Here is a 57,671-nt window from a genome sequence, read left to right as displayed (position 1 = left end):
CTGAGTAGCTGGCAGCGGCGATAGTTATATTTTTACCGGCGGTAAGCGCATGCTCATTAGAAACTTGACTTTTGGCGCTGATATTTATGTTTTCGCCTGCGTTAATATCACCACTATTATTTAAGCTGTTCGCCGTCAGCCCGAGCGATTTCTGGCTCTGCACCATTCCAGTATTATTTACGCTATTTGCGGCGAAAATTTCTGTATCGCCGCCGGATAAAATAGCGGCCTGCTGCTCGTTAATTACATTATTTCCGATCAGCGTGACTCCATTACTGCTGTCGATAACGCCGGAATTTGTGATGCTGCCATCAGCATTCAGGGTAACCGATCCTGCCTGGGTGTAAATTATCCCGGCATTGTTAACGCCTACCCCTTTTTCTGTACCTACCAGGGTAATTTTACCAGCATACATGCCGCCCATGCTGGAGACATCCAGCGCCAGTTCCGGGCGAGCGTCAGTTTTATCCTCCAGCGCGGTAATCTGCTCGTTCGCTGCATCAACATGATTTCGCCCGGTGGTGATTTTTAATTCATCAGCATGCAGAGCCGAGTTAACTTTTACTGCTCGCGCGATAATATCCGTGTAGCTGGCCGAAGAGTTCATTCCGACGCCCTGTACGACAATCTCTCCGCCTTCCACTTTGTAGCCGGTAAGTGCGCCGTTTTCCAGCTGCGCCTGGCCGGTAGAGAGCGTGGCACGACTGGTATTGATAAAACCGCAGCCGTCGCAGCTAATACCGGAAGGATTGGTGATAATTACCTGTGCCTGCTGGCCTGCCACCTCAATCATCCCGTTAAGCTGGCTGGGATTCGCGGAATTAACTTCATTAAGAATAATCTTTGCCGCTCCCTGCACCAGCGCCTGGTTGCCTGCAATCTCGCCAGCCAACTGGGTCATTGCGCCATGCTGCGAGTTGTTAAGAACCGCGCCATTACGATCGACATCAAACTGGCTATAGCTATTGCGCGATACGCCAGCAGCGCTCGGAGCATGGATATCGATCTGGGTAGCCATGCCGGGATTAGCAATGATGGTTGGCTGCTGTCCGGCCGGCGCGCCGCCGTCAGCAGCAATATTTGCCTGCGCGGGCTGAACCGCGCCTAAAGCCAGCATAATACCGAAACTAACTGCATTCAGTTTGCAAAATGCCTGACCGCTGGCCGCTTTTCCGGCTACAGCGGAGCCGCTGCGATGAGCACGGGCAAATTCGGCCACGGCGACCAGCATGCTGCGCGTTTTGCAGTAGACCAGTCTGTAAAAATTTTTATTCATCGATTAATAACTCCAGTTAAGATTAAAGCCCAGCGTTACACGGCTGGTCTGAAAGCCATCCGGCTTAGAAAAGGGCATGCCGGCAAACAGGTCATAGCTGCCTTTAAAGGCGTTTCCACGAATACCCACCTGGCCGCCTGTCAGCGCGTTGCCGCTCAAATATTCGCTGCCCGGCCCGCTCACGCCGCCGCTATCGATAGCAAGATAAAGTTCCTGGCTGGGCAAAGGCGTTTTCCAGGCCATATCGTTGCGCCAGAACCAGCCCCGGCTGGCCATCAGGGTGCGTTCACCATCGAATCCTCGTACCGTCCAGCGGTTACCGATGGAAAACTGCTCAGGCGAAGTCAGCGGCGTAGCGGTGAATTGTTGGAAGAACCGCGTGTTGTAGCGAAAGGTCTGCCGGGCAAGCTGAAAAGGCAGATTGAGCTGTAGGTTAAGAGTGACGATTTTACTGAGCGCAGTTGCATCCCCGCTTCTTTCTTCCGGAGAAGGAACGGCGCCGAACCAGCGGGTGCCCTGCTGATAGCTAAGGCCGGCGTCCATCGTGGCCTGATTAACATAGTGACGATGCTGCAATCCCAGCCGCCATGCGGCCGTATGGCGAGCCTGCGACGTCAGCGCTACGTCTTCAATCGCATTGCCTGACTGACGCGCCAGCAGGTCGTAACTGAAGCTGGTCTTATGGCTGCGTCCACGATAAATAACCCGGCTGGCGTTCATAGTGATATTTTTAACCCAGCCGCTGTAGCGGAAATCTATATAAGAAGCGGAAACTTTCTGCTGATAGCGATAATCGTAAGCGGTTGTGCCAAACATCCAGTAGCCGAAAGGTATGGAATAATGCGCCGTTATATTTTTACTGCTCTTATCGCCGCCGTGTAGATCGGTGCTGGCGGAAATATAGAATAAATCACTTAGCGAGAAAGGATTATTAATGGAAAGCGCGCCGCTGCCCTGATAGTGGCCAGTGCTTTTCGCACCCGCATCATCCAGCGAAAAATTTATCCGCCAGGGCTTGTCCTGCCGCCAGGTTACTTCAATATCGCTCTCTCCCGGTTTTACGCCGGGGATAATTTTCATTGCGGCTTGCGTACCTGACAGGCGTTGAAGATTTTCCAGGCCCTGTTCAATATCGCGCAAATTAAGCGAATCTTCACTGCGGGAAGGAAAAGTCGTATATAGCTGTATATAACGATCGCTGTTTTCAGCCAGTTTTACCTGACCAATTTTACCTTCAACGAGTTTGATCCTTAGGGTTCCGCTTGTCAGGTTCTGCGGCGGCGCCATTACCCGCGCAGTAATATAGCCCTGCTCGACCAGCCGGTTTTGCATTGCACTCATTAGCAGGTTAATACCCTGCCCGCCCAGACATTGATTTTCAGCCTGTCGGATTAAAGTATGAAAGGTTATGCCTGCAGGCAGCCAGACTTCATCTTCCAACTGAATATTATTTATAAAAAAGCATTTTTTTTCCGATGGAAAAGCCAGCCTGTCTCCTCTGGAAAGATCGGAAAACAAGTGCACAGCTTTCGCTGCCGGATTTAACAACGATTCAAGCGCCTGCTGTTTTTGCTGCTGAGAAACTACCGGCGCGGGTTCAAAAACAGAGGAAGGTTTAGCTTTACTGGCTGATGGGAAAAAGAAAGAAACCAAAAGAAAGACAACATAACCCTGTTTGCGTAAATTCATACACAACATCAAAAGTCCTTTGTAGTAATAATTGAATATATTTAAAAGTTAATTTTAATTTCAAAAATTATACAAAGACGGAAAGAAATTTCAGCACTATCAGCTTAAGAAAGTCAAAGTTAATAGAGATTTCTTCTTAAGCCCCACCGACAGCATCGAGCTTAAGATAAATCAAGAAAAAAGATAACCCCCCCCACAAACAAAAAATCCATTCTAAAAAAATCCTTATAAAATCTAAATATACAAATAAAAAAAGGGGCATTACTGCCCCCGTTATTTAATTTAATCCTTCAGTGCTTTAGCGATCTTTTCATAAAGATCGCCGGAAAGATTATCCAGTGCTTTTAACTGTTCCAGCGCGCTGCGCATTAATGCCTGACGTTCTTCGTCGTAGCGTTTAAAGCGAATTAGCGGCTCAATCATGCGAGAAGCAACCTGAGGATTGCGCGTGTTTAAATCAGTCAGGATTTCTACCAGAAACTGGTAACCGCTGCCGTTGGCTGCATGGAAAGCAGAAGGATTAGCCGAGGCGAAAGCACCAATCAGCGAGCGAATACGGTTAGGATTGCTCAGCGTAAACGAGCGATGGCTAAGCAGTGTGCGAATACGGCTTAACACGTCTGGCGCTGGACTGGTTGCCTGCAAAGCAAACCATTTGTCCATGACCAGGCCATCTTTATGCCAGCGTTCATCAAACTCCGTAAGCAATGCCGCGCGACATGGCAACTGGGCAGCAACGGAAGCCGCCATCGCTGCCAGCGAATCAGTCATATTATTGGCCTGACGGAACTGAGCCGTCACCAGCTTATCGGCGAGTTCTACCTCGCCAAATGCCAGATAATGAAGACAGACATTTTTCAGCGCACGCTTGCCGATATCCGCGTGGTCAATACGATACTCATCGACCCGATGTGTGTTGTATACCGCCAGCCATTCGTCGGCCAGTTCGGCCGCCAGCGTGCTTGTCAACGCACGGCGGACTTCCGCGATAGCCACGGGATCGATAGTCTCAAACAGCTCGGCGATCTCGTTCTCGCCTGGCAGCGTCAGGATTAGCGCCATCAGCGCCGGATCGCTGTTTTCCTCCAGCAACACGGCACGGAACGCATCCGCCACATGCAGAGGCAGCGAAAGCGGCTGACCTTGCTGGAAGCGGGCGACGTTTAGTTTGATATGGGTCGCCAGCAGGCTTTGTGCAGCGTCCCAGCGGGAAAAATCGTTGCGGGCATGACGCATCAGGAAAGTGAGCTGCGCATCGCTCCAGTTATAATCCAGCTTCACCGGCGCAGAGAACTCACGCAGCAACGAGGGGATCGGCTGATGGTAAACCTTGTCGAAGACAAAGCTCTGAAACTCTTCCGTAACGTTCAGCACATGATGAACCGGATGACCATTATGCTGCAAAGGAATGACGTTGCCCTCATCGTCATAGAGTTCGATATCCAGTGGAATATGCAGCGGTAGCTTATGTTGCTGATCGGCTGTCGGCGGTGTCATCTGGGTAACGTGCAGCGTATATTGTTCCAGTTCAGCATTATAATCGTCGCGCACGGAGAGTACCGGCGTGCCGGACTGGCTGTACCAGCGGCGGAACTGAGAAAGGTCGACGTTAGAAGCATCTTCCATCGCCTGCACAAAATCGTCGCAGGTCGCGGCGCTGCCGTCGTGACGCTCGAAATAGAGCTGCATACCTTTCTGGAAATTCGCTTCGCCCAGCAGCGTATGCATCATGCGGATCACCTCTGAGCCTTTCTCATAAACGGTCAGGGTGTAGAAGTTGTTCATCTCAATGACCTGCTCAGGTCGGATTGGATGGGCCATCGGGCTGGCGTCTTCTGCAAACTGCGCACCGCGCATAACGCGGACGTTGTCGATACGATTAACGGGGCGTGAGCCAAGATCGGAACTGAACTCCTGATCGCGGAATACCGTTAGCCCCTCTTTCAGGCTAAGCTGGAACCAGTCGCGGCAGGTAACGCGGTTGCCTGTCCAGTTATGGAAATATTCATGACCGATAACGGCTTCAATCCCCAGGTAATCCTTATCGGTGGCCGTTTCCGCTTTTGCCAGCACATATTTAGAGTTAAAGACGTTGAGGCCTTTGTTTTCCATGGCGCCCATATTGAAAAAGTCTACGGCGACGATCATAAAAATATCGAGATCGTATTCCAGGCCAAATCGCTCTTCATCCCACTTCATGCTGTTTTTCAGCGAGGTCATGGCCCAGTCGGCGCGATCCAGGTTGCCGCGATCGACAAAGATCTCCAGTGCGACATCGCGGCCGGAGCGGGTTCTGAAACTGTCGCGCAGTACGTCGAAATCGCCTGCCACCAGCGCAAACAGGTAGCAAGGTTTCGGAAAAGGATCTTCCCATTTTACCCAGTGGCGACCGTTTTCTGTTTCGCCGCCGTCTATACGGTTGCCATTTGACAACAAATAAGGATAAAGCTCTTTGTCAGCAATGATTTTGGTTGTAAAACGCGCCAGCACATCCGGTCGATCCAGATACCAGGTAATATGACGGAAACCCTCGGCTTCACACTGGGTGCAAAGCGCTTCACCGGATTTATAAAGCCCTTCCAGTGCGCTGTTTTTATCCGGATGGATGGTATTGACGATTTTTAACGTGAAGGTATCCGGTAGCTGATAAATAATCAGCGCGCCCTCTTCAAGCGCGTAATCCGACCAGGGCTGACCATCGATTTCCAACGCGATTAGCGTCAGATCTTCTCCATCCAGACGCAGCGACGCATCTGCCTGGCCCAAACGTTTGACCCGGCTGACCGCCGTTACGCGGGTTGTCGCGGCATCCAGGTCAAACGTCAGATCGATATCGGTAATAGTGTAATCCGGCGCACGATAATCATGGCGATTTTTGGCTTGGGGCAGTTGCGTCATAAATCCTTCTCAAGTCGGTAATTAGTTAACTTTCCAAGTCTATTCCGCTTACCGCAATGTTGCCATGTTGAATCGTGCCGGGCAGCGCGAACCGCCGCTAAAAGATACATTCTCTTAACAAGCGCACGGATTGCCCTCGACCTGCCCGGGTGAATTATGCTGTGATCGGGTTCAATAAATGAGTATTCAAGTTATACTCCTGCGTCATTGCCATTTTTAAACCAGGGATAACGCTCTTCGCCAGAGGATGCTGAAACGCACCATGACACGACATGCTTCCCCGATACTGACCACACTGCTGGATACGGACGCCTATAAGCTGCATATGCAGCAGGCGGTATTTCATCGCTATCAGAACGTCTCCGTGGTGGCCGAGTTTCGCTGCCGTGGCGACGACCTGCTCGGCATCTATGCTGAGGAAATCTCCCACCAGGTAGAAATGATGCAATCGCTGGCGCTCAGCGATGCCGAAGGACGCTATCTTGCCGACCTGCCCTTTTTCAGCGCGGATTATTTACAGTGGCTGAAACAGTTCCGCTACGATCCCTCTCAGGTACGCATACGCAATCATCAGGGCAAGCTGGATATCCGTATCGCCGGGCCGTGGCTTGAGGTGATTATGTGGGAAGTGCCGCTGCTGGCGCTGATTAGCGAAGTAGTCCACCGTCATCGTTCGCCGCAGGTTTCGCCAGCGATGGCCGTCGAACGTTTGCAGCATAAACTGCAAGACTTCGGCGGACTCACGGCGGATCTGGATATGTCGCGCTTCAAGCTGATGGATTTCGGTACGCGCCGTCGTTTCTCACGCGATGTACAGCTGGCTATTGTCAGCACGCTTAAAGCAGATTTCCCATGGCTGGTCGGCTCCAGCAACTATGACGTCGCCCGTCAGCTTCAGCTAGCCCCGGTCGGCACTCAGGCTCATGAATGGTTCCAGGCGCATCAGCAGATCAGCCCTGTGCTGGCTAACAGCCAGCGCGCGGCACTACAGGCCTGGCTGGAAGAGTATCCAAACCGTCTGGGCATCGCGCTGACAGACTGCATTACTATGGATGCTTTTCTGCGCGACTTCGGTCTGAATTTTGCCAGCAGCTATCAGGGGTTGCGCCACGATTCCGGCGATCCTGTTGAATGGGGCGAAAAAGCCATCGCGCATTATGAAAAGCTGGGCATCGATCCCAAAGAAAAAACGCTGGTTTTCTCAGACAATCTCGATTTGCCGAAAGCGGTGGATCTTTACCGTCATTTCGGTCAGCGCGTAGAGGTTATTTTCGGCATAGGCACGCGTTTGACCTGCGATATTCCACAGGTTAAACCGTTAAATATCGTGATTAAACTGGTGGAGTGCAACGGTAAACCGGTCGCTAAACTCTCTGACAGTCCGGGCAAAACTATCTGCCAGGATAAAGCTTTTGTGCGCGCGCTGCGCAAGGCTTTCGATCTGCCGCTGGTGAAGAAAGCCAGTTAGGTTAACCCGCAGAGAGAGGCGCTGCCTGCTCCTCTCTCTGTGCTGGCTGACTTCAGCCAATAAATCTCCCGCCTCACGACGAATTCTTCTTGTTTCTCGTTTTCTGACAAGTAACATAGCATTACCCCGGTTTCGGGCAATTTTAATTCTGATGAAAAGAGAGACTTATATGAGCGTTGTGCCTGTAGCGGATGTACTGCAAGGCCGGATCGCGGTTGACAGCGAAGTCACCGTTCGCGGCTGGGTACGTACCCGAAGAGATTCAAAAGCCGGTATTTCCTTTATCGCCGTTTATGACGGTTCCTGCTTTAATCCTGTTCAGGCTGTCGTTAATAATTCTCTGAATAATTATCAGGAAGAAGTGCTGCGCCTGACCACAGGTTGCTCTGTAGCTATTACTGGCAAAGTCGTCGAGTCGCCGGGCGAAGGCCAGAGCTTTGAGATTCAGGCAAACGCGGTAGAAGTCGTGGGCTGGGTAGACGATCCTGATACTTATCCAATGGCGGCCAAACGTCACAGCATTGAGTATTTGCGTGAGGTGGCCCACCTGCGCCCGCGTACCAACCTGATTGGTGCCGTAGCGCGCGTTCGCCACACGCTGGCGCAGGCGCTGCACCGTTTCTTCGATGAGCAGGGCTTTTTCTGGGTTTCCACGCCGCTGATTACCGCTTCCGATACGGAAGGCGCCGGCGAAATGTTCCGCGTTTCCACGCTGGATATGGAAAACCTGCCGCGCACGCCGGAAGGCAAAGTTAACTATGATGAAGACTTCTTCGGCAAAGAGGCTTTTCTGACCGTTTCCGGTCAGCTCAACGGCGAAACCTACGCCAGCGCCATTTCCAAAATCTACACTTTTGGTCCGACCTTCCGTGCGGAAAACTCCAACACCAGCCGCCATTTGGCAGAGTTCTGGATGCTGGAGCCGGAAGTGGCTTTCGCCGATCTGGAAGATAACGCCGCGCTGGCGGAAGCGATGCTGAAGTACGTCTTTAAAGCCGTACTGGCAGAGCGTGCCGATGATATGGCCTTCTTCGCGGAACGCGTAGACAAAGAAGCTATTACCCGCCTGGAGCAATTTGTTACCACCGATTTTGCGCAGGTTGATTACACCGACGCGATCGAAATTCTTAAAGCCTGCGGCGAAAAATTCGAAAACGCCGTTTCCTGGGGCATCGACCTCTCTTCTGAGCACGAACGCTATCTGGCAGAGAAACACTTCAAAGCCCCTGTGGTAGTAAAAAACTATCCAAAAGATATCAAGGCGTTTTACATGCGCCTGAACGATGACGGCAAGACGGTAGCGGCAATGGACGTGTTGGCACCGGGCATCGGCGAAATCATCGGCGGTTCGCAGCGTGAAGAACGTCTGGACGTGCTGGATGCTCGCCTGGCGGAGATGGGTCTGAACAAAGAAGATTACTGGTGGTATCGCGATCTGCGTCGCTACGGCACCGTGCCTCATTCCGGCTTTGGCTTAGGCTTTGAACGTTTAATCGCTTATGTCACTGGCGTGCAAAATGTCAGGGACGTTATCGCTTTCCCAAGGACGCCACGCAACGCCAGCTTCTGATTTCTGCATTAAATATAAGAAATTCATATATATATCTAAGGCCAGCCTCGCTGGCCTTTTTTTATTTTTGTAAATTTAGAGATAGTTCACAAAGTTCCGCTTTATTTACATCCTGAAACACAAATTTTCTTCCTGCAACAAGAATAGGATATTAGTAGCATTTTCGGGGTAGATTAACCGCACCGCCAATGGAAAGATGCGTGCAGACACAGGAAGACACCAAACTCTCTTCGTAGTTCTGTAAAGAATTATTGACGGCAGTGGCAGGTGTCCAGATAACTCCAATGAGGGTAATAAATAATGATGAAGCGCAATATTCTGGCACTGGTTATCCCAGCCCTGTTAGCCGCTGGTGCAGCCAATGCAGCAGAAATCTATAACAAAGACGGCAACAAGCTGGACCTCTATGGGAAAGTTGATGGTCTGCACTATTTCTCCGATGACGATGGCAACGATGGCGATCAGAGCTATGTGCGTTTTGGTTTCAAAGGTGAAACCCAGATCAACGATCAGCTGACCGGTTACGGCCAGTGGGAATACAACATCCAGGCAAACAACTCTGAAAACGGTTCCGACTCGCAGAACGGCAATAAAACCCGTCTGGGCTTTGCCGGTCTGAAATTCGCTGAGTACGGCTCTCTGGACTATGGCCGTAACTACGGCGTGGTCTACGACGCCATCGGCTGGACCGATATGCTGCCAGAATTCGGTGGCTATTCTGGTTCTTCTGACACCTTCCTGGCTGGCCGTGCTACTGGCGTAGCTACCTACCGTAACACCAACTTCTTTGGTTTGGTCGACGGTTGGAACTTTGCCGTACAGTATCAGGGCAAAAACGAGCGTTCTGACGACCCACGTCGTGCAAACGGCGACGGCTGGGGCGTATCTACCTCCTACACCTCACCAATTGGTGTGGCTATCGTAGGTGCCTATGCTTCTAACGATCGTACCGAAGCGCAAAATCAGACTACCTATGGTCGCGGCGATAAAACTCAGCAGTGGGCTACCGCGCTGAAATACGACGCGAACAACGTCTACCTGGCAGCTTCTTACGGTGAGACCCGTAACGCGACCTGGTTCACTAACGACAATAACGGCGGCACAGGTTTTGCCAACAAAGCTCAAAACATCGATATCGTAGCGCAGTACCAGTTCGATTTCGGCCTGCGTCCATCTATCGCCTACGAGCAGTCTAAACTGAAAGACATCGAAGGCGTTGGCGATGCTGACCTGTACAAATATGTTGATGTGGGCGCAACCTACTACTTCAACAAAAACATGTCTACCTATGTCGACTACCAGATCAACCTGCTGGATAACGACAATGCGCTGGGCCTGAACACTGACGATATCGTAGCGGTAGGCCTGGTTTACCAGTTCTAATCCAAACGATAATTTGTCTGAACGGGGCCGCTGGCCCCGTTTTTTATTGCTGAACATTCGCTATTTCCCCCTGAAAATATCTTCCTTCTTTAACTATCCGCTGGCAGCACAGTAATGGGCTGCTGTTTCTCTATGTAACCGCCCTTTCCCGTTTCAAAAAAACTCGAGCCATGCCGCAACCCTCTAAAACTTCTGGCTAACGCATTGCCGGCTATGGCTAAAAGTGGAAAAATCAAACGCGACTCAACAAAGGAGTATCTATATGGATATGTACAATCCTTTTACGCTGACGCTGTCGGAGCATGGCGATCGCACAGAAGCGTCAGATAAGATTACGGAAAGACGCTTTACCAGAGTAGAAACGCATATTGCCTGGCTCAGGCGCGACGTTAACGACATCAGAGGTGAGCTAAAGGATATACGGAGTGAAATAAAAGATGTGCGTGATGAGATAAAAGATGTCCGTGGTGAGATAAGAGATGTTCGTGCCGAGATAACAGATGTGCGTAGCGAGATAAAAGATGTGCGTGGCGAGATAAAAGATGTCCGCAAAGATATGCGCGCTGATTTTCGCCTTATGTTTAGCGCGCTGATTGGCCTGGCGCTGGGCCTGGCCGGTATCATGGCTAAAGGCTTTCACTGGCTGTAATAGCTTGTGATAAGCCAGGCTATCCGGCAGCTTGCTCCGCCTCACCTGGATTACGCCCCTGGCCAATACCTTTTCTCTGCCAAACTTTCACGGCTTTGCACGCAAACGGTTGGCAATTTTTGCAGAGTGGCGGTACCCTGAATCCTCACTTCGTTTCAGTTTATAACGGACTTTCACTATGTTTGAACGCATTGCAGCTGCACCCGCCGATCCTATTCTTGGCTTAGCCGATCTTTTTCGTGCGGACGATCGTCCGGACAAAATCAATCTTGGCATTGGCGTTTATAAAGACGAAACCGGCAAGACGCCGGTACTGACCAGCGTAAAAAAAGCCGAGCAGTATCTGCTGGAAAACGAAACCACCAAAAATTACCTCAGCATTGACGGCCTGGCCGATTTCGGCAAATGCACGCAGGAACTGCTGTTTGGCAAGGATAACGCGATTCTACGCGATCGGCGCGCGCGCACGGCGCAAACACCAGGCGGCACTGGCGCGCTGCGCGTGGCCGCAGATTTTATCGCTTCACAGACCAGCGCAAAACGTGTCTGGGTAAGCAACCCAAGCTGGCCTAACCATAAAAACGTCTTTCAGTCCGCCGGCCTGGAAGTTTGCGAATATCAATATTACGACGCAAACAATCATGCACTCGATTTTGACGGCATGCTGAACGCGCTGGGTGAAGCGCAGGCGGGCGATATCGTGCTGTTCCACGGCTGCTGCCATAACCCAACCGGCATCGATCCTACGGCGGCGCAGTGGCGGGAACTGGCGGAAATGTCGCTGGCGAAAGGTTGGCTGCCGCTGTTCGACTTCGCCTATCAGGGCTTTGCCCGTGGTCTGGAAGAGGATGCAGAAGGCCTGCGTATTTTTGCCGCCGCTCATCAGGAACTGATTGTCGCCAGCTCCTATTCCAAAAATTTTGGCCTCTACAATGAGCGTGTAGGTGCCTTTACCCTGGTTGCCAGCGCGGCGGACGTCGCCGATACCGCATTCAGCCAGGTAAAAGCAACCATTCGCGCCAACTACTCAAACCCGCCTGCGCATGGTGCCGCCGTCGTCGCCACTATTTTAAGCAACGATTCGCTGCGTACATTGTGGGAGCAGGAGCTGACCGATATGCGCCAGCGTATCCACCGTATGCGCCAGCTGTTTGTGAATACCCTGCAGGAGAAAGGCGCCAGGGGCGACTTCAGCTTTATTATCAATCAGAACGGCATGTTTTCTTTCAGCGGTCTGACTAAAGAGCAGGTTATCAGGCTGCGCGAAGAGTTTGGCGTCTATGCGGTAAACTCCGGTCGCGTTAACGTGGCGGGAATGACGCCGGACAATATGGCGCCGCTGTGCGAAGCAATCGCCGCCGTGCTGTAAAAGCTGGGGTTGCTGTAATAAAAAAGCCTGCTTAACGCAGGCTTTTTTCACTTCAGGGGTTATTGCAAAAAAGGATTAGTGATTCTTTCTTTGCCCAGCGTAGAACTGGGGCCGTGACCCGGTAAAAAGGTTACGTCGTCGCCAAGCGGCAGCAGCTTATTTTTAATAGCGTCGATCAAATCAGCATGGCTACCCTGAGGAAAATCGGTACGCCCTACGCCGCCGTTAAAAATAACGTCGCCTGAGATTAGCAGCCGGGAAGCCCGGTCAAAAAAGACAATATGGCCGGGCGTATGGCCAGGACAAAGCAGTACTTCCAGCGAGATATCGCCAACCCGCACTACTTCGCCCTCTTCCAGCCAGCGATCCGGCTCCAGCGGAGCGCACGGCGGAAAACCAAACATTTGGCTTTGCGTCGGCAGGCCCTGTAGCCAGAATTCATCCGCTTTGTGCGGGCCTACGATCGGCACGGCGTAAAAAGCGGCCAGTTCCGCCGCTGCGCCAACGTGATCCAGATGGCCGTGCGTCAGCAAAATCTGCGTAACAGTTACCCCTTTTTCCTCAACCTGCGCCCTGATTTTCTCCCCATCGCCGCCAGGATCCACTACGGCAGCCTGAAGCGTGACGGGACACCAGATTAGCGTGCAGTTTTGCGAAAAGGCCGTTACCGGAATAGTTTGATAATTCATAGCGCTCCATTAATCCGCACGGATTTTCTCTTACCAGTGCCTTGCCGGCCCGGTATCAATATGCACAAAGTTGCTTCTGGGATAGTATCCTACACCCCCAGCCTTCATGGAAAGCGCAGCTTTGCGTATATTATTGAGAGCAATACCCTCAATGTGAAAATCCATTGCCTGTCCCCGCGTATGGTAGCTGTGCTTTGCGACACCGCTACCGCGTTCGCGCAGCGAGTTGTTGGTAGCCAGCGTACGGTAGCCGGAAATCAGCTGAACGGGTTTACGGGTATCCAGCAGCGCCTGAAGCCGATACAGCTGATCGAAAAGATGCGGGTCAATGCTTTTAACCTGGTTGGCGCGATAATCACGGAAAAAATGGTTCAGACGCGTTAATTCATTTGCGTCATAGCTTTTACCATTAAAGAATTCAGTTTTAAGGCTTTCTCCGGTATGTAAATTATTTAACGTCAGCACGCGAGGACGTGAAGTGGAAAGCGATGCGAAAGCCTGGCCGGGGAGCAGCGACAGGCCTAATGCCGCGCCGCCCAGGGCCAGTAATTTACGGCGATGAGAGTCGAATTTATCCATCAATCTGTGTTACCTGGCTAAAATGGTCTGAAACGGTGGCAATGTTCACCGACCGGAACCATAACCGGGTAAAAATGTGCCGTCAACCAACGAAACGTGACGGGAACGGCAATTCAAAAAGAGAAGGCCGTACCCGCCACGCTGTTGTGCCGCCGGACTAAAGCGGAATGTTCGAAGAATCAATCACTAGAGCAATAATTGACCAGCCTTAGTCAACACCTGTGCACCGGAGCGAGCGGTCAGGTCATAATTGTAAATATCTGTTCGATACTGCGTGCGGCCATCGTCGGCGACCCAGGCAGTCAGATAATACAAATTAACGGGAATATGATGCCGTACCGGAATATAGCGGGTATCGCCCTGCTTCAGCGTGCTGGAGATCCGCTGGTCGTTCCAGCCTGCGTCCTGCAACAGCAAGCTGGCAAGGTCGGAAGCTTTATTGACCCTGACACAGCCTGAGCTAAGCGCCCTGATATCCTTCTGGAAAAGGTTATGGTTAGGCGTGTCGTGCAGATAGATAGCATCCGAACTTGGCATATTAAACTTATAGCGGCCCAGCGAATTGGTCGCGCCCGGTGCCTGGCGGATACGATACGGGAAGGAGGCCGCCGATATCATGCGCCAGTCAATCATCGAAGGATCGATAACTTCCGCATCGCTGCTCCAGCCTGAAAGCAGCGTGTAGTTATGCTTGTAGAGATAGCTCGGATCCTGCTTAACCTTAGGAATAATATCCTTACGTACCAGCGTCGTCGGCACGTTCCACGGCGGATTAAGCACTACATTGTTTAGCGCGCTGCGCATCAGCGGCGTTTTACGATCCGGACGTCCAACGATAACGCGGGAAGCAAGGATTTGATTGCCGTTCAGATAATACTTCAGGGAATAGTTGGCGATATTCACCATAATCCCGTTATGCATATCATCAGGTAGCAGCCTTAAGCGCTGAATATTCAGCGCCAGCAACGAGGCACGCAGCTGAGGAGAAACGTTCAGCCATTCACGTGTTCTTGGGCCGATAATGCCGTCCGCTTCCAGTCCCTGCCAGCGCTGAAATCGCTTTACGCCTTCCACTAAATCTTCTGAGTAAACATGAGTCGGGTTGGCAGGCACATCGTTTTGCACCTGGCCCGCTATTTCTGGCGTATTTGCCGCAGACTGCTGTTCAACCGGTGCGGCAGAAGGACTGACTGCCGCATCCTCATCGACAAAGGTAGCCGGTACTGAAGTAGTAACAGGCGCCACATCCTCGTTAGGTTTGGGCGTATCGCTGCCCGGCGTCAGCATATTAGTGCGCTGGAGTATTTCACGCAAAGCTGGGACATCGTCGCTCAGTTGCCCCGGCCGCAGGCTTTGCCGCGCGGTAAGCTGCGGCCAGGCACGGTTGTCGGTTAGCAGGCTTTTTAATGCCTGATGCATTGGCGTATATTGCGGATGCTGCGGCGCCAGCGAGTTAATAAAAATGAGCGTTGAACCCTTTTCTACCGCTCGCTGCCACTGATTAATTACCGATATGGCAGGCACGTCCAGCTTATAAGGCACGTTGTTATAGAGCCATGTTTCGCCTTTTACCGGCACAGTGGAAACAAATTGCAGATAGCCCAGCATAGCGTCAGAAAGCACAACGTCTCTTTCCAGCCCCTTTACCGCCGGGTCGGTCAGCATTTTTACCCATTGTGTAAACTGCGGCTGGACGCCGGAAATAGCGACTTCCGCCAGCTGCTGCTGGAACTGCTGCACGGCTTGCCGATCCTGCCACATCGGCTGCATATGCTGAGTGGCATAGAGCGACGCCAGCATTTTCAGGTAAAAGGGCCGATAGCCATTATCGAACAACAGCTGCAGCCTTGCCTGAGCCTGGGACGTGGATATAGCCGCCGTCATGGACGAATGCGGCGCAGCCACGGCCACAGGCATAGCCTGCACCAGCGCTAACGCCAGGCAGCAACCCGTACTGAATTTTGCGAAATAAGATCCTGTCAGCAACATCCCTTGCCTCCTCTGGTGGGTCTGAAAAGTCGAACCCTAATTAGTCATTGTTATAAGTATAGAAAAGAAAACGGCGCCAGGGTGTCGCCAGCGCCGTTTGAGAGAGTAATTCGGCGGCGTCAATTTTGCTATATCCGCTGCCGATTATTTTGTGCTATTCGCGTCAGGAAGAAAGTTGCTGTTCTACAGCTTCAACAGATGAATTAGCCGCGGCAACCGGTTCGGCGGCAAAACCGCGCAGGCCGACAACATGGACGTGTTCACTATTATTGATCACCTTACGCACCAGCTTATAGGTAGTGCCTTTTTCCGGACTGATGTTTTCCGGCGCGGCGATAATCAGCTGCATCTCCAGACGGTCGCAAAGCTCGAACAGCGTGGCAATGGATTTCGCATCCAGTCGCGCTGCTTCATCCAGGAACAGCAGCCGGCAAGGCGAGATATCCTTGCCGCGCAGACGACGGGACTCTTCTTCCCAGCTCTGCACCACCATCACCAGAATCGACATACCTGTACCGATCGCTTCGCCCGTTGATAGCGCCCCGCTTTCCGCACGCAGCCAGCCATCCGAACCACGGTTTACTTCCACTTCCATCGAGAGATAGTTGCGGTAGTCTAGCAGCTCTTCCCCGATGGTTTGCGGCGTACGCTGCCCCATATCTATCTGTGGATTCAGACGCTGGTAAAGTTTCGCCAGCGCTTCAGAGAAGGTCAGACGCTGGCTTTTAAACAGATCCTGATGCTGCTCGTGCTGCTCGGAAAGCACATCCAGCAGCGTGGCATGGGTTTCACGCACGTTAACGTTCAACCGCACGCTCTGTACCTGGCCAAAGCTGACGCTTTGCAGCCCCTGGTTTAGCTGGCGGATGCGGTTTTGCTCGCGCTGAATAGTTTTGCGGATGATGTTCGCCACGCTGCGCGAGCTGATAGCCAGCATCTGCTCGCGGGCGGTCAGCTCTTCGCTCAGGCGGCTAAGCTCGATTTCCATCTGCTCGATCGCCTCGACCGGATCGTCCGTCCGGATAATATCCTGGCGGATACGTTCGCGCAGGTGCTGGTAAACGGCGATAAAGAACTCAATCTTGCGCTCGGGCCTTTTCGGATCTTCCGACAGGCGCAGAATATCGCGCAGGTGTTCGTTATCAGCTACCGCCAGACGCAGCGCGCCAAGCGCCTTATCCGACATTGAGCGCAGCTCGTCGCCGCCCAGATAGGCCAGCTCACGGCGGTGCAATCGGCGTTCAACGCCATTGTCTTTCACCATACGCAGTACTGCTACCCAGCCAGCTTTAGCGCTGACGACCTGTTCGCGGCTCTGATGATAATCACGCTCAACGCGCTTGAGTTTTTTCTGTAGCGCGTCCATTTCCGCTTCGCAGAAGGTCAGCTGTTTTTCCAGCTGGTTGCGGCGGCTACGGTTATTGCTTAATGCGGCATAGAGCTCATCGCGGCGCAGGCGCGCGCGCTCTTCTGCACTGGCATCAGCCTGTACGCCAATAGCCTGCATCTCCTGCTGCAGCTCTTTCAGCATATCCCGCTTGGCATCATAGGAGCTTTTCAGCGAGGCAAGTACCTGCGTGTACTGAGTCAGCTGTGCCTGATGGTTTCTTAGCTGCTCGCGCGCCCGTGCTCGCTCGCCTTCCGCCTGCTCAAGGCGACGGCGCAGTTTTTCGTTCAGATCGCTGTTGCCATCGAGCATGCCGGCAGAATCGGCATAGTTAAAGTGCGCGCGACGCTGTACAACTTCTGTAATAGCGAACGCCTGCTGGCGGGCATCGCGTTGTGCCTGCTGTGCCTGCTGGTAATCCAGCTGAAGCTGCTCATGCTGTTCCGGATCGCTTTGCAGTACCGCTACCAGCGGCTCCAGCTTAGCCAGAGCGGCGCTGTGCTGTTGCAGGAAGCGCGCGGCATCCTGCGCCTCGTCCAGACGCTCCAGCAGCTCTTCGTGACGATCCTGTAGCGTTTCGTCCAGCAGCAGGCTAACGCGCGGCATCAGCCGGTTAAGCTGAGCCACGCCCTCTTTCGCCTGGTCAAACTGCTGCCGCTGCTGTTGGTTTTCGCTTTCGTGGCTGTTGATAGCCCGCTCCAGCTCGCCGCGACGGCTATTCAGCTGGCGGATTTCCGCTTCCGGATCGGACTCGAAGGCGACGCCCAGATGACCACCGATAAAGCGGCTGAAGGCCTGATGCAGGCGCTGCGTTTTCTGCACGTCGAAAGAAAGCGTGGCGTACCGCTCGGCCAGAGTTTCACGTTCGGCACGCAGCAACTCCAGCTGGTTTTCGCGAGCCGCACGGCCAAACAGCGGCACTTTAGGGAAGCGGGAATAGCGCCACTGGCGTTCGCCCGCTTTTACCACCACCGCTTTTTGCAGCTCTTCGACGTTAAAGACGCTGTCGTCAAAGGATTGCGGATCCCCTTCGATCAGATAGAGATCTTCCGGGCACTCTTCCAGCCCGTCCAACTGCTCGCGCACCAGCGACAGATCCGGTACCACGATCGCGTGGCGCGCCGGGCCATATAGCGCTGAGAAGTACGGCGCATCTTCAATAGTGACGTCGTCATAAATTTCTGAAAGCAGCACGCCGCCGAAACGTTCGGCCAGCTGGTTCAGCCGCGCATCTTCCGAGCCGCCTGGCTGGCTCAGACGCTCGATCTGATTTTCGACCTCGCGTTTGCGGCTGGCAACTTCATCACGTTCAACGGTGGTTTCGCGCTCGCGCTCCAGTAACCGCTGCATGTGCTCGGTAACCTGCTGGCCGTTTTCCAGCGCCTCGCCGGTCTGCTCGCGCAGCTGGGTCAGGATTTCCTGCGCGTTCAGCCACTGCGGCGCCTGGCGGGTCAGGCGCGCAATGCGTTCGCGTACCTGCTCCAGCTCCTGACGCATCGCCAGGCGGCGTTCGCCCGCTGCGGCGACGCTTTCCGAAAGCTGCTCAATGCGCGCCTCCAGCTCATACTGTAAAGCTTCCAGCTCTTCCGGCTCGTACTGCTGGCCGTGCTTTTTGCAGAACTCGTTCAGCAGCCGTTCGGCTTCCTGCTGTTCGCGCAGACGCTGCTCCATTTCCGCCAGACGCGAGCGCAGCGACTGTAGCTGTTCGGCGTGATAGCGCTGGTTAGCAGCATCGCGCAGCAGCTCGCGACCAGTTTGGTAAGCTTCGCTGCGGCTGACCGGCCCGGCGATGCGCGTGACCAGCTCGAAAGCCTGCTCAAACTGGCTATGGGCGGCCTGCGCCACGCTCATTTTTTGCTCCAGCATCAGCAGCCTTTCGGTGGCTTCCTGCTCTTTCGCCCGGAACGTCTCCTGCCACTCCTGAGCATTATCAATGGTCAGTTCGCGGATCTGGCAGATCTCTTGCGCTCGCTGCAGAGCCGCCAGCGCCTGCTGGTACTGGATGGCACGAGTTTGCTGAACGTCCAGCGCCTGCTGGTAGTCGGCCAGCTGGCTTTTCAGCTCGTCTACTTCCAGTTCGGCGGCTTCCGCCCTCGCTTCGTTTTCTTCCTGGGTGTCGCGGGCTTCGGCTACTACCTCGTTCTGCTCTTCCAGACGATAGGTCAGCTCATCGATATCGCCTTCGTAGCGCTCGATTTTTTCCTGCTGGCGCATAGCTGTCTGCACCAGATTCAGGTGGTCGCTGGCGCTCTGGTAGTCCGTTTCCAGATCGCTTTCCGCGCCGTTGTGCTCCGCCAGTTCGCGCGCCATTTCTACGTGGCGATACTGTTCGGCGGCCAGCTGTTTACGGCTGCCGAACAGCTCACTGCGCTGCTGCATAGCGCCGTCCAGATGGATGCGGCGTTCATTGGCGTGACGCATATAGTCGGCGGCCACATAGCTGGTCGCTTCAGAAATCAGATGTTTGAAAAGATCGCGGTCGGACTGGGTGACACGGATCGCTTCCAGCGTCATACGGTTCTCGCGTAGCGCTGCCTCCATATCCTGGAAAGCTTTGCGCACGCCGCTGTTTTCCGGCAACAGGTAGTCACGCAGCGAGCGCGTAATGGCGCTGGAGATACCGCCATACAGCGACGCCTCGATCAATCGATAATACTTGCTGCGATCGGCTGCTGAACGCAGGCGACGGGCCACTATACCCAGATCGAACATCAGCGAGTGGTATTCGGTAATGGAGTTGAACTGCTTAAACTGCACGCTCTCCATCGCCTCGAACTTTTCTTTCAGCTCGCTGAGCGGCAGAACGCGCGCCTGACGGGCATTCACCGTTTCGGTCAGGATCTCCGTCGGGTTAATCGAGGTCGGCAGGCCATGAATACTAAAGGGTTTGATATCCACTTTACGGTCACGACCGGCGATCTGCTGTAAACGGACGCCGACGATGACGCGCTGGTGCAGCGAGTTGACTACATCCAGTGCCGCATAGCAAACGCCCGGCTTAAGTTTGCCGTGCAGGCCTTTGTCACGCGAGCCGGAAGTAGCACCCGCCTCCGTGGTATTACGAAAATGCAATAACGTCAGATCGGGGATCAGCGCGGTAACGAAAGCGGCCATTGTGGTTGATTTTCCCGCGCCGTTGCCGCCAGAAAGCGTGGTGACCAGCTCATCCAGATCGAAGGTTCGGGCAAAGAAACCGTTCCAGTTAACCAGCGTCAGCGAGCGAAACTTTCCGCGTTCAATCATTCTTCTTCCTCCGCCTGATCGGCGCTGTTGCCGTTCTCTTCTTCGTTCTGCCGCGCCTGGCCGCTTTCCGTCAGCATCGCTTCGCCGTCTCTGATCATACGCAGCTGGGCTTCTCGTGCGTCATCCCCGCTGCGCACGTCCGCGCCGAAGCGGAACACTGACTCGCTGATGCGGAATTTGCTGCTGTCATGGCCCATAAACCACACCATGCCCAGACGGCGCAGGCGGTTCAGGGACGCACGCATTTTTTCCTGCAGCTTCTGGCGATCCAGATCCGAGCCGGTTGAGCGCTGGTTCACCAGCTTAAGGAGTTTGCTTTCATCGGCCAGCGCCAGCAGTTCATCGTACAGCTCCTGCTGGGTGAAAATCCCCTCGTTGGCCAGACGTTCCGGGCTAAGGTAGAGCCAGCAAAGGACTTTGCCTACCATCATGTCCAGTTCGGAAAGTACCGAGCGGGCGATCAGCGTGGTGGAACGCGGGCGCAAATAGAAAAAACCTTCCGGCGCGCGGATCAGCTCTACGTTGTAGCGCAGATAAAACTCTTCCAGATATTCCTGGTAATCCATCAGAAAAGCGTGATTGTCCAGCTCTTCGATGGCGATATGACGGCCCGCACGCAGCTGGCTGTCCAGCGCGGGAAACAGTGGATTAGCCAGCGCCTGCGCCAGCTTAACCGGCATCACTTGTTCAATATTTGTCGATGACATGCGCCTGTACCTTGGCTCCGTAATCATTAATGGCCTGCCACTCGGCGGGCAGACCGGAAAAATCAGCTTCGGCGACGCCTAAGCGCACGGCCTGATCCACCACTATCCTTGCCACGTCGAAATGACGCGCACGCGGGTATTGCGCCAGGTAGTCGCGCATTACCACGCCCAGGTTCAGCGGTTTCTGCTGGGCTTTATAAATCGCCAGCGCCTCTTCAATCATTGCCGCCAGCTGCTCGCGGATCTCGCTCAGCTCTTCGTACTCCAGCTCTGACGGCAGCTCGCCCATGACTTCTTCGTTACGTAGGGTCAGCTCTTCATCGCGCACGTCGAACAGGCGGTCGGCATTGGCATAGGTCAACGCCCAGGGCGTGTCAAAATAGGTTTGCATTGACTGACGCAGGCGCTGGGCGAAGACGCGGTTCTTGTCCATATCTATCGCGGTACGAATAAATTTATGGACGTGCCGGTCATAGCCGATCCAGAGATCTATTGCCTGCTGGCCCCAGCTGATAATGCGGTCGAGCTTGTTTTGCAGATCGAATACCAGCTTGTCGATAAAACCTAAATCCGGGCTGCCCAGTGTGGCATCCTGAATGCGCAGCAGATTCGCCTGCAGTTTATCGCCTGCAGCTTCCAGCGTGTCCTGTAATTCACGCAGCGTGCCGGAAGTTTCGTTCAGCAGCATTTCACAGCTTGAAATAGCGGCGCGCCAGTCTTTATTCAGCAGCTGGGCAATGTCGTCTTTTACCGCCTGCTGCTGCTCGTCCATGATGCGCTGGGTAATATCAATGCTGTCAAAAATTTCTGCGACGGAATATTTCAGCGGCGCGAATACGTTACGGTGCCAGTGAAAATCATCGCCGTCTTCATCTGCCGCGTCCGCTGCACGCTTCAGTTCGCTTGCCACTATAGAAAGCTGCATAGAGAGGCGCAGCGTAGAGAATTCGCGCTGGCGGATGTAGTAGTCGGTAATGCCGATAGCCAGCGGCGTGAGGCGATAGATGGCCTGGCCTTCGGCCTGTTCGCTGGTAAAACGGTTAAGTAAACGCTGGCGCACCATATCGTTGATGGCGTTGTTGGCGCGGACGCTGACGGTTTCACTGGTCTGTTCAAATCCTTCGCTGACGTGGCGAAAGGCGTCCGTGAGTTCGCCCTCGCTCATTTCGCCGTCCATGCGCTCCCCGTTAAGCGTGGCGATGGCCAGCAGAAAAGCCAGACGTTCGGTAGGCAACGAGACGGAAAAATCGTTTTTTCGCGCCCAGGCAACCAGCTCCGGTACTGTCTGGGAAAATTCACTCATGCTTCGTCCTTTGTGGGCTTACGCGCTGTTACGTGGATATAGCGACCCAAACTTAAAAATGGTTCCTGGCGGCAGAAGCGCTTTTCCAGCGCCAGGATCTCTTCGAATCTTTCTGTTTGCTTGTGCTTGTCTCGCATATAGTCATGGAAGACGCGTACGCCGGTTTTGCTCTCTACTTCAAAGCCAGCTTCTGCCAGCCAACGGTAAACCTGCTCCGGATCGCGCGGATAGTCCGGCGACAGCGTTTTACGCTTGCGCTTGCGTAGATCGGCCTGCATATAGCCGAAATTCCCCAGCACCAGCGTCTGCATCATCAGCCCGTTGAGGTTATAAAACATCAGCGACAGCACGCCGCCCGGCGCCAGCGTTTGGTAAAGCGCGGCCAGCACGGCTTCCGGTTCGGCAACCCACTCAAGCACAGCGTGAAACAATACCAGATCGACAGGCTGAACCAAATGCCGGCCAACCTCCTGCGCGCTGATTTGTCTGAATTTCATGTTGTCGCTCACACCTTTTTCTTCGGCATGAAGACGCGCGCGCTGCAGCATCTCTTCGGAGAGATCGCAGAGTAAAACCTGATGCCCAAGGCTGGCCAGCCCGCAGCCGGTTTGCCCTTCTCCGCCGCCCGCGTCAAGTACGCTAAGCGGCCGCTGCGGCAGCGTGGCGAGGATCGCTTCCAGCTCCTGCCAGACAATGGCCTGGCGAATGCGGCCTTTGGTGGTACCGTAAATATTTTGCGAAAACTTTTCCGCGATATCATCAAAGTTGCGATCCTGCATAAGCGGGCTCCGGGCTGGGCAAAAGGTGAATCCGGCGGCTATTTTGGCATACACTGAGGGAGAATGAACCTTTCCGTCACTGCTTCGCTTTCGGGTGGCGTTTTTTCGGACAAAAGGAAGCTGTTTTTATGCTTTTTACGCTTAAAAAAGCGATTGGCGGCCTGCTGCTGCCCCTGCCGCTGCTGCTGTTAATCATGGCGAGCGGCCTTTTCCTGCTCTGGTTCAGCCGCTGGCAGAAAACCGGGAAAATTATACTCTCTTCCGCCTGGCTTATCTTGTTATTGATCAGCCTTCAGCCGGTCGCCGACAGTCTGCTCGCGCCTGTGGAAAACCGTTACGCTACCTGGCAGGACAAACAAAAAGCGGATTATATAGTGGTGCTTGGCGGCGGCTATACCTGGAACCCGCAATGGGCGCCGGGATCGAATATGATCGGCAACAGTTTGCCAAGGCTGGTGGAAGGGATTCGCTTATGGCGCGAAAACCCGGGATCGAAAATGATCTTTACCGGCGGAGCGGCGCAGAATAACCCGGTGAGTTCAGCGGAGGTCACGGCCAGAGTGGCTCAGTCGTTGGGCGTGCCGCGCGAGGAGATTATCACACTGGATAAGCCGCGCGACACCAGCCAGGAGGCGGTTGAGGTAGCTAAGGTGGTCGGCAGCCGCCCTTTTTTACTGGTGACTTCCGCTTCGCATCTGCCGCGCGCCATGATTTTCTTTCAGCAGCAGGGACTGCATCCGCTGCCTGCGCCAGCTAATCAGCTGGCGATAGCTTCGCCGCTCAACATTTGGGAAAAGGTTATGCCTTCTTCTCTCTGGCTGGGACACAGTGAACGCGCTATCTATGAGTCGCTGGGCCGGCTCTGGCAAAAAATTACCGCGCCCTCACTCGAGCCAGGGCAGCAGTGAATTTTTAGCCAGATCGAAGCGGGCGCGATTAAACTGGCCCCTGTGAATAAGCCGATCCGCTTCTTCCCACAGCATATAGAGCCAGCGCCGGGCGATAAACCCTTCGGCCACCGGCGCACGCTGCAGGTAGCGGAACAGCAGCCCTTCTGCAGCGCCTTCTTCGCACAGCCGGAACAGCTCATATTCCCGTGGCGCCCAAAGCACTCTGCCAGGATTAATCATCGACAGCAGCTGATCGCTCCAGGCTTCTTTCAGCATGTTGCTGAGCGAAAGGTTGCCGTGCACCAGCACACAGGGATCGTCGAAATCGGTAAACAGCGCACAAAGGTTCTGACGGCAACGGAAAAGAAAGCGATGATCCTCCATCGTCAGCGCCTCCGGGCGCATATAACCCAGCGTGGACCACAGGACTTCGACGCGCTGTTTATACCAGGCTGGCCATTTGTTCTCCTGGGTGCTGTCTACCGTGCCTACCAGCCCGTGGCTGTCAATGCGGTGCCACGCCAGCAGCGCGGCGACAATTTGCTCCTGCAGCTGCTGCCAACGGGCTGGCGTGCGGGTTGGCGCCTCTACCGAGACGCCGCCCATTCTTTCCAGCAGCAAAATTTCATGCTGCGGCGGCAGCTGGCTGACGATTAGCCCGTATACCGTCGGCATGCGCACCGTGCTTTCGCGGGCCAGCATCGATAGTTTGTAGGCTTCCTGCGAGGCGATGCCTTTGCTGTTGAAGTATTTTGCCACCAGCGGCAGAGAGTGACCTTTACCGTCATAAAGCGAGTAAAGACTGGCGTAAGGCTGCTCGCTGATGCATTCGAGACGGCTTAGCGTCTCACCGAGTACTATGGAAAGTTCTGAACGAAGTTGTTCCATCTGCTGCTCCTGATTACAAGCGAACCGGATTGCTATCTTGGACCTGGTTAAAGCAACAAGCAGAGAAACAGGGCCGTTACCGGCCCCGAAAAAGTTTACTGCATGGCCGCCCGTACGCGCGCCAGATCTTCAGGCGTATCTACGCCTGCGCCGGGAACGGTTTGCGCCACGTCTACGTGGATTTTTTCACCGTACCACAGCACTCGCAGCTGCTCCAGCAGCTCAATTTGCTCCAGCGGGCTGGGCTGCCAGCTGACGTAACGGCGGATAAAGCCCGCACGATAGCCATAAATACCGATATGTCGCAGGAAGTTATCGCCGATCTGCTCTTGCGAAACGGCAAAACGTTCGCGATCCCAGGGAATGGTCGCCCGTGAAAAATAGAGCGCGTAGCCTTGCGCATCTCTGACAACCTTTACTGCATTGGGGTTGAACGCTTCTTCGGCGGAGTCAATTGGCACCGCCAGCGTCGCCATTCCCGCGCTGCTTTTCGCTAAATTATCCGCGACCTGACGAATAATTACCGGCGGGATCATCGGCTCATCACCCTGAACATTGACGATAACTGCATCGTCCGGGAACTGATATTTCTCAATCACTTCCGCCAGCCGTTCCGTGCCCGACTGGTGATCGGGACGGGTCATACAAACTTCGCCGCCCGCTGCTTCAACCGCTCTGGCAACTTCATCGTTATCCGTAGCTACGATAACGCGCTCGGCGCCCGATTCCCGCGCGCGTTCCATTACGTGCACGATCATCGGTTTGCCATGGATATCAACCAACGGTTTGCCTGGCAACCGCGTGGAGGCATAGCGCGCCGGAATGATAGCGATAAAACTCATGAAGTCTCTTCCAGAGTCAGCGAACGCGCTTCGGTTTCCAGCAGCACCGGGATACCGTCACGTACCGGATAAGCCAGGCCGTCAGGTTTGCAGATAAGTTCCTGCATATCTTTATTGTAATACAGCTTGCCGTGACAAACCGGGCAAGCAACGATTTCGAGTAAGCGATGATCCATGGTATCTCCCTGGGGATCCGGTCAGACAGAATGTTAGAATATCATAGCTCGCGGTTGAGCAGTTAACCTCTGTGCCGCCCTAAAGCAGCCATTTTTCCGGCCAGGCGGCGGCTAATTCCGCAGGCAGCTTCAGTAGCTGAACCGCCTGCGCTTCCTGCCAGCGGGCAAAGCGGCTAATTGCCTGACGCAGATCCCGCAACAGGCCAGCATTGACCTTTACGCCTGGCTCCAGCCAGAGCTGTTTAATCAGCAATGTCTTCTCTTTGCGCAACATTTTGGCGTCCAGTCGCCCTTTCAGTTCGCCACGGTGCAGGATCGGCAAAACAAAGTAACCGTACTGTCGTTTCGCTTCCGGCGTGTAGCACTCCAGACGATAGGCAAAATTGAACAGTTCCAGCGCTCGTTTGCGATGCCAGACCACAGGATCGAAAGGCGACAGCAATGTGGTATGCGTTGCCCGGGTTTTCTCCTCCAGCATCGCTAATTGTGAGCGATGCAGATAGCATTTCCCCAGCGTTTCAACCTCTACCGCCACGGCTTCGCCTGTCTCCAGCCATTCGGCAGTCTGTTCTTTTACTGGCGCTCGCCGGAGGCGATAATAATCTGCAAGCCAGTCGGGGCGAAACACGCCCAGGCTCCGCGCGCTGTTGCTTAACATACGCTTCACCGCCTCTTCTTCTCCGAGCGCATGTAAAGCATCGCCCCATTCAGGCAAAACGCGCTGGCGCAGATCGTAACTTCGCTGAAAATTATGGCGCCCGACAATCATTAATTCGCCAGCGGTAAATAAGTTTTCCAGATGGCGCTTATGCGGCTTCCACGCCCACCAGCCGGAAGGCTGGCCTTTCGGCGCGGTAAAATCCGCTGACCTTACCGGCCCATGTTCTTTGATATGCGCCAGTAGCTGTGTTACTTCATCCTGCCGGGTTGACGCCCATTCGCCGTTGTACTTCCATCCCATATTCTCTGGTTTTAGCATACGGTGCCGCAGTAATGGGTAATCTTCAGCAGGGATAAAACAGGCTTCATGCGCCCAATACTCGAATAATTTACCCGTTTCCAGCGCCTGATTAAGCCAGCCCTGCGGATAGTCGCCAAGGCGGCTGAACAGCACCAGATAAGGACTGCGGGCAACTACATGGATAGTGTCAATTTGCAGCAGCGACATTTGCCGCACGCTATTAATGACATCGGGAAACTGCGCCTCACGCTGTGGCGGGTGCAGTAACCCCTGCGCAGCAAGGTGAATATGACGAGCCTGGGTCAGCGAAAGAGAAAAAGTAGGCATAATGCACCTCTGTTGAAAGGTGCATTCAGTGTAGCGGGTTAAGAGTGCGATTTAAGCGCAAGAATGCGATTCAGTAACGCTTTTTCCTGTTCTGGCGGGAGTTCCGCATCTACTGGCAGATACCACCAGTTGGCCGCAGCGAACCGTTTGGCTTTAACCGCATCCTTTTCAGTCATCAGTAGAATTTGGTCTTTGCCTGTCAGCGCGGTTAGCTGCGCTTCGCTGTAGTCCTGATGATCTGCAAAAGGCACTTCTTTAACCGGCGCAACACCATGCTGACGCAGCGTTGAGAAAAAGCGTGGTGGATGACCGATACCCGCCATCGCCACGACATTAGCAAGCGCAGACAGAGGCTGTGCCTCGCCGGTACGCAGATTAATAGCCTGGCCTGGCATCAGCCGCATGGCGATTTCATTATCCTGCGCCTGGCCGCCGTTGGTAATAACGGCGTCCACGCTTTTCAGACGTGAAGCCCTTTCACGCATCGGGCCTGCCGGCAGCCACCAGCCGTTACCGAAACGACGCTGGCCATCAACCACCACGATTTCGAAATCCCTTGCCAGCGCATAATGCTGCAGCCCGTCATCGGTGATGATGATATCGATATCGCCCTTTGCCAGCAGCGCCTGCACCGCCTCTTTACGTTTTGGCGAAACGGCCACCGCCGCGCCGGTGCGCTGATAGATCAGCACCGGTTCGTCACCTGCTTCGCCGGTGGTTGTGGTCGAGTCCAGCACCAGCGGATAAACCTTCGCTTTACCGCCGTATCCTCTGGAAACTACGCCAGGCCGTAAACCGCGCTGCTGCAAGGCCTGTACCAGCCAGATGGCGACAGGGGTTTTGCCATTGCCGCCCGCCGTGAGGTTGCCCACCACGACAACCGGCACCGGCGCACGCCAGGCTTTACGCCAACCCAGCCGATAGCAGAGCCGAAGCAGCGAGCTAATCAGGCCGTACAACCAGCTGAGCGGCAGCAGCAACCGCCACAGGCCGCTGTCGCCGCTCCAGATGCGTTCAATCATTGACCAAACTGCATCTTGTGCAGCTGGGCATAGGCGCCTTTATGCTCTAACAGCTCGGTATGGCTGCCGCGCTCGACGATATGACCATCCTCAACCACCACGATTTCATCCGCTTTTTCGATAGTTGAAAGGCGATGGGCGATCACCAGCGAGGTACGATTCTTTTGCAGCTCATCCAGCGCTGACTGAATAGCGCGCTCCGACTCGGTATCCAGCGCGGAGGTAGCCTCATCCAGAATAAGGATTGGACAGTCGCGCAGCAGAGCACGAGCGATAGCAATACGCTGGCGCTGGCCGCCTGAAAGCAGCACGCCGTTTTCGCCGATCACCGTATCCAGGCCATTGTCCATCTTGCTGATAAAGTCCATGGCGTGTGCCATAGTCGCCGCTCTTTCAATATCTTCGCGGCTGTACTGCTCATGGCGCGCATAGGCGATATTGTTGGCTACGGTATCGTTGAACAGGTGCACATTCTGCGATACCAGCGCAACCTGATTACGTAGCGAGCTCAAGGTGTACTCGCGCAGGTCGTGACCATCCATCAAGATTTCGCCCTGCTGGATATCGTAAAAGCGCGTCATCAGGCTGGCGATAGTGGATTTGCCGGAGCCGGAACGACCTACCAGCGCCACGGTTTTGCCTTCCGGAATCGACAGATTGATATTATGCAGCGCAGGCGTTTCGCGCCCCGGATAGGTGAAGGTGACATTACGGAATTCGACATCGCCGCGTGCGCGTTCAATTACTCGCGTGCCGGTATCAACCTCTTGCTCACTATCAAGGATAGAAAACAGCGTCTGACAGGCAGCCATACCACGCTGGAACTGCGCATTGACGTTGGTCAGCGATTTCAGCGGGCGCATTAAACCAAACATTGAGGTAAATACGACGGTAATTGTCCCCGGTGACAGCGTGGACATCACGCTCGGGAAACTGGCGGCGTAAAGAACAAAAGCCAGCGCCAGTGAAGCAATAAGCTGAATAATAGGATCGGATACGGAGGAGGCGGACACCAGCTTCATTCCCTGCTGACGCATCCGGTTACTGACGTGATCAAAACGCTGGGTTTCGATTTTCTGTCCACCAAAGATCAGCACTTCTTTATGCCCTTTCAGCATCTGCTCAGCGCTGGTCGTTACCTGTCCCATCGTATTTTGCATGGTTTTGCTGATATTACGAAAGCGTTTTGATACGGTGCGAATAGCAAAAGAAACCACCGGCGCCAGCAAAATCAGGATCAGCGACAGCTGCCAGCTGTAGTAAAACATCATAATAAACAGGCCGATAATGGATGCGCCTTCACGCACCACCGTTACCAGCGCGCTGGAAGATGAGGAGGCGACCTGTTCGGAATCATAGGTAATACGCGACAGCAGCGTGCCGGTAGATTGCTGATCGAAGAAAGCGACCGGCATGCCCATCATATGGCTGAACAGGCGACGACGCATCGACATCACTACATTGCCGGACACCCAGGAGATGCAATAGCTGGAGATATAGCTTGATACGCCGCGTACCAGCATTAAGCCGATTACGGCCAGCGGCATCCAGAGCAGTACAGAGGAATCGGCTTTGCCAAAGCCATCGTCCAGCAGCGGCTTCAGCAAGGACATCATTAGTACATCGCCCGCGGCGTTAATGATGAGCGCGACAGAGGAGACGGCCAGTCCTGCTTTGAATGGTTTGATCATCGGCCAGAGGCGTTGAAAAGTCTGCCAGGTGGAGAGATCTTTGTCCTGATGCATTAGTTAACCAGCTTCCAGTTGAAATAGCCGCTCATTCTAACTGGAATAACGTGTTACGCCAAACCACTGATGATACCAGCGGGGCATTATTTGCGCTCTTAATCTTAAAACGCGCCAGTTTTCCCTGGAAAATTCTACGCGGATTTGCCCGTCGACGGCAGTGTCATACCACCTGTAACCGTTCTCTAAGTAGCGAACAACAATCTTTTTCGCCGGCAGTTTCCATGCGCTGTAACGAGCGGCGGAGGCCAGCGCGGCGCGCCCCGCTGCCCTCCTCAATAAGGGTGGCGATGAGGAGGTTCCACTGCCGTGGTGAGGAACCTGTAGCACATCCGCGTGCAGGTTTTCGCCATAGTGTTTGACCAGACGCAGCTCCGCTGGCGCTTCGATATCGCCCGTCAGCAGCACACGCCATTTACCGTCCGTCACCATGATTACGCAAGATTGGTTATTGCCGCTTTCTTTCTGCGGCTGTTCCGGCCACAGCGGGGTAAAGGCCAGGCTTTGCCAGCGCCAGCTTTCGCCCCGATGGCAAGGCGAATGGCCGGACCAGCCCAGGCCGCTGTGCACCGCCGCCGCAGGAAACGCAGCCTGCAGGCTTGCCAGACCGCCGGTATGATCAAGATGGCCGTGACTTAAAATAATGCGCTGTACAGTTAACCCCTGCCAGCGAAGCCAGGGCAGGATCTGGCTCTGTGCGGCATCGCCGCCAGCCCATTTGTTGCCCGTATCGTAGACAACAGCTTTTCCCTGCTGTGAAACCACCACGGCTAAACCGTGCCCAATATCCAGCATATCTACGCGCCAGTCTGGTTGCCTGACGTTAAGCCGCCAGCACAGCAGCGCCGCCAACAGTGAAAGCAAAGTAAGAGGCGAGCTTCTCCACCAATGAAAACGCCAGACCGCCACCAGTAGCAGGCAGAGCGGGCTAAGCCACAATGCCTGTTGGCTCAGGCTTACCCAGCCATCCGGCAGCCGGATTAAGGGAAAAAAGACCAGCGCCAGCGAACGATCGGCGCACCACCACAGCAACTGGCTTAACGGCGCGCAGAAAAGCGATAAGATGGCGCCCAAAATAAGCGGCACCGTAAGTAGCGTTACCAGCGGCACCGCCCACAGGTTAGCCACCAGCGAGCTCAGACTTACGCCGTGAAAAATAAATAGCTGTAGCGGCATCAGCAGTAAAAAAAGACCTGCCTGCAGATGCAGCAACTGCAAAGGCAGCCAGCGCTTTTTACCGACAAAACGTGCCGGAAGCGGCAGCCAGTGATACCAGAGAAGCAGCCCTCCCACCGCTACCGCCGACAGCCACAGGCTTTCTGAGAGCACGCTTAAGGGATCGAAAAAAAGAATAGCGCCGATACAAAGCCGCCAGACCTGCCCGCCGGTACAGTTTCGCCCTGTCAGGCGAAGCAGGCTCCAGCTAAGTAAGGCTATGATTGCCCGCAAAGCCGGAGGATTGCCGCCGGAGAGCCAGCAGTAAAGCAACGCCAATAGCATGCCGCTTGCCAGCGGAAAGCGGTAGCCTATCCATTCAGCCCGAAAAAAACCTTGTAACGCCCGGGCTACCAGCCATCCTACCGTTGCCGCCAGACCTATGTGCATACCGGAGATCGCCATCAGATGTGCCGTTCCGGTTTCTCTTAACAGATTTTTTATCCCGCTGCTTAATTCGCTGCGTTCGCCAAACGCCAGCGCCAGCATAACGGCATGCCAGGGAAAACCAGCAAAGCTTTGCTGGCTTTTCTGCACGATTTTTTCACGCCAGCTACAGTTGCCGTCGATAGCCTGCAACGCTGTCGCCCTTCCAGTTAGCGGCGTACTGTTAGCCAGCGCAAAGCGTTGCGCGTCGAATCCGCCCTCGTTCAGGCGGGCATGCACAGGGCGGAGTTTCAGCATCATTCGCCAGCGCTGACCCGGACATAAAGTCTGCTTCAGTCCCTGGGAATTAAGCAGCGCATAAACGGGCGGAAAAAGGGTTTTTCCCTCTGCGCTGACAATTCTGATTTTAAGCCGCTGCTGCTGCGTCTGTAGCTGTTCTATTTGCGCTATGGCTTCTACAGGCCTGGCCGAGAGGAAAGTTGTTTGCTTCAGTAACTCACGAGCTGGTATCACCGCCCAGACAAAAAGCAGCAAAACAATAGCGACTTCTCTTAACCAAAACCGTTGCGTCGTCAACAAGAGCGCGGCAAGGGTAATAATCAGAAAGTCTATATATGTGCCGGGTAAAGCGGGCAACCAACATAGCGGTAGCGTTGCGACGATTATCCATAGTGACAGTCGGCTAAGGCTATAGGGCATTAGTTTACTCCCGGTAGAAGATACCCGGAAGCCTAAGCCGTTTTGCCTGGCGATACAGCTGGCGCGGTATATTTTCCAGAGCGGTCACGCAAAGAGTTTATATCGCTTACAGCAGGTTGCGGATTTATGCGAGGTGGCTTTGAATTTTTGCGGAAATTGGCGCAGCGGTAAGAAAATAAAGATAAAAAAAACGACACCGAAGTGTCGTTTTATTGCGGGGTAATGCGAAGCCTTAGCCGTAAATATTTGCGCGATCGCGTAGCTCTTTACCAGGTTTGAAGTGTGGAACGTATTTACCTTCCAGTTCAACCTTGTCGCCCGTTTTCGGGTTACGTCCGGTACGAGGCGCGCGATAGTGCAAAGAAAAACTGCCGAAGCCCCGGATTTCGATGCGTTCGCCCTGGGCCAGCGTAGTGGCCATGTGCTCCAGCATCTCTTTTACCGCATCCTCAACGACTTTCGCCGGAATATGAGAGTGCTGGCCAGCAAGTCTTTCAATCAGTTCTGACTTGGTCATAAATCCTCCGGTTAATCCCTGTTGGAAAAAGCTTTGGCAATAACGGCAGGTTCAGGGCAGCTTACGCCGCCCTGATGCAAGCGCAATTACTCGCCTTTAGCTGCTTTGAACGCTTCAGCCATTGCGTTAGAGAAGTTGCCGTCTTCCTGTTTGGTGTTAACAGTGTTGATAGCTTCTTTCTCGTCAGCCTGGTCTTTAGCACGAACAGACAGGCTAACTACGCGGTTTTTGCGATCTACGCCAGTGAACTTAGCTTCAACGTCGTCGCCAACGTTCAGAACCAGAGTAGCGTCTTCTACACGGTCGATTGAAGCTTCAGAAGCGCGCAGGTAACCCTCAACGCCGTCTGCCAGTTCAACTGTAGCACCTTTAGCGTCAACTGCAGTTACTTTACCGTTAACAATGGCACCTTTCTTGTTCAGAGAGATGTAGTTGTTGAACGGATCTTCTGCCAGCTGCTTAACGCCCAGGGAGATACGCTCGCGCTCTGCGTCAACCTGCAGAACCACGGCTGCGATTTCGTCGCCTTTCTTGTATTCACGTACTGCTTCTTCTCCGGTAGCGTTCCAGGAGATGTCAGACAGGTGAACCAGGCCGTCGATACCGCCGTCCAGGCCGATGAAGATACCGAAGTCAGTGATTGACTTGATTTTACCTTCAACGCGGTCGCCCTTGTTGTGGGTTTCTGCGAACTGCTGCCATGGGTTAGATTTGCACTGCTTCAGACCCAGGGAGATACGACGACGTTCTTCGTCGATGTCCAGAACCATAACTTCAACAACATCGCCAACGTTAACAACTTTAGACGGATGAATGTTTTTGTTGGTCCAGTCCATTTCGGAAACGTGCACCAGGCCTTCAACGCCTTCTTCGATTTCAACGAAGCAGCCGTAGTCGGTCAGGTTGGTTACACGACCAGTCAGGCGGGTGCCTTCCGGGTAACGCTTAGCGATTGCGACCCATGGATCTTCGCCCAGCTGCTTCAGACCCAGGGAAACACGGGTACGCTCGCGGTCGAATTTCAGCACTTTAACAGTGATTTCGTCGCCAACATTGACGATTTCGCTTGGATGCTTAACGCGCTTCCAGGCCATGTCAGTGATGTGCAGCAGGCCGTCAACGCCGCCCAGATCAACGAAGGCGCCGTAGTCAGTGAGGTTCTTAACGATACCTTTAACTTCCATGCCTTCCTGCAGGTTTTCCAGCAGCTGATCGCGCTCTGCGCTGTTTTCGGATTCGATAACCGCACGACGTGAAACCACCACGTTGTTACGCTTCTGGTCCAGCTTGATTACTTTGAATTCAAGCTCTTTGCCTTCCAGGTGCAGCGTGTCGCGCACTGGGCGCACATCTACCAGAGAACCTGGCAGGAACGCACGAATACCGTTCAGCTCAACTGTGAAGCCACCTTTAACTTTGCCGTTGATAACACCGGTAACAGTTTCAGCATCTTCGTAAGCTTTTTCCAGCGTGATCCAGGCTTCGTGACGCTTAGCTTTCTCACGGGACAGCAGGGTTTCACCGAAGCCGTCTTCTACTGCGTCCAGCGCAACGTCAACTTCGTCGCCAACCTGGATTTCCAGTTCGCCGGCTGCGTTCTTGAACTGCTCTGCAGGGATCGCAGACTCAGATTTCAGACCCGCATCAACCAGAACTACGTCTTTGTCGATAGAGACAACAACGCCACGAACGATGGAACCCGGGCGGGTTTCGATTTCTTTCAGGGATTCTTCAAATAGTTGAGCAAAAGATTCAGTCATATTGATAATCTTCAGGATTCTTCAATTTAACGTCCATCTGACTTCCTGCCGGATGGGGTTGTTTCACATGCCCTGTGACATCCATATCAAAGGGTTAAAAAAATCGGTACCGCTACTGCGGCAGAGAGAGTTTTTCTCGCGCATAATTCAGAGCAGTTTCAATCACCTGCTCGATAGTCATGCTGGTTGAATCCAGCATCAGCGCGTCCTCTGCCGGACGTAATGGCGCAATAGCGCGGTTACGATCGCGGTCGTCTCGCTCTTTTATCTCGGATAAAAGGCGTTCAAAGTTAACACTAAAGCCCTTTTCCTGCAACTGTAGCATGCGGCGCTGGGCCCGTTCTTCCGGACTGGCATCCAGGAAAATCTTGACCTGCGCATCTGGAAAGACCACTGTCCCCATATCTCGTCCGTCTGCAATCAGGCCTGGCGCTTCGCGGAAACCCCGCTGACGACGCAGCAACGCCTCACGCACGCGAGGGAAAGCCGCGACTTTCGAGGCGGTATTGCTGACGTCCTGGGTGCGAATTTCTCCCGAGACGTTTTCGCCTTCAAGGATCACTTCCATCTCGCCGTCGGTTGGCACAAAGCGAACATCGAGGTGCGCCGCTATCGGCACCAGCGCCTCTTCAGAAGTGATATCCACCTGATGATGCAGCGCGGCCAGCGCCAGCACCCGATAAATGGCGCCTGAATCCAACAGATGCCAGTTCAATGCCTCAGCCATCGCTTTGCATAAGGTCCCTTTGCCGGCTCCGCCTGGACCATCAATGGTGATCACCTGGGCTATAGGCGTCATGTCGTTCTCCTGTTGGTGGAATGCCTGCCTAAGCTGCTCAGGCAAATAACGACGCACATTATACGCTGCTATAGCCTCGATCGTTACCCCTTAAGCGTAGACGCAATGAAATTAACAGGTACGAAGAAGTGCTGCCTGGAAGAAAATTGAGGTGTAAAGCGTGAGAAGAGTCGCATCCCGCCACGCGCGAACGCAGCGGGATACTCATTTACGCCAGCTGGCTGAGGCGAGCCAGCTGTTCAAAATAATCCGGGAAAGTTTTTGCCGTGCATTTTGGGTCAAGTATAGTGACAGGCGTAGCGGAGAGTGCCACCAGCGAGAAGCACATGGCCATACGATGATCGTTATAGGTGCCGATTTCCGCATATTGAATAGTGGCAGGCGGCGTTACACGAATGAAGTCATGCCCTTCTTCGACTTCAGCACCGACTTTACGCAGTTCCGTCGCCATTGCCGCCAGCCGATCGGTTTCTTTCACGCGCCAGTTGTAAATGTTGCGCATTACCGTGGTGCCTTTAGCAAATAGCGCCGCCGTAGCGATAGTCATCGCGGCATCCGGAATATGGTTCATATCCAGATCGATTGCATTTAGCTCGCCGCGCGTACAGGCGATATAATCTTCGCCCCACTCAATGCTCGCGCCCATTTTTTCCAGCACGTCGGCAAAACGGATATCGCCCTGCATGCTGTTACGGCCAATGCCGGTCACTTTTACCGTGCCGCCTTTGATCGCAGCCGCGGCCAGGAAATAGGAAGCAGATGAGGCATCGCCTTCAACAAGGTAGTCGCCTGGCGAGGTATAGCTCTGATTGCCGGCAATATGGAAGACGCTATAACCCTTATTTTCCACCTCCACACCGAAGGTTTTCATCAGATTAAGCGTGATATCAATATAGGGTTTGGAAACCAGCTCCCCTTTGATCGCTATCGTCGTATCCTGCGGAGCCAGCGGCGCGGTCATCAACAACGCAGTCAGAAACTGGCTGGAAACGCTGCCGTCCACAGAGACTTCGCCACCGCTAAAACCGCCTTTGATCCGCAGCGGTGGATAATCCGTTTGCTCCAGATAGTCGATCTGCGCGCCGCCCTGACGTAACGCATCCACCAGATGGCCGATAGGACGCTCTTTCATACGCGGCTCACCGGTCAGCACGACATCGCCAGCGCCGAGACAAAGCGCGGCGGCTAACGGGCGCATTGCCGTACCGGCGTTGCCAAGGAACAACTCCAGCGAAGCCGCCGACTGCAACGGGCCGCCCAGTCCGACCACTTCGCACTGTGTACGGTCGTCAGAAAGCGTATAGCTTACGCCCAACGCCTGCAGGGCATTGAGCATATGGCGTACGTCGTCGCTGTCTAAAAGGTTTGTCAGGCGAGTGGAGCCTTTAGCCAGCGCAGCAAGCAGCAAAGCGCGATTGGAAACGCTTTTGGAACCGGGAAGGTTAACGGTGCCGTCGACCTTGGCAATGGGCTGTAACGTCAGGGATTCCTGCATGTGAAACTTATTCTCCAGATAAAATGCGATAAAACCCCGCGCGCTGGCAGGGTTTTGTTGCAAAGCCGTAACGAAGATTAACCGTGACGGCGTTCGAAATCGGTCATAAAGTCGGTCAACGCCTTCACGCCTTCCAGCGGCATAGCGTTATAGATGGAAGCACGCATGCCGCCGACCACGCGATGCCCTTTCAACGCATGCAAGCCTGCGGCGAACGACTCTTCCAGGAAGAGTTTATCCAGCGAGGCGTCCGCCAGCTGGAAAGGCACATTCATACGCGAGCGGTTGGCTTCAGCAACGCCATTGCGGTAGAAGTCGCTGTTATCAATGGTACCATACAGCAGATCCGCTTTCGCCTGGTTACGCTTGTCCATTTCCGCCACGCCGCCCTGCTCTTTCAGCCATTTAAACACCAGCCCTGAAAGATACCATGCAAAGGTTGGCGGCGTATTAAACATAGAATCGTTTTCGCTCAGCACTTTGTAATCGAGGATCGACGGCAGCGCTTTTTGCGCTTTGCCCAACAGATCTTCGCGTACAACTACCAGCGTCAGGCCAGCCGGACCAATGTTTTTCTGTGCGCCAGCGTAGAGCACACCATAACGATTAACATCCAAAGGACGGGAAAGAATGGTCGAGGAAAGATCGGCTACGGCAATTTTATCGCCGAAATCCGGTTCTTCATTTATAGCCACGCCGTCAATAGTTTCATTGGGGCAAAAATGCACATAGGCCGCTTCATCCGACAGCGCCCACTGGCTCATAGGGGTAATAGCCCGTAGCCCCTCCACGGTGGTTTGGACATCCAGGACGTTAGGCGTACAGTATTTTTCCGCCTCTTTAATTGCGCTGTGTGCCCAGTAGCCGCCATCGGCATAGTCAGCCGTGGTGCGTTCGCCCAACAGATTCATGGGAATAGCCGCGAACTGCGCGCGCGCGCCGCCGTGGCAGAACAATACTTTGTAATTCGAAGGGATTTTCAGTAGATCGCGAAAATCGCTTTCCGCTTCTACGGCCACCTGCGTAAACTCTTTACTGCGATGGCTGATCTCCATGACGGAGGTTCCCAAACCCTGCCAGTTGCAGAGTTCCTGTTCGGCACGACGCAGCACTTCTACCGGCAGCATTGCCGGACCGGAGCTAAAATTGAAAACCTGGCTCATTTCCCCTCACCACTTTCAGTTCGATCGATTTCGATTCAGCTATCGGTTTTATCATTGCCCTTCGGACGCTGCAATGTTTAATCGGGTCAGCCGACCAGTTATGCGGCCTGCGCCGCAACAGCTTGTAGCGTGAAAAGCAAAGAACGCGATATTTTGTGAGGCGCCTTCCGGCAAGCGATTTTGCTGGCCGATTTTCAAGAGCGAAAATGCCACAATAACCGGTATAAAAAATTTCGTCGGATAGCGAACGCGCAAGAAACCCCGTATCATGGCGCGCTTTCGGCACAACCCAAAACGAGTGGGCACTATGACGCAAACTTATATTCCAGGCAAAGATGCCGCACTGGAAGACTCCATCACACGCTTTCAGCAAAAATTACAGGATTTGGGCTTTCATATCGAAGAAGCTTCCTGGCTGAATCCGGTTCCTCATGTCTGGTCGGTGCATATCCGCGACCGTGACTGCCCGCTCTGTTTCACCAATGGCAAAGGCGCCAGCAAAAAAGCGGCGCTGGCCTCGGCACTGGGCGAATATTTTGAACGTCTGTCGACCAACTACTTCTTTGCGGATTTCTGGCTGGGCAAAAGCATCGCCAACGGCGATTTTGTTCACTATCCTGATGAAAAATGGTTTCCGCTGCCGGAGGACGACAGCCTGCCCGAAGGCATTCTTGATGAACGCCTGCAGGCCTTTTACGATCCTGAGCAGTCACTGAGCGCCAGCGATTTAATCGATCTGCAGTCCGGTAACGCCGCGCGTGGTATTTGCGGCCTGCCGTTTACCCGCCAGTCTGACCAGCAGATTGTTTATATCCCAATGAACATCATTGGCAACCTGTATGTTTCTAACGGCATGTCGGCGGGTAATACGGCCAACGAGGCGCGCGTACAGGGCTTGTCAGAGGTCTTTGAACGCTATATCAAAAACCGCATTATTGCCGAATCAATCAGCCTGCCTGCTATTCCGCAGGAAGTGCTGGCTCGCTATCCGGGCGTGGTCGAATCAATCGCTAAACTGGAGGCAGAAGGCTTCCCGATTTTCGCTTACGACGCCTCGCTGGGCGGCAAATATCCGGTAATTTGCGTGGTGCTATTTAACCCGCAAAACGGCACCTGCTTCGCTTCGTTCGGCGCTCATCCGGACTTTGGCGTAGCGCTGGAGCGTACCGTTACCGAGCTGCTGCAGGGCCGCAGCCTGAAGGATCTGGATGTCTTTACTCCGCCAACTTTCGACGATGAAGAGGTCGCGGAGCACGCCAATCTTGAAACACACTTTATTGATTCCAGCGGCCTGATCTCCTGGGATATGTTTAAAGACGATGCGGATTATCCGTTTGTCGACTGGAGCTTTGCGGGCACCACTCAGGAAGAGTTCGCCACGCTGATGGCTATTTTTAAAGCGGAAGATAAAGAAGTCTATATCGCGGACTATCAGCATCTGGATGTTTATGCCTGCCGTATCATCGTGCCAGGTATGTCAGACATTTATCCCGCAGAAGATCTGCTGCTGGCTAACAACAGCATGGGCGCATACCTGCGCGATACGCTGCTTGCGCTGCCGGACAGCCAGTGGGAAAAAGAAGACTATCTGGCGCTGATTGAACGTCTGGACGAAGACGGCCACGATGACTTTACCCGCGTTCGCGAGCTTTTGGGTCTGGCAACCGGTAAGGATAACGGCTGGTATACGCTGCGCATCGGCGAGCTGAAAGCCATGCTGGCGCTGGCGGGCGGCGATATCGATCAGGCATTGATCTGGACGGAATGGACCATGGAGTTCAACGCCTCCATCTTTACGCCAGCACGTGCTAACTACTACCGCTGCCTGCAAACGCTGCTGCTGCTGAGCCTGGAGGACGAACGCGATCCGGTCCAGTATCATAATGCTTTTGTCCGCATGTATGGTCAGGAAGCTGTCGAAGCCGCCTCTGCCGCTATCAGCGGAGAAGCGCCGTTCTACGGTTTGCAAAGCGTGGATGAAGATTTGCAGGCTTTCCCGGCGCACCAGTCGTTACTGGCCGCTTACGAAAAACTGCAGCAGGCAAAACGCCGCTACTGGAAATAATAATCACGGCCCGCTGAATAACAGCGGGCTTTTTAGATCCAGCTTTAATTAAAAGGAAATATAAATTAAGCTTTAGGTTAATGAAAAGTAATTTAAATATTTCCACATATTAAAAATATCATTCACTTTTGTGCCTGTTATTGCTCACTGACATAAGTAGCCTTGCTGTTTCTTAAAAAAATAATAGTTGTTTTAAAATTTATTTTAACCTTAGAATTCAAATAATTAACCCAAACACCTCAATGATTTTCTGACTCGTTCCGGTAACGAACGGCGTCATTATGATCCATATCAATTTCTCTTCTATACTCCTTTGTTAGTATTTCGTTGTCGATTAATTCCGGGAGAGGTTAGTGTGAAAGCTGGCAACCCATTCAATTTACTTTTACCCTCTGAAATGGCCAAGGTCGCTGAAGAAGCGGGCGTGTATAAAGCCAATAAGCATCCTTTTACTACTTTTTTCCTGGCCATTACCGCCGGGGTTTTTATTTCCATCGCCTTTGTTTTTTATATCACGGCAACCACAGGCACTGAAGCCATGCCTTATGGCATAGCGAAGCTGGTTGGCGGTATTTGCTTTTCACTGGGGCTGATGCTGGTCGTGGTCTGCGGCGCCGATCTCTTTACCTCGACCGTGCTGACCATGGTAGCCAAAGCCAGTGGGCGCATCACCTGGGGCCAACTGACCCGTAACTGGGTCAACGTTTATATAGGGAATTTCTTTGGCGCGATGTTTTTTGTCGGGCTGATTTGGTTTGCCGGCCAGTATAAGGTGGCTAATGGTGCATGGGGGTTAAATGTTCTGCAAACGGCTGACCATAAAATGCACCATACTTTTCTTGAGGCTGTCTGTTTGGGCACATTGGCTAATTTGATGGTGTGCATGGCGGTCTGGATGAGCTATTCCGGACGCAGCCTGACAGACAAAATGCTGGCAATGGTGCTGCCTGTAGCGATGTTCGTCGCCAGCGGTTTCGAACACAGCATTGCCAATATGTTTCTTATCCCCCTGGGGATTGTCATCAAAGACTTCGCTACACCAGAGTTCTGGCAGGCTGCTGGCACCACTGCCGCGCATTTTTCCAGTCTGACGGTACGCAATTTTATAGTAGATAACCTTATTCCCGTTACCCTTGGCAATATTATCGGCGGCGGCATGCTGGTCGGTCTGACGTACTGGGTTATCTATCTGCGGGACGGCGATCATCACTGATTGTCGGCGCCAGGATTACACCCTGCTGCCGGGCAGCAGGAACGAAAGAACTTTATTAAAAAGGTGATCACATGAGCGAGCACAATGTAAACCAGGCTGCTGCCTGGGCAGGCTTTGCAGAGGGCGAATGGCAGAACAGCATTAACGTCCGTGACTTCATTCAAAAAAATTACACGCCTTATGAAGGTGATGAATCTTTCCTGAGCGGTGCGACTGCGGCAACTACTGCGCTGTGGGATAAGGTAATGGAGGGCATCAAGCTCGAAAACCGCACCCACGCACCGGTAGATTTTGACACCGATTTAGCTTCCACTATCACTTCCCACGACGCAGGCTACATCGATCGTAAACTGGAAACCATCGTTGGTCTGCAGACGGAAGCACCGCTGAAACGTGCGCTGATCCCTTTTGGCGGCATCAAAATGGTGGAAGGTTCCTGTAAAGTCTATGGCCGCGAACTTGACCCAGCCCTGAAAAAAGTTTTCACCGAATACCGTAAAACGCATAACCAGGGCGTTTTCGATGTCTATACGCCAGATATTCTGCGCTGCCGCAAATCCGGCGTGCTGACAGGCCTGCCGGATGCCTATGGCCGCGGTCGTATCATCGGCGACTACCGTCGCGTTGCCCTTTACGGCATCGACAGGCTGATGAAAGACAAATTTGCCCAGTTTACTTCGTTACAAAGCGATCTGGAAAACGGCGTTAATCTTGAGGCCACCATCCGCCTGCGCGAAGAAATTGCCGATCAGCATCGTGCGCTGCAGCAGATCAAAGAGATGGCGGCAAAATATGGCTGCGATATTTCTGGCCCGGCAAAAACCGCTCAGGAAGCCGTACAGTGGACTTATTTCGGCTATCTGGCTGCCGTAAAATCGCAGAACGGCGCGGCAATGTCTTTCGGCCGTGTTTCCACTTTCCTGGATATCTATATCGAACGCGATCTGCAAGCGGGCAAAATCACCGAGCAGGACGCGCAGGAGTTAATTGACCATCTGGTTATGAAACTGCGTATGGTGCGCTTCCTGCGTACGCCTGAATATGATGAGCTTTTCTCAGGCGACCCTATCTGGGCTACCGAATCTCTGGCAGGTATGGGCGTCGATGGCCGCACCCTGGTCACCAAAACCAGCTTCCGTTTCCTGAACACGCTCTACACTATGGGGCCATCGCCAGAGCCGAATATGACCATTCTCTGGTCGGAAAAACTGCCGCTGAACTTTAAAAAATACGCGGCCAAGGTCTCTATCGATACCTCATCTGTACAATATGAAAATGACGATCTGATGCGTCCTGACTTCAACAATGACGATTATGCTATCGCCTGTTGCGTCAGCCCGATGATCGTCGGCAAACAGATGCAGTTCTTCGGCGCCCGCGCTAACCTGGCGAAAACCATGCTGTACGCTATCAACGGCGGCGTGGATGAAAAACTGAAAATGCAGGTTGGCCCGAAAGATGCGCCAATGATGGACGAAGTGCTGGACTATGACAAAGTGATGGATCGTATGGATCACTTCATGGACTGGCTGGCGAAGCAGTATGTCACCGCGCTGAATGTTATTCATTACATGCACGATAAATACAGCTATGAAGCTTCGCTGATGGCGCTGCACGACCGCGATGTTTACCGCACTATGGCCTGTGGTATCGCCGGGCTGTCCGTGGCGGCCGACTCTCTTTCCGCCATTAAATATGCCAAAGTCTCGCCAATCCGTGACGAAGATGGCCTGGCCGTGGATTTCAAAATTGAAGGTGAATATCCGCAGTTCGGCAACAATGATGCTCGTGTAGATGATATCGCCTGCGATCTCGTCGAACGCTTTATGAAGAAAATTCAGCAGCTGCAGACCTATCGTAATGCCGTACCAACCCAGTCGGTGCTGACCATTACCTCTAACGTTGTCTACGGCAAGAAAACCGGCAACACGCCGGACGGTCGTCGGGCCGGTGCGCCATTTGGTCCAGGCGCCAACCCAATGCATGGCCGCGATCAGAAAGGCGCTGTCGCCTCGCTGACCTCCGTTGCAAAACTGCCTTTTGCCTACGCTAAAGATGGTATCTCCTATACCTTCTCTATCGTGCCAAATGCGCTGGGTAAAGACGATGACGTACGTAAAGCCAACCTGGCTGGCCTGATGGATGGCTACTTTCACCATGAAGCCAGTATTGAAGGCGGCCAGCATCTGAATGTTAACGTAATGAATCGTGAGATGCTGTTGGACGCTATGGATAACCCTGAGAAATATCCTCAGCTTACCATTCGCGTTTCCGGCTATGCGGTTCGTTTTAACTCACTGACTAAAGAGCAGCAGCAGGACGTTATCACCCGTACCTTCACGCAAACGATGTAAGCTTCAGGGCTCCGGTTCACCGGAGCCCAGCCTGATTTGCCAGCCCTCTTCTATTCGCAGGCGGCTGGCAAAACAGACTTAACGCAGCCTGAGACTGCGTAGCTGCCAAAGGCAGCGCTACAATGGAGAATTCACCGCAATGTCAGTTAAAGGCCGTATTCACTCATTTGAATCCTGCGGAACCGTTGACGGTCCCGGCATCCGTTTTATCACCTTCTTTCAGGGCTGCCTGATGCGCTGCCTCTATTGCCACAATCGTGATACCTGGGATACCCACGGTGGCAAAGAGATTACGGTAGAAGAACTGATGAAAGAAGTGGTCACCTACCGTCATTTTATGAACGCTTCGGGCGGCGGCGTTACCGCATCCGGTGGAGAAGCCATTCTCCAGGCAGAATTCGTGCGCGACTGGTTTCGCGCCTGCCATGCTGAAGGCATCAATACCTGTCTTGATACCAACGGTTTTGTACGTCGCTACGATCCGGTTATCGACGAACTGCTGGAGGTTACCGATCTGGTGATGCTGGATCTCAAGCAAATTAATGACGACGTCCATCAGATCCTGGTCGGTGTGTCTAATCGCCGGACTATGGATTTCGCCCGCTACCTGGCTAAAAAAAATATCCGCACATGGATACGCTATGTCGTGGTGCCGGGCTATTCTGACGACGATGACTCCGCGCATCGGCTGGGAGCTTTTACCCGCGATATGGGTAACGTCGAGAAGATAGAACTACTGCCTTATCACGAGCTTGGAAAACACAAATGGCTGGCGATGGGCGAAGAGTATAAGCTGGACGGCGTCCATCCACCCGCTAAAGAAACTATGGAGCGCGTCAAGCATATTCTTGAAGAATATGGTCACAAGGTAATGTACTAAACCAGCCAAACCCACTGCGCCAACAACTCTCGTGGCGCACCTCTCATATCAACTTTTATCTCTCCTGTTTTACAGTACGTATAGCTAATATTTAAATAGCCTTTCGTACACTGCACTCTGATGCCTTGATTATAAATTATATATAAATATTAAATTTTAAAAAAACTTAATGTATATGCCATTAATTTCATCTTGCACTACCTCAGCAAAAATAAATATTACATCAACCAGAGTGCAAAAAATTTATGACCAGCCCCCTTTCTTTTTCTACGGCTTATAAGTTAAATAACAATTACATTTTAAAAACAGTAAATGATAAAGACCTCGCGTCAGCTTCTGATTTTAGTCAGAAGATAAAGCAGGTCAATAATACACCTGTGGATTTCAGGCCTCAGACTGTTGCTGCAGACGCTCATCACATTTCAGATAAACCCATTGAAAAAAATAGCGATAGTTTTTCAATGAAAAATCTTAATGAATTTACGGCAAAGCTTAGCTGCGCTGCAGAAAAGGCAATAGAAAATTTGCCCGGCCTTAGCCCGCAGCAAAAGCAGGAAGCTTACGCAGGTATAAATAATTTGAAAAATAAACTAGCCAGCGATCTAAAATATATATTTGATGAAGATGTTGTTATAAAAAAAGATATTGATAATGCTATAGTATTTAAGAAGGAATTGTTAAATGTCATCACCAAAAGCATCGCATCATGTAAAAAGGTAAGCAAGAATAAAGCAAGACATGAAGCACCTGCTTTGCTTAAAAAGTCGCTCACTGAAATAAATAATAATGAGAAATGGGAAAAGATAACTAAGAACTTTGATTATGGCGGTAGTGTCTTTACCAGTCAGTTAACGCCAGCTGGCCAAATGAAACGTGGCGATAAAGATATCTTCCCAACCAGTTATAACGATCTTGGGATCAGCAGCGCCTCAAGCGAGCGCACCGATCACGCGACTAATCTCTGGATATCAGATTTTAAAACAGCGCAGAATGGCGAAGAAAAATCAGTGTTTCAGGGCCTCCGCCATGGAATATTGAGTCCCTATAGTTTGCCATTTGGCAGCGAGGAACGAAATCAGGGTTGCATCAATCGGGCGAAAGAGGTGGTACTCTCTGCTTTATACCTGCAACCAGAAAAGTTAGAGGCCGCGCTGAGCGGTAAAACCGTTGCTATCAACCTGACCTCTTTGAGTCTGGTTACGCCGGCTAAAGTCCCAGGCGAGGCCGTTTCAGAGAAAAACATGCTTGCCGATCAAATAAAAGCGTGGAAAACATTGAGTAATGCCGGCGCCACAGAATTTCAGATCCGCGATGCCGATGGGGAAATTAAAAATATCAAGATTGATGTGGATGTGGCCGCTTTCAATATTGGCGTCAATAATCTTGCATTTGGCTGGTTACAGGCCGGGAAGAAATTGTCAGACAGCTACAATTCCGAGGCTTTAGATAAGCTGATTGGAAAATTCGATAGCGGAGAGAGTCTGGAACCGGGAGGATGGGCTGGTGAGTACCTGGCAGCTGGCCCCCACGCAAATGATGGCAGAGTTCGCTCGCTGAGCCATGAAATCAAAGCGATGGTGTCGCATGAAAGCGACGAAATGAAAAAAAATCCTTATTTGCTGCCTCGTAAAATTTTGCTGCTTGCCAATGAAATAAATTCTACTCCCGCGTGGAACTGCAAAAGTGGGAAAGATCGAACCGGCATACTGGATGTTGAAGTTAAGTTAGAGGCTGCGATGCAAAAATTTGAGAAGGATCCTGATAAAAAAGCAGCTGCCGAAAAAGACCTGCTTGAAAACCTGATGCTTCACAGCGGCAACAGGGAAATTCAGAGAAAGAATACCGGTATCGAAGGTAATAAAGTTTTGAAAAGGCTGGCCTTTGTGGATATTTTTATTGGGAAAACTAATGTCCGCGACAGAATAGGCGATGCCAACGTAATCAGAGCGGCTAAGGGAGGCGCGAAAATAGCTTAATTTTAGCGCCAGCGATAACCTGTAAAATATCGCTGGCGCTGCTGCGCTGTAGTGTATTCAGGCGTGAGCCACAGGCGTAGCGTGACGATCGGCTTTACGTAACAGCATGACCAGATAAATCAGGGCTACGGCCGCAATCATTACAAACAATACCCGATCGGAATAGCTTTGCATCAGCATTGAGGTCAGCGCAGGGCCGGTCAGGCTGCCTACCGTATAGCTCAGCAATAGCGCCTGATTCATTGCCACCAGCTCATGATGCGCCACTTTTTCACAGGCCCACGACATAGCGACCGGGTAAAGCGTAAAGCCCGAACAGCCCAGTACAAAAAGCGCTGGCGCCATAGCCGCGTTAGCGAGCATCGCCACCGCGCCCAGAATAACGCCGAATACCAGCACGCGCAGCACCAACAGGCGACCATAGCGATCGGCCAGACGGCCTACAGGCCATTGCCCAACGATGCCAGCGCTGACCAGCAGCGCCATCCAGTAACCTACCGTTGAATCGTTCATGCCCTGGTGAGACAGATAGAGCGGCATCAAACCATACAGCGATCCCAGCAGGATGCCGGAAATAATGCAGCCGTTGATACCCAACCGCGCGCTACGTCTGCCCAACATCGACCACATGCGTACCGCAGGCGCCTCTTCGCCTTCGCCACGGGCAGTGATACGTGTAAACACCAGCGGCAGGATCGCGGCCACAATAAAGCCGGTAACCCAGGGCAAAGTATGTAGCAATTCAGTAGACACCTTGCTGACCAGTAGTTGGCCTGTTACTGTCGCCACATAATAAACAATCATATAGGCAGCAAGCAGCTGTCCGCGATTACGTAGCGTGCCGCTACATAGCAAGGCGCTTTCAACGACAACCCAAATCAATGCGCAGCCAATCCCGGCGACAAAACGCCAAACGGACCATGCCCAGAAGCCGTGTTCAAAACCCAGCGCAGCCGTCGCCAGCGCGAACAATGCGGTTGCAATGTAATAAGCGCGATTAAAGCCCAGCCGTTTAATTAACCAGCCGGCCAGCAAGGTTCCCACCAGATTTCCGGTAAAGTAAGCGGAGCTGACCGTACCAACTTGCCAGGTGGGCAATGACTCATGGGTAAGCCAGAGCGGCACCAGCGTGTTTAGCACGGCGATAGCGATCGTCAGCAGCAGCAGGCCGCAAAGCAGCACAATAACGGGGCGAGACCAGGTAGACATAGTCAGAAGTGACCAAAATAAAAGAAGATTTTGCGCGCATAATGCCACCGGCCGGATTAATGTCAACGGGCCAAATTCAGCCACAGCACAATTTGCAGTGCGGTGATTTAATATTTTTATCTGCGATCGGTACCGGGCCCTTTAAAGCCGGAATCGACTTTAATTAACAGACTGAAAGATATAGTTTTAAAGCTCAGCAGCGCTTTTTAAATCGATAATATTTATTGCTGGATAACGGCTTAGCGCTAAGGATCGTTTAGGTAAAAAAAACCTGCGGGCCGCGCCCACAGGTTTTTTATTGCTGCACTGAAAGTTAGCCGATAAATTCCAGACCTTTCATGTAAGGACGCAGCGCTTCCGGTACCTTAATGCGGCCATCCGCCTGCTGATAGTTTTCCAGCACGGCAACCAGCGTGCGGCCTACCGCCAGACCAGAGCCATTCAGCGTATGCACCAGGCGCGGCTTTTTCTCGGTTTTGGTACGGCAGCGAGCCTGCATGCGACGGGCCTGGAAATCGCCCATATTGGAGCAGGAGGAAATTTCACGGTAGGTATCCTGCGCCGGCAGCCAGACTTCCAGATCGTAGGTCTTACACGAACCGAAGCCCATATCGCCCGTACACAGCAGCACCTTACGATAAGGCAGTTCCAGCAGCTGCAGTACTTTCTCCGCATGGCCAACCAGTTCTTCCAGCGCCTGCATGGAATCTTCCGGACGGGTAATCTGCACCATTTCAACTTTATCAAACTGATGCATGCGGATTAGCCCACGCGTATCGCGGCCGTAGGCACCCGCCTCTGAGCGGAAGCAAGGCGTATGCGCAGTCAGCTTCAGCGGCAGCGACTCTTCTTCCAGGATCTCATCCCGCACCAGGTTAGTCAGCGGCACTTCCGCTGTTGGAATTAGCGCGTAGTCGCTGGCTGAGGCCTCTTCATCCAGCGGACGAGTATGAAAAAGATCTTCGCCGAATTTTGGCAACTGGCCTGTGCCGTAAAGCGTGGCGTGATTGACCAGGTAAGGAACGTTGGTTTCCTGATAGCCATGCTGCTCGGTATGCAGATCGAGCATAAACTGGCTGAGCGCACGATGCATCAGGGCGATCTGCCCTTTCATCACCACAAAACGCGAACCGGTCAGCTTAGCGGCAACGGCAAAATCCAGTCCGGCAGCCATTTCGCCCAGCTCGACATGGTCGCGCACGGCAAAATCGAATTTGCGCGGCTCGCCCCAGCGGCTGACTTCCTGGTTTTCGCTGTCGTCTTTACCCAGCGGCACTTCATCAACGGGAATATTGGGGATAGCTAAAGCGATATCGCGAATTTCGTTCTGTAACGTATCCAGTTCCGCTTTGGCCGCGTCCAGGCGTTCGCCCAGCGCGTTCACTTCCTGACGTAACGGCTCGATATCTTCCCCACGCGCTTTGGCCTGCCCGATAGATTTGGATCGGGAGTTGCGTTCAGCCTGCAGCGTTTCGGTTTCGACCTGCAGAACCTTGCGGCGCTCTTCCTGCGAACGCAGCGTGTCAACATCCAGCTTATAGCCCCGGCGTGCCAGTTTTTCAGCGACTGCGTCTGGCTCATTACGCAGCAGATTGGGATCGAGCATGCTTGTCCTGTGATTAGTAAAAAAAGAGGGCGCACTCGCCAGGCGAATGCGTTGAATTCCTTGCTAACCTTACCGCAACGCCACTGTCAGCGATAGCGTTTTGTCGGGCTATTTTGATCCTGTTCGGCAAGCCAGGCCAGCTTTTCGCCAATCTTCCCTTCCAGCCCGCGTGAGGTTGGCTGGTAATAGCGCGTCTGCGCCATTTCGCCCGGAAAATAGTTTTCTCCGGCGGCATAAGCGCCCGGCTCGTCGTGCGCATAGCGATATTCTGCGCCCAGCCCCATTTCTTTCATCAGCTTTGTCGGCGCGTTGCGCAGGTGCTCCGGCACATCGTAATCCGGGCGCTCACGGGCATCCCGCATTGCCGCTTTGAAAGCGGTATAAACGGCGTTGCTTTTTGGCGCACAGGCCAGATAGACGATTGCCTGAGCGATAGCCCTTTCGCCTTCGGCAGGCCCTACCCGCGTAAAGCAGTCCCAGGCGGCGATAGCGACCTGCATGCCTCGCGGATCGGCATTACCGACATCTTCGGAAGCAATAGCCAGCAAACGGCGAGCAACATACAGCGGATCGCCGCCAGCCGTAATAATACGGGCATACCAGTAGAGCGCAGCATCGGGAGCGGACCCACGTACCGATTTATGCAGCGCGGATATCAGATCGTAAAAACGATCGCCCTTGTTGTCGAACCTCGCGCTACGCTCGCCTGAAACCTCTGTCAGCAACTGGGGCGTAAGTAAACGTTCGCCCTTATCGTTGACTTCGGCCATATCCGCCATCATCTCCAGTGTGTTTAATGAACGGCGGGCATCCCCATTGACCAGTTCCGCTATCATCCGGCGCGTTTCATCAGGCAGTACGATATTTTGTTTGCCGTAGCCTCGCTCGTCGTCTTTCATCGCCTGATCCAGCACGGTTTCTATATCTTCGCTGGTCAGCGATTTAAGCAGATAGACGCGCGCGCGCGAAAGCAGTGCGGAATTAAGCTCGAACGAAGGGTTTTCCGTAGTAGCGCCGATAAAGGTGATAGTGCCGTCTTCTATATGCGGTAAAAAAGCATCCTGTTGGCTTTTGTTGAAACGATGGACTTCATCCACAAACAGAATAGTGCGACGCCCCGCATTGCGGTTTTGCCGTGCCCGCTCAATGGCCTCACGGATCTCTTTCACGCCCGAGGTAACGGCCGAGATGCGCTCTACATCCGCATGGCCGTAACGGCCAATGATTTCCGCCAGCGTAGTTTTACCCGTGCCAGGCGGCCCCCACAGGATCATTGAGTGCAGATGGCCTGCCTCAATGGCTCGCGGCAACGGCTTGCCCGACGCCAGCAAATGCTGCTGGCCAATATACTCCGCCAGTGTACGTGGCCGCATACGCGCGGCCAGCGGCTGAAATTCATTGCTGGAGAAATCCAGAGAGAGTGTGCTCACGCTGACCTCACTGACGTTGATCGTCCAGCGTCACGCCTTTAGGCGGCGTAAACCGGAACTTATCGGGACTAACTGAGCCATTCTGCTGGCTTTTTAACGTATAGCTGCTGCGCTGACCATCCTGCTCGACCGCGCTGAACTGGTTGATCGTGCCGTTGGCAGAAACGTTAATAGTAAACTGCTTCAGGTTGCCGTCGGCAGATTTCGGTGTCAGCTGGAAATTGTCGCCCTGCTGCTTGATATTGTACTGCTTCCAGTCGCTGCGCTGGTTACGGGCGATCAGCATAAACGGCGTGTTGCTGGTGGCGTCTTTTAGCCAGGTTGCGCTAACCTGCTCGACAAAGGGGTTATAAAACCACAGCGTTTTGCCATCGGAAATCAGGATGCTTTCATCCGGGGCGGTCATATGCCAGTTGAACAGGTCGGGACGCTTAACCCACAGCTCCCCTTCGCCATCCTGCACGGACTGGCCGCTGCCATCTGTCACTTTTTGCTGAAAGCTGGCATGGAAGCTGGTGACTTTATCCAGACGCTGCTGCAGATCGGAAGAGGCGTCCGCCATCGCGCCAGCGGAGGTAAAAGCAGCAAGCAGACAGCATGTAAGGGTCATTTTTTTCATTTACGGCATCCTTATTGAAACTTTTGTTTCCCGGTAAGCGGGCAGGCTTAACTGTAGCCGGACAGTGGCGAAAGCAACAGGGGAATAAGCTGATTGCAATGGCGTAAAGATGGGGGATAAAAGGCTAAAATTCAACGGGCCAGTAAACCGGCCCGCTGTTTTTGACAAAAGATTACATCTCGTGCGGCGGTGGCGAAAGCACCTCGCGGTTGCCATTGTGTCCCGGCGTTGAAACTATGCTTTGCGCTTCCATCTGTTCGATAATGCGCGCCGCACGGTTGTAACCGATGCGGAACTGACGCTGTACGCCTGAAATAGAGGCGCGGCGCTTTTCCACCACAAAAGCGACCGCCTGATCGAACAGCGGATCCAGCTCTTCATCGCCCTCCAGCCCCAGAGCAGCACCCTCGCTCTCCTCGCCAGCCGTGATGTTATCTATGTACTGCGGACGCCCGCGCGCTTTCCAGTCCTGTACTACCGCATGGACTTCTTCATCCCTGACAAACGCGCCGTGTACGCGCATCGGCATGGAGGAGTTCGGCGGCATGTACAGCATGTCACCCATACCCAGTAGCGATTCCGCGCCGCCCTGATCCAGAATGGTGCGCGAGTCGATCTTGCTGGATACCGTAAAGGCGATACGGGTTGGTATGTTCGCCTTAATCAGGCCAGTGATTACATCCACTGACGGGCGCTGCGTCGCCAGCACCAGGTGAATACCTGCGGCGCGCGCTTTTTGCGCCAGACGGGCAATCAGCTCCTCTACCTTTTTGCCAACCGCCATCATCAGATCGGCAAATTCATCTACCAGCACCACGATATAGGGCAGTTTTTCCAGCATCGGCGGCGAGGTTTCCATGCTGTCGCCAGGCTTCCAGAACGGATCGGGGATAGGACGCCCCATCTCTTCCGCCAGCTTAACCTTTTCGTTATAGCCAGCCAGGTTACGCACGCCCAGCGCCGACATCAGCTTGTAGCGACGCTCCATCTCCCCAACGCTCCAGCGCAGGGCGTTGGCAGCATCTTTCATATCGGTAACGACTTCGGTCAACAGATGCGGAATGCCTTCATAAACCGATAGCTCCAGCATTTTCGGGTCGATCATGATAAAACGCACGTCTTCCGGCTTGGCCTTATAGAGCATGCTGATAATCATGGCGTTGACGCCAACAGATTTACCGGAACCTGTGGTACCCGCGACCAGCAGATGCGGCATTTTCGCCAGATCGGCAACTACTGGATCGCCTGCGATATCCTTACCTAATACCACCGACAACGGTGAAGGATTGTCGCGGAACTTATCGCACTCCAGTACTTCACGCATATAAACGGTCTGGCGATGCTTATTTGGCAGTTCCAGGCCAACGTAAGGTTTACCAGGAATAACCTCCACCACGCGAACGGCCACAGCGGAAAGCGAACGTGCCAGGTCGCGCGACAGATTGGAGATTCGCGCTGCCTTAACGCCAGGTGCCAGATCCAGTTCATAACGGGTGATGACCGGCCCGGGAAAGATATCAACGACTTCCGCTTTTACCCGATAATCTGCCAGGCGAGCTTCTACCAGCCGCGCTGTTTGCTCAAGCGCAAACATATCGACAGGCTCGGCTTCCGCTGGCGGTGCCGTCAGTAGATCCAGGGTAGGCAACGGCGTAGTCGGTTTTTCTAACGGCTGCTCGTGACGTACCAGGAATGGGTGGAAAAGGCTGTCTTCCGCTTTAACTTCCGGCTGTGCTGGTTCCGGCTGAGGCGCTGGTTGCCATGCTGGCGCGGCTGGCTGTGCTGGCTCCGGCTGAGCCGCTGGTTGCCAAGAGGGTGCAGCTGGCTGAGCTGGTTCCTGCTGAGCCGCGGGCTGCCATGCTGGCGCAACTGACTGTGCTGGCTCCGGCTGAGGAGCTGGCTGCCATGCTGGCGCGGCTGGCTGTGCTGGTTCCGGCTGAGCCGCTGGCTGCCATGCTGGCGCGGCTGGCTGTGCTGGTTCCAGCTGAGCCGCTGGCTGCCATGCTGGCGCGGCTGGCTGTGCTGACTCCTGCTGAGCCGCTGGCTGCCATGCTGGCGCGGCTGGCTGTGCTGGTTCCGGCTGAGCCATTGGCTGCCATGCTGGCGCGGCTGGCTGTGCTGGTTCCGGCTGAGCCGTTGGCTGCCATGCTGGCGCGGCTGGCTGTGCTGATTCCGGCTGAGGAGCTGGCTGCCATGACGGCGCAGCCTGCTTTACAGGTTCCTGAGGCTGGCTGTGCTGCTGCCACTGCTGGGCTATTGATTTGTTCTGTTCAGTTTCAGGCGGTAACGAAAACAAAGGTTCGCCCGGGCTTTCGCCGAGCGGCTCTTCCGTCGGCGAAAAATTAAACGCCCCGGCGGTATCCAGCATATGTGCTGGCGCTTCCTGCTGCTGGCCATAGCGCTGACTTTGCTGACCGGCGAACTGACGGGCAAGTTCAGCCTGATGACGGGCTTCTTCTTCGTCTTCAGAGAGGTTTTCTGCCTTGATGTCTTCAGCGGTGCCATAGCGCGCCTGCTGCTGAGCGGCAAAAGCCTCGCGAAGGTGAGTTTCATCCTGGTTCGCTTCTTCCGCTGTTGCAGGTGCCGACGTCTGCAGACGCTGTTCTTCTTCTTTAGCCTTTTCCTCAGCTATTCGCTGCGAAGGCAATTTAATGCCGTAAGAAGCCAGTTCACGTCGGGTAGGCAGCTTCACAGGATTCGGACGCGGTAGCGCTGGGCCAATACCCTGTTTTACCTGTGGATTAGCGGCGGCCGCCTCGCTGGTAGCGCTAAAGCCCGGCATAAAGGCGGCCGAGGTTGCAGCCGCCTGTGCCGCGCTCGCCGCGTGCTGCGCTACCTGCTCCGGCTGAGCGGTGGCGAAATCGAAAGGCGAAGCCTCGGCTTCCCGCCAGTTACCCATGCGGGGAACATTATCTTCTTCAGCTACCGGCACCGATGGCGCTGGCGTTTCTCCAGGCATTTCGAAACGGTAAAGCTCTGGCGCCTCTGCAGCAGGCTGCGTAAGTTCAGTTTCTGCGCGAACCGGCGCCGCCGCTATGTCAGCCGGAGCAGCCGGAGCAGCCGGAGCAGCCGGAGCAGCCGGAGCAGCCGGAGCAGCCGGAGCAGCCGGAGCAGCCGGAGCAGCCGGAGCAGCCGGAGCAGCCGGAGCAGCCGCAGGTTTGCTTAACAGCGGATCGCTGTCATCCTCTTCGGCATAAAATTTTTCCGGCGCGGCAAGCAGGATATCGTCATCTTCATCATAATGGGCACGCTGCTGTGAAACAGGCTTAGTCTCCTGCTCTTGCTCGTCGTCTTCATACCAGTGTTCATCGCTGCGCGAGCGCCCGCTGGCAAAAGTTAGCGCGCCCATCACTACGGCACCGATTTTCTCTGCGATAGTGAGCCAGGACCAGCCGGTATAGAGCGTCAGGCCCGCTGCCCAAACAAACAGCAGCGTTAAGGTGCCGCCCGCAGCGTTAAACCACGGCGCCATGGCGTTGCTCAGCAGGCTGCCGATCACGCCGCCCGAGGCGAAATACCAGATATCGTCCGCGTTAAGTGCTGCCAGGCCGCAGGAAGTGACCACCAACGCCAGTACGCCGATCAGCCGTAGCGCAACGGCGAAATAGTCGATGTAATCCTGCGAATGGCGTTGACGGAAAGTTATCCAGCACAAACCAAGGATAACCGGAGGAATAGCATAAGCCATCACGCCGAATACGAAAAACAGCGTATCCGCCAGCCACGCGCCGACGCCGCCGCCCAGGTTATGGATAGGTTCATGCCAGGCGGTTTGCGACCAGCTGGGATCGGAAGGGTTAAAGCTCAACAGCGCCACCAGCAAATAGATGGCAAAAAGAGCAACAACAATCAGCAAAGCTTCGAGCAGTCGACGACCGCTGCTCAGCGGCTGTAAGGAAACGTCTTTATCTTCTGTATATTCCTGGCTCAAGAGTACTCTCCAGGTGCCTGTAAACTATGGAGGCGACAGCGTCGGGCAGACCCGACGCTGAAACTGTATGAATTCACAGGAGTGTACCGAAAACTACCAGGTTTTGCACCTGCCCTGTGTTACCGAGTCTTAATGACTAAACGGTTACTTTGTTTTACTTCTTCCATGACCACATAGGTCCGCGTATCGTTGACGCCAGGCAGGCGCAGCAGGGTTTCACCCAGCAGCTTACGGTAGGCGGACATATCCGGCACGCGCGTTTTCAACAGGTAGTCAAAATCGCCGGAAACAAGGTGACACTCTTGAGTTTCCTCAAGTTTTTGCACGGCGGCGTTAAATTGCTCAAACACATCGGGCGCGCCACGATTCAGAGTAATCTCAACGAAGACCAGTAGCGAAGCATCCAGATAGTGCGGGTTTAGCTGGGCGGTATAGCCAAGGATAAATCCCTGCCGCTCCAGGCGACGAACGCGCTCAAGACACGGTGTAGGTGATAAGCCTACGCGTTTGGAAAGTTCGACGTTGGAGATGCGCCCATCCTTTTGCAGCTCGTTAAGGATATTACGATCGATCCTGTCGAGATCTTTTCCAGGTCGTTTTTTATTGTCTACCATTATTATTGTCTCTCTTAATGCCTTCCCTTTACCTGCCACGCCCTGAACGAAATCATTCTCGCAGAGCTGTTCTAAGTGAAGTCTGGAGCCTGCTGCGGTTTTATCGCGCCCATCCGTATGACGCATGCTGTCTGTCCACACCATGCGTCATGACCAATGACAGACTGAGTTTATTGAGCTGGATACGTCAAAACAGGGAAAATAAGCCCTGTCAGCCCGAATGCCCTCTGCTTCCCACACTGTTTTCGCAAAAGCGCAGCCGATTGTCAAAGTAAAACAACTAAAATCAGTACAACGTGCCAGATGTTACGCTGTCTGACTGTTTTATAATGGAAAAATTTCCTCTGTGCACCATTTTGCCGCAGCGCGCGCCCTGTTTTAGCGCAGCGGCCAAAACAGGCCGCCAGAGGTAAATTGGTTAAACCTTTTACAACTATCGTTAACAAAATCGCAGAATGCTTTTTTTGCTGCCGTAAATTCCCTACAATCGAAAAATCGTTGCCAGCTAAATAATGAGGGTCTCATGAGCACGGCCAGACACAGTAAATTACTTATTTTAGGTTCCGGCCCGGCTGGATATACAGCGGCCGTTTACGCAGCGCGCGCTAATTTAAATCCGGTATTGATTACCGGCCTGGAAAAAGGTGGCCAGCTGACCACCACCACGGAAGTCGAAAACTGGCCTGGCGATCCGCATGACCTGACCGGCCCGGGTCTGATGGAACGTATGCAGGAGCATGCGGAAAAATTTAATACCGAGATTATTTTCGACCATATCCATAGCGTAGATTTGCAAAACCGCCCTTTCCGCCTGACCGGCGACAGCGGCGAATACACGGCTGATGCGCTGATTATCGCCACCGGCGCTTCCGCTCGTTACCTTGGCCTGCCTTCTGAGGAAGCATTTAAAGGACGCGGCGTTTCCGCTTGTGCGACCTGCGACGGCTTTTTCTATCGTAACCAGAAAGTCGCCGTGATCGGCGGTGGCAATACGGCAGTTGAAGAAGCGCTTTATCTGGCTAACATCGCGTCAGAAGTGCATCTGATCCACCGTCGCGACAGCTTCCGTGCGGAGAAAATTCTGATCGACCGCCTGATGGAAAAAGTACGCAACGGCAATATCGTGCTGCACACCAATCAGACCCTCGATGAAGTAATGGGCGATCAGATGGGTGTAAGCTCGCTGCGCCTGCGCTCGACGCTGGATGAGTCACAGCAGGTGCTGGATGTCGCCGGACTTTTTGTTGCTATCGGCCACAGCCCTAATACGGCGATTTTCAAAGATCAGCTTGAGCTGGAAAACGGCTATATCAAGGTGCAGTCTGGTCTGCATGGTAATGCAACCCAAACCAGCATCCCGGGCGTTTTTGCCGCCGGCGACGTTATGGATCATATCTACCGCCAGGCGATCACTTCCGCCGGTACCGGCTGTATGGCGGCGCTGGATGCGGAACGTTATCTGGATGGTTTAGTTAAAGAATCTCAGTAATAGTTACAAGTCTGATGTGAGTTTACTCAGGGCGGCCTCTTCAGGTCGCCTTTTTTTTATCCGCACTGTACCATTGCCCGCGATTACCCCTGATGATGATATGGCATTGCGTTTTACGACGCCCGCACGGCACCCTGATACAGCATGGAAAAACTTCGGCAGCAACAATTACTTCTCTGGCTAAAAAAACAGCGCCTGTACGACAGCGGCTGGTTTAAGCTTTCGCTGCTGCTGGGCATTTTCGCTGCGCTGCTTATTCTTTGCCAGGCCTGGCTGCTGGCTGCGCTGCTGCAGGCGCTGATTGTCGATAACCTTCCGCGCAACGCGTTGCTTCCTCAATTTATTTCACTCTTTGCCTGTTTCACATTACGCGCGTTGATAATCTGGCTGCGAGAAAAAGCCGGCTTTGCCTCGGGCTGCG

The 57,671-nt window shown here is 53.5% G+C and carries 41 protein-coding genes (2 of these 41 running past the window's edge); 13 read left to right on the top strand and 28 right to left on the bottom strand.

Translation table 11 applies throughout. The annotated features are described in order from the left end of the window. From ACETPC_RS11475 to pepN, 3 genes are all read right to left on the bottom strand, one after another. Positions 1-1,276: the 5' portion of a filamentous hemagglutinin N-terminal domain-containing protein gene (locus ACETPC_RS11475; protein ID WP_380181470.1), read on the bottom strand. Its footprint begins 2,252 nt before the window's first position; 1,276 of the gene's 3,528 nt are visible here — the first part of the coding sequence; its start codon is at positions 1,274-1,276; the stop codon falls past the left edge of the window. Positions 1,277-1,279: 3 nt separating this feature from the next. Continuing rightward, positions 1,280-2,965, bottom strand: a complete 1,686-nt coding sequence (locus tag ACETPC_RS11470) for a ShlB/FhaC/HecB family hemolysin secretion/activation protein (RefSeq protein WP_380181468.1) — start codon at positions 2,963-2,965, stop codon at positions 1,280-1,282. 282 nt (positions 2,966-3,247) lie between these two features. Beyond that, on the bottom strand, positions 3,248-5,863 hold the full coding sequence (gene pepN, locus ACETPC_RS11465) for an aminopeptidase N (RefSeq protein WP_380181466.1): 2,616 nt from the start codon (positions 5,861-5,863) through the stop codon (positions 3,248-3,250). Positions 5,864-6,125: 262 nt separating this feature from the next. On the opposite strand from pepN, the gene pncB reads away from it, so the two are divergent. From pncB to ACETPC_RS11440, 5 genes are all read left to right on the top strand, one after another. Continuing rightward, positions 6,126-7,331: a nicotinate phosphoribosyltransferase gene (pncB, locus tag ACETPC_RS11460; RefSeq protein WP_380181464.1), complete on the top strand. Its 1,206-nt coding sequence runs from the start codon at positions 6,126-6,128 to the stop codon at positions 7,329-7,331. Between the two features lie 169 nt (positions 7,332-7,500). Next, positions 7,501-8,901 carry an asparagine--tRNA ligase gene (gene asnS, locus ACETPC_RS11455; RefSeq protein ID WP_380181462.1) on the top strand — a complete coding sequence of 467 codons (1,401 nt, stop codon included), beginning with the start codon at positions 7,501-7,503 and terminating at the stop codon, positions 8,899-8,901. 300 nt (positions 8,902-9,201) lie between these two features. Then, positions 9,202-10,284, top strand: coding sequence for a porin OmpF (gene ompF / locus ACETPC_RS11450; RefSeq protein WP_380181460.1), 1,083 nt, complete (start codon positions 9,202-9,204; stop codon positions 10,282-10,284). Positions 10,285-10,546: 262 nt separating this feature from the next. Further along, positions 10,547-10,933 carry a coiled-coil domain-containing protein gene (locus tag ACETPC_RS11445; RefSeq protein WP_380181458.1) on the top strand — a complete coding sequence of 129 codons (387 nt, stop codon included), beginning with the start codon at positions 10,547-10,549 and terminating at the stop codon, positions 10,931-10,933. A 178-nt stretch (positions 10,934-11,111) separates the two neighbouring features. Further along, positions 11,112-12,302 (top strand): amino acid aminotransferase, encoded by a 1,191-nt coding sequence (locus ACETPC_RS11440; protein WP_380181456.1) that lies wholly within the window; start codon positions 11,112-11,114, stop codon positions 12,300-12,302. A gap of 59 nt (positions 12,303-12,361) precedes the next feature. Here ACETPC_RS11440 and ACETPC_RS11435 read toward each other — a convergent pair whose 3' ends face one another. The 7 genes from ACETPC_RS11435 to cmoM all read right to left on the bottom strand — a co-directional run bounded on the left by ACETPC_RS11435 (position 12,362) and on the right by cmoM (position 22,978). Further along, entirely contained in the window at positions 12,362-12,991 is a 630-nt protein-coding gene (locus ACETPC_RS11435) for an MBL fold metallo-hydrolase (RefSeq protein WP_380181454.1), read from the bottom strand. 30 nt (positions 12,992-13,021) lie between these two features. Further along, a complete protein-coding gene (locus ACETPC_RS11430) occupies positions 13,022-13,570 on the bottom strand; it encodes a DUF882 domain-containing protein (protein WP_380181452.1) in 549 nt (182 codons plus the stop codon). 186 nt (positions 13,571-13,756) lie between these two features. Further along, a complete protein-coding gene (ldtD, locus tag ACETPC_RS11425; protein WP_380181450.1) occupies positions 13,757-15,559 on the bottom strand; it encodes a L,D-transpeptidase in 1,803 nt (600 codons plus the stop codon). A gap of 163 nt (positions 15,560-15,722) precedes the next feature. After that, positions 15,723-20,189: a chromosome partition protein MukB gene (mukB, locus tag ACETPC_RS11420; RefSeq protein ID WP_380181448.1), complete on the bottom strand. Its 4,467-nt coding sequence runs from the start codon at positions 20,187-20,189 to the stop codon at positions 15,723-15,725. Beyond that, positions 20,186-20,896, bottom strand: a complete 711-nt coding sequence (mukE, locus tag ACETPC_RS11415; protein ID WP_380181446.1) for a chromosome partition protein MukE — start codon at positions 20,894-20,896, stop codon at positions 20,186-20,188. The genes mukB and mukE overlap by 4 nt, the downstream gene beginning before the upstream one ends. Then, entirely contained in the window at positions 20,877-22,199 is a 1,323-nt protein-coding gene (mukF, locus tag ACETPC_RS11410; RefSeq protein WP_380181444.1) for a chromosome partition protein MukF, read from the bottom strand. The genes mukE and mukF overlap by 20 nt, the downstream gene beginning before the upstream one ends. Next, positions 22,196-22,978, bottom strand: a complete 783-nt coding sequence (gene cmoM, locus ACETPC_RS11405; RefSeq protein WP_380181442.1) for a tRNA uridine 5-oxyacetic acid(34) methyltransferase CmoM — start codon at positions 22,976-22,978, stop codon at positions 22,196-22,198. Before cmoM ends, mukF begins: the two co-directional genes overlap by 4 nt. Positions 22,979-23,106: 128 nt before the next feature. Between cmoM and elyC the strand changes: the two genes are divergently transcribed. Further along, a complete protein-coding gene (elyC, locus tag ACETPC_RS11400; protein WP_380181440.1) occupies positions 23,107-23,886 on the top strand; it encodes an envelope biogenesis factor ElyC in 780 nt (259 codons plus the stop codon). On the opposite strand, the gene ACETPC_RS11395 is transcribed toward elyC, so the two are convergent. From ACETPC_RS11395 to serC, 12 genes are all read right to left on the bottom strand, one after another. Then, complete coding sequence (locus tag ACETPC_RS11395; protein ID WP_380181439.1) at positions 23,863-24,756, bottom strand: YcbJ family phosphotransferase; 894 nt, start codon at positions 24,754-24,756, stop codon at positions 23,863-23,865. The two genes, elyC and ACETPC_RS11395, sit on opposite strands and share 24 nt — an antisense overlap. A 95-nt stretch (positions 24,757-24,851) precedes the next feature. Then, the gene (kdsB, locus tag ACETPC_RS11390) at positions 24,852-25,598 is read right to left on the bottom strand and encodes a 3-deoxy-manno-octulosonate cytidylyltransferase (protein ID WP_380181437.1); all 747 of its coding nucleotides are present in this window, start codon (positions 25,596-25,598) and stop codon (positions 24,852-24,854) included. Further along, a complete protein-coding gene (locus ACETPC_RS11385; protein WP_380181435.1) occupies positions 25,595-25,774 on the bottom strand; it encodes a Trm112 family protein in 180 nt (59 codons plus the stop codon). Before ACETPC_RS11385 ends, kdsB begins: the two co-directional genes overlap by 4 nt. Positions 25,775-25,853: 79 nt before the next feature. Beyond that, entirely contained in the window at positions 25,854-27,062 is a 1,209-nt protein-coding gene (locus ACETPC_RS11380) for a winged helix-turn-helix domain-containing protein (protein ID WP_380181433.1), read from the bottom strand. 38 nt (positions 27,063-27,100) lie between these two features. Further along, positions 27,101-28,084 (bottom strand): tetraacyldisaccharide 4'-kinase, encoded by a 984-nt coding sequence (gene lpxK, locus ACETPC_RS11375; protein ID WP_380181431.1) that lies wholly within the window; start codon positions 28,082-28,084, stop codon positions 27,101-27,103. Continuing rightward, complete coding sequence (msbA, locus tag ACETPC_RS11370) at positions 28,081-29,829, bottom strand: lipid A ABC transporter ATP-binding protein/permease MsbA (protein WP_380181429.1); 1,749 nt, start codon at positions 29,827-29,829, stop codon at positions 28,081-28,083. Before msbA ends, lpxK begins: the two co-directional genes overlap by 4 nt. Before the next feature lie 36 nt (positions 29,830-29,865). Then, entirely contained in the window at positions 29,866-32,130 is a 2,265-nt protein-coding gene (locus ACETPC_RS11365; protein WP_380181427.1) for a ComEC family protein, read from the bottom strand. Between the two features lie 232 nt (positions 32,131-32,362). Then, entirely contained in the window at positions 32,363-32,647 is a 285-nt protein-coding gene (gene ihfB / locus ACETPC_RS11360) for an integration host factor subunit beta (protein ID WP_013201528.1), read from the bottom strand. Positions 32,648-32,733: 86 nt separating this feature from the next. Further along, a complete protein-coding gene (gene rpsA / locus ACETPC_RS11355; RefSeq protein WP_380181425.1) occupies positions 32,734-34,407 on the bottom strand; it encodes a 30S ribosomal protein S1 in 1,674 nt (557 codons plus the stop codon). A 112-nt stretch (positions 34,408-34,519) separates the two neighbouring features. After that, a complete protein-coding gene (gene cmk, locus ACETPC_RS11350) occupies positions 34,520-35,206 on the bottom strand; it encodes a (d)CMP kinase (protein ID WP_380181423.1) in 687 nt (228 codons plus the stop codon). A gap of 208 nt (positions 35,207-35,414) precedes the next feature. Beyond that, positions 35,415-36,701, bottom strand: a complete 1,287-nt coding sequence (aroA, locus tag ACETPC_RS11345; RefSeq protein ID WP_380181421.1) for a 3-phosphoshikimate 1-carboxyvinyltransferase — start codon at positions 36,699-36,701, stop codon at positions 35,415-35,417. Positions 36,702-36,778: 77 nt separating this feature from the next. Continuing rightward, positions 36,779-37,864 (bottom strand): 3-phosphoserine/phosphohydroxythreonine transaminase, encoded by a 1,086-nt coding sequence (serC, locus tag ACETPC_RS11340; protein WP_380181419.1) that lies wholly within the window; start codon positions 37,862-37,864, stop codon positions 36,779-36,781. A gap of 307 nt (positions 37,865-38,171) precedes the next feature. Between serC and ycaO the strand changes: the two genes are divergently transcribed. The 5 genes from ycaO (at position 38,172) to ACETPC_RS11315 (ending at position 46,352) form a co-directional block, all read left to right on the top strand. Beyond that, complete coding sequence (gene ycaO, locus ACETPC_RS11335) at positions 38,172-39,929, top strand: 30S ribosomal protein S12 methylthiotransferase accessory factor YcaO (protein WP_380181417.1); 1,758 nt, start codon at positions 38,172-38,174, stop codon at positions 39,927-39,929. A gap of 355 nt (positions 39,930-40,284) precedes the next feature. Next, positions 40,285-41,142, top strand: coding sequence for a formate transporter FocA (focA, locus tag ACETPC_RS11330; RefSeq protein ID WP_380181415.1), 858 nt, complete (start codon positions 40,285-40,287; stop codon positions 41,140-41,142). A gap of 71 nt (positions 41,143-41,213) precedes the next feature. Beyond that, on the top strand, positions 41,214-43,496 hold the full coding sequence (gene pflB, locus ACETPC_RS11325) for a formate C-acetyltransferase (protein ID WP_380181413.1): 2,283 nt from the start codon (positions 41,214-41,216) through the stop codon (positions 43,494-43,496). Positions 43,497-43,635: 139 nt separating this feature from the next. Beyond that, on the top strand, positions 43,636-44,376 hold the full coding sequence (gene pflA / locus ACETPC_RS11320; protein ID WP_380181411.1) for a pyruvate formate lyase 1-activating protein: 741 nt from the start codon (positions 43,636-43,638) through the stop codon (positions 44,374-44,376). A 245-nt stretch (positions 44,377-44,621) separates the two neighbouring features. Beyond that, the gene (locus ACETPC_RS11315) at positions 44,622-46,352 is read left to right on the top strand and encodes an inositol phosphate phosphatase SopB (protein ID WP_380181409.1); all 1,731 of its coding nucleotides are present in this window, start codon (positions 44,622-44,624) and stop codon (positions 46,350-46,352) included. Between the two features lie 57 nt (positions 46,353-46,409). On the opposite strand, the gene ACETPC_RS11310 is transcribed toward ACETPC_RS11315, so the two are convergent. From ACETPC_RS11310 to lrp, 6 genes are all read right to left on the bottom strand, one after another. Beyond that, entirely contained in the window at positions 46,410-47,561 is a 1,152-nt protein-coding gene (locus ACETPC_RS11310) for an MFS transporter (protein ID WP_380181407.1), read from the bottom strand. 313 nt (positions 47,562-47,874) lie between these two features. Then, on the bottom strand, positions 47,875-49,167 hold the full coding sequence (gene serS, locus ACETPC_RS11305) for a serine--tRNA ligase (protein ID WP_380181405.1): 1,293 nt from the start codon (positions 49,165-49,167) through the stop codon (positions 47,875-47,877). A gap of 86 nt (positions 49,168-49,253) precedes the next feature. Next, positions 49,254-50,597 (bottom strand): replication-associated recombination protein A, encoded by a 1,344-nt coding sequence (locus ACETPC_RS11300; protein ID WP_380181403.1) that lies wholly within the window; start codon positions 50,595-50,597, stop codon positions 49,254-49,256. Positions 50,598-50,604: 7 nt separating this feature from the next. Further along, positions 50,605-51,216 carry an outer membrane lipoprotein chaperone LolA gene (gene lolA / locus ACETPC_RS11295; RefSeq protein ID WP_380181401.1) on the bottom strand — a complete coding sequence of 204 codons (612 nt, stop codon included), beginning with the start codon at positions 51,214-51,216 and terminating at the stop codon, positions 50,605-50,607. A 172-nt stretch (positions 51,217-51,388) separates the two neighbouring features. Beyond that, positions 51,389-55,147 (bottom strand): DNA translocase FtsK 4TM domain-containing protein, encoded by a 3,759-nt coding sequence (locus ACETPC_RS11290; RefSeq protein WP_380181399.1) that lies wholly within the window; start codon positions 55,145-55,147, stop codon positions 51,389-51,391. 119 nt (positions 55,148-55,266) lie between these two features. Next, positions 55,267-55,761: a leucine-responsive transcriptional regulator Lrp gene (lrp, locus tag ACETPC_RS11285; protein ID WP_006118610.1), complete on the bottom strand. Its 495-nt coding sequence runs from the start codon at positions 55,759-55,761 to the stop codon at positions 55,267-55,269. A 523-nt stretch (positions 55,762-56,284) separates the two neighbouring features. On the opposite strand from lrp, the gene trxB reads away from it, so the two are divergent. Both trxB and cydD read left to right on the top strand, forming a co-directional pair. Continuing rightward, the gene (gene trxB / locus ACETPC_RS11280) at positions 56,285-57,250 is read left to right on the top strand and encodes a thioredoxin-disulfide reductase (protein WP_380181397.1); all 966 of its coding nucleotides are present in this window, start codon (positions 56,285-56,287) and stop codon (positions 57,248-57,250) included. Positions 57,251-57,394: 144 nt separating this feature from the next. Then, positions 57,395-57,671, top strand: the beginning of a protein-coding gene (cydD, locus tag ACETPC_RS11275) for a cysteine/glutathione ABC transporter permease/ATP-binding protein CydD (protein WP_380181395.1). The gene runs 1,490 nt beyond the window's last position; 277 of the gene's 1,767 nt are visible here — the first part of the coding sequence; its start codon is at positions 57,395-57,397; its stop codon lies beyond the right edge, outside the window.

This window comes from Pantoea sp. sgz302252 (genome assembly GCF_042610525.1).
Classification (GTDB): domain Bacteria; phylum Pseudomonadota; class Gammaproteobacteria; order Enterobacterales; family Enterobacteriaceae; genus Erwinia.
Note: the sequence above shows the minus strand (reverse complement) of the source record. Positions and strands in the feature narration are given on the sequence as shown.

Coding starts and splice junctions, on each gene's coding strand:
- ACETPC_RS11310 (WP_380181407.1), bottom strand. CDS start 47,561: ATGTCTACCTGGTCTCGCCCCGTTATTGTGCTGCTTTGCGGCCTGCTG.
- serC (WP_380181419.1), bottom strand. CDS start 37,864: ATGAGCCAGGTTTTCAATTTTAGCTCCGGTCCGGCAATGCTGCCGGTA.
- ACETPC_RS11365 (WP_380181427.1), bottom strand. CDS start 32,130: ATGCCCTATAGCCTTAGCCGACTGTCACTATGGATAATCGTCGCAACG.
- ACETPC_RS11315 (WP_380181409.1), top strand. CDS start 44,622: ATGACCAGCCCCCTTTCTTTTTCTACGGCTTATAAGTTAAATAACAAT.
- lolA (WP_380181401.1), bottom strand. CDS start 51,216: ATGAAAAAAATGACCCTTACATGCTGTCTGCTTGCTGCTTTTACCTCC.
- mukE (WP_380181446.1), bottom strand. CDS start 20,896: ATGTCATCGACAAATATTGAACAAGTGATGCCGGTTAAGCTGGCGCAG.
- msbA (WP_380181429.1), bottom strand. CDS start 29,829: ATGCATCAGGACAAAGATCTCTCCACCTGGCAGACTTTTCAACGCCTC.
- ACETPC_RS11470 (WP_380181468.1), bottom strand. CDS start 2,965: ATGAATTTACGCAAACAGGGTTATGTTGTCTTTCTTTTGGTTTCTTTC.
- pflB (WP_380181413.1), top strand. CDS start 41,214: ATGAGCGAGCACAATGTAAACCAGGCTGCTGCCTGGGCAGGCTTTGCA.
- ACETPC_RS11395 (WP_380181439.1), bottom strand. CDS start 24,756: ATGGAACAACTTCGTTCAGAACTTTCCATAGTACTCGGTGAGACGCTA.
- ldtD (WP_380181450.1), bottom strand. CDS start 15,559: ATGTTGCTGACAGGATCTTATTTCGCAAAATTCAGTACGGGTTGCTGC.
- cmoM (WP_380181442.1), bottom strand. CDS start 22,978: ATGCAGGATCGCAACTTTGATGATATCGCGGAAAAGTTTTCGCAAAAT.
- ACETPC_RS11430 (WP_380181452.1), bottom strand. CDS start 13,570: ATGGATAAATTCGACTCTCATCGCCGTAAATTACTGGCCCTGGGCGGC.
- kdsB (WP_380181437.1), bottom strand. CDS start 25,598: ATGAGTTTTATCGCTATCATTCCGGCGCGCTATGCCTCCACGCGGTTG.
- ACETPC_RS11380 (WP_380181433.1), bottom strand. CDS start 27,062: ATGCCTACTTTTTCTCTTTCGCTGACCCAGGCTCGTCATATTCACCTT.
- mukF (WP_380181444.1), bottom strand. CDS start 22,199: ATGAGTGAATTTTCCCAGACAGTACCGGAGCTGGTTGCCTGGGCGCGA.
- mukB (WP_380181448.1), bottom strand. CDS start 20,189: ATGATTGAACGCGGAAAGTTTCGCTCGCTGACGCTGGTTAACTGGAAC.
- aroA (WP_380181421.1), bottom strand. CDS start 36,701: ATGCAGGAATCCCTGACGTTACAGCCCATTGCCAAGGTCGACGGCACC.
- trxB (WP_380181397.1), top strand. CDS start 56,285: ATGAGCACGGCCAGACACAGTAAATTACTTATTTTAGGTTCCGGCCCG.
- ompF (WP_380181460.1), top strand. CDS start 9,202: ATGATGAAGCGCAATATTCTGGCACTGGTTATCCCAGCCCTGTTAGCC.
- cmk (WP_380181423.1), bottom strand. CDS start 35,206: ATGACGCCTATAGCCCAGGTGATCACCATTGATGGTCCAGGCGGAGCC.
- serS (WP_380181405.1), bottom strand. CDS start 49,167: ATGCTCGATCCCAATCTGCTGCGTAATGAGCCAGACGCAGTCGCTGAA.
- pncB (WP_380181464.1), top strand. CDS start 6,126: ATGACACGACATGCTTCCCCGATACTGACCACACTGCTGGATACGGAC.
- ACETPC_RS11385 (WP_380181435.1), bottom strand. CDS start 25,774: ATGGATCATCGCTTACTCGAAATCGTTGCTTGCCCGGTTTGTCACGGC.
- ihfB (WP_013201528.1), bottom strand. CDS start 32,647: ATGACCAAGTCAGAACTGATTGAAAGACTTGCTGGCCAGCACTCTCAT.
- asnS (WP_380181462.1), top strand. CDS start 7,501: ATGAGCGTTGTGCCTGTAGCGGATGTACTGCAAGGCCGGATCGCGGTT.
- ycaO (WP_380181417.1), top strand. CDS start 38,172: ATGACGCAAACTTATATTCCAGGCAAAGATGCCGCACTGGAAGACTCC.
- lpxK (WP_380181431.1), bottom strand. CDS start 28,084: ATGATTGAACGCATCTGGAGCGGCGACAGCGGCCTGTGGCGGTTGCTG.
- ACETPC_RS11435 (WP_380181454.1), bottom strand. CDS start 12,991: ATGAATTATCAAACTATTCCGGTAACGGCCTTTTCGCAAAACTGCACG.
- pepN (WP_380181466.1), bottom strand. CDS start 5,863: ATGACGCAACTGCCCCAAGCCAAAAATCGCCATGATTATCGTGCGCCG.
- pflA (WP_380181411.1), top strand. CDS start 43,636: ATGTCAGTTAAAGGCCGTATTCACTCATTTGAATCCTGCGGAACCGTT.
- elyC (WP_380181440.1), top strand. CDS start 23,107: ATGCTTTTTACGCTTAAAAAAGCGATTGGCGGCCTGCTGCTGCCCCTG.
- ACETPC_RS11440 (WP_380181456.1), top strand. CDS start 11,112: ATGTTTGAACGCATTGCAGCTGCACCCGCCGATCCTATTCTTGGCTTA.
- rpsA (WP_380181425.1), bottom strand. CDS start 34,407: ATGACTGAATCTTTTGCTCAACTATTTGAAGAATCCCTGAAAGAAATC.
- lrp (WP_006118610.1), bottom strand. CDS start 55,761: ATGGTAGACAATAAAAAACGACCTGGAAAAGATCTCGACAGGATCGAT.
- ACETPC_RS11445 (WP_380181458.1), top strand. CDS start 10,547: ATGGATATGTACAATCCTTTTACGCTGACGCTGTCGGAGCATGGCGAT.